The sequence below is a fragment of the Citrobacter sp. wls718 genome (assembly GCF_005280945.1).
In the GTDB taxonomy this organism is placed as follows: domain Bacteria; phylum Pseudomonadota; class Gammaproteobacteria; order Enterobacterales; family Enterobacteriaceae; genus Citrobacter; species Citrobacter gillenii.
Map to the genome: position 1 here is coordinate 1 of NZ_SZWV01000102.1, position 47,776 is coordinate 47,776.

Annotated in this window: 45 protein-coding genes and 1 pseudogene; 16 read left to right on the forward strand and 30 right to left on the reverse strand. The window is 52.7% G+C overall.

Going from position 1 to position 47,776, the window contains the following annotated elements; all coding sequences use genetic code 11:
• Positions 1-89: 89 nt before the first annotated feature.
• The gene (gene gmhB / locus FDW95_RS18720) at positions 90-656 is read right to left on the reverse strand and encodes a D-glycero-beta-D-manno-heptose 1,7-bisphosphate 7-phosphatase (RefSeq protein ID WP_115259377.1); all 567 of its coding nucleotides are present in this window, start codon (positions 654-656) and stop codon (positions 90-92) included.
• 189 nt (positions 657-845) lie between these two features.
• Here gmhB and metN point away from each other — a divergent pair, with 189 nt between their 5' ends.
• The 6 genes from metN to proS all read left to right on the forward strand — a co-directional run bounded on the left by metN (position 846) and on the right by proS (position 6,438).
• On the forward strand, positions 846-1,877 hold the full coding sequence (metN, locus tag FDW95_RS18725) for a methionine ABC transporter ATP-binding protein MetN (RefSeq protein ID WP_096758214.1): 1,032 nt from the start codon (positions 846-848) through the stop codon (positions 1,875-1,877).
• Positions 1,870-2,523 carry a methionine ABC transporter permease MetI gene (locus FDW95_RS18730; RefSeq protein WP_003018471.1) on the forward strand — a complete coding sequence of 218 codons (654 nt, stop codon included), beginning with the start codon at positions 1,870-1,872 and terminating at the stop codon, positions 2,521-2,523. The genes metN and FDW95_RS18730 overlap by 8 nt, the downstream gene beginning before the upstream one ends.
• A gap of 45 nt (positions 2,524-2,568) precedes the next feature.
• Complete coding sequence (metQ, locus tag FDW95_RS18735) at positions 2,569-3,384, forward strand: methionine ABC transporter substrate-binding lipoprotein MetQ (RefSeq protein ID WP_096758215.1); 816 nt, start codon at positions 2,569-2,571, stop codon at positions 3,382-3,384.
• Between the two features lie 116 nt (positions 3,385-3,500).
• Positions 3,501-3,905 (forward strand): Rcs stress response system protein RcsF, encoded by a 405-nt coding sequence (gene rcsF / locus FDW95_RS18740; RefSeq protein WP_096758216.1) that lies wholly within the window; start codon positions 3,501-3,503, stop codon positions 3,903-3,905.
• Positions 3,902-4,609, forward strand: coding sequence for a tRNA (N6-threonylcarbamoyladenosine(37)-N6)-methyltransferase TrmO (tsaA, locus tag FDW95_RS18745; RefSeq protein WP_115259379.1), 708 nt, complete (start codon positions 3,902-3,904; stop codon positions 4,607-4,609). Before rcsF ends, tsaA begins: the two co-directional genes overlap by 4 nt.
• Before the next feature lie 110 nt (positions 4,610-4,719).
• The gene (proS, locus tag FDW95_RS18750; RefSeq protein ID WP_115259381.1) at positions 4,720-6,438 is read left to right on the forward strand and encodes a proline--tRNA ligase; all 1,719 of its coding nucleotides are present in this window, start codon (positions 4,720-4,722) and stop codon (positions 6,436-6,438) included.
• Between the two features lie 41 nt (positions 6,439-6,479).
• On the opposite strand, the gene nlpE is transcribed toward proS, so the two are convergent.
• From nlpE to FDW95_RS18765, 3 genes are read right to left on the reverse strand one after another with little or no spacing between them, the layout of a single operon-like run.
• A complete protein-coding gene (nlpE, locus tag FDW95_RS18755; RefSeq protein WP_115259383.1) occupies positions 6,480-7,178 on the reverse strand; it encodes an envelope stress response activation lipoprotein NlpE in 699 nt (232 codons plus the stop codon).
• Positions 7,179-7,209: 31 nt separating this feature from the next.
• Complete coding sequence (gene arfB, locus FDW95_RS18760) at positions 7,210-7,632, reverse strand: alternative ribosome rescue aminoacyl-tRNA hydrolase ArfB (RefSeq protein WP_096758220.1); 423 nt, start codon at positions 7,630-7,632, stop codon at positions 7,210-7,212.
• The gene (locus tag FDW95_RS18765; RefSeq protein ID WP_115259385.1) at positions 7,632-8,174 is read right to left on the reverse strand and encodes a YaeQ family protein; all 543 of its coding nucleotides are present in this window, start codon (positions 8,172-8,174) and stop codon (positions 7,632-7,634) included. The genes arfB and FDW95_RS18765 overlap by 1 nt, the downstream gene beginning before the upstream one ends.
• A 188-nt stretch (positions 8,175-8,362) precedes the next feature.
• Between FDW95_RS18765 and FDW95_RS18770 the strand changes: the two genes are divergently transcribed.
• Positions 8,363-8,563: a YaeP family protein gene (locus tag FDW95_RS18770; protein ID WP_096758222.1), complete on the forward strand. Its 201-nt coding sequence runs from the start codon at positions 8,363-8,365 to the stop codon at positions 8,561-8,563.
• The gene (gene rof, locus FDW95_RS18775) at positions 8,550-8,810 is read left to right on the forward strand and encodes a Rho-binding antiterminator (protein ID WP_096758223.1); all 261 of its coding nucleotides are present in this window, start codon (positions 8,550-8,552) and stop codon (positions 8,808-8,810) included. Before FDW95_RS18770 ends, rof begins: the two co-directional genes overlap by 14 nt.
• A gap of 83 nt (positions 8,811-8,893) precedes the next feature.
• Here the strand turns inward: rof and tilS are convergent, their stop codons facing one another.
• From tilS to rpsB, 20 genes are all read right to left on the reverse strand, one after another.
• Positions 8,894-10,186 (reverse strand): tRNA lysidine(34) synthetase TilS, encoded by a 1,293-nt coding sequence (gene tilS / locus FDW95_RS18785; protein WP_137363581.1) that lies wholly within the window; start codon positions 10,184-10,186, stop codon positions 8,894-8,896.
• Between the two features lie 61 nt (positions 10,187-10,247).
• Complete coding sequence (locus tag FDW95_RS18790) at positions 10,248-10,637, reverse strand: VOC family protein (RefSeq protein ID WP_096758225.1); 390 nt, start codon at positions 10,635-10,637, stop codon at positions 10,248-10,250.
• Between the two features lie 53 nt (positions 10,638-10,690).
• Positions 10,691-12,841, reverse strand: a complete 2,151-nt coding sequence (gene ldcC, locus FDW95_RS18795) for a lysine decarboxylase LdcC (RefSeq protein WP_115259389.1) — start codon at positions 12,839-12,841, stop codon at positions 10,691-10,693.
• Between the two features lie 99 nt (positions 12,842-12,940).
• Entirely contained in the window at positions 12,941-13,900 is a 960-nt protein-coding gene (gene accA / locus FDW95_RS18800; protein WP_096758227.1) for an acetyl-CoA carboxylase carboxyl transferase subunit alpha, read from the reverse strand.
• 12 nt (positions 13,901-13,912) lie between these two features.
• Positions 13,913-17,395 (reverse strand): DNA polymerase III subunit alpha, encoded by a 3,483-nt coding sequence (gene dnaE, locus FDW95_RS18805; RefSeq protein WP_096758228.1) that lies wholly within the window; start codon positions 17,393-17,395, stop codon positions 13,913-13,915.
• 36 nt (positions 17,396-17,431) lie between these two features.
• A complete protein-coding gene (gene rnhB / locus FDW95_RS18810; protein WP_115259391.1) occupies positions 17,432-18,028 on the reverse strand; it encodes a ribonuclease HII in 597 nt (198 codons plus the stop codon).
• Positions 18,025-19,173, reverse strand: coding sequence for a lipid-A-disaccharide synthase (lpxB, locus tag FDW95_RS18815; protein WP_096758230.1), 1,149 nt, complete (start codon positions 19,171-19,173; stop codon positions 18,025-18,027). Before lpxB ends, rnhB begins: the two co-directional genes overlap by 4 nt.
• Entirely contained in the window at positions 19,173-19,961 is a 789-nt protein-coding gene (gene lpxA / locus FDW95_RS18820; RefSeq protein WP_096758231.1) for an acyl-ACP--UDP-N-acetylglucosamine O-acyltransferase, read from the reverse strand. Before lpxA ends, lpxB begins: the two co-directional genes overlap by 1 nt.
• A gap of 3 nt (positions 19,962-19,964) precedes the next feature.
• The gene (fabZ, locus tag FDW95_RS18825) at positions 19,965-20,420 is read right to left on the reverse strand and encodes a 3-hydroxyacyl-ACP dehydratase FabZ (RefSeq protein WP_000210739.1); all 456 of its coding nucleotides are present in this window, start codon (positions 20,418-20,420) and stop codon (positions 19,965-19,967) included.
• A 103-nt stretch (positions 20,421-20,523) separates the two neighbouring features.
• Entirely contained in the window at positions 20,524-21,549 is a 1,026-nt protein-coding gene (gene lpxD, locus FDW95_RS18830; protein WP_115259393.1) for a UDP-3-O-(3-hydroxymyristoyl)glucosamine N-acyltransferase, read from the reverse strand.
• 3 nt (positions 21,550-21,552) lie between these two features.
• A complete protein-coding gene (skp, locus tag FDW95_RS18835) occupies positions 21,553-22,038 on the reverse strand; it encodes a molecular chaperone Skp (protein WP_115259395.1) in 486 nt (161 codons plus the stop codon).
• A 122-nt stretch (positions 22,039-22,160) separates the two neighbouring features.
• Positions 22,161-24,569 carry an outer membrane protein assembly factor BamA gene (gene bamA / locus FDW95_RS18840; protein WP_115259397.1) on the reverse strand — a complete coding sequence of 803 codons (2,409 nt, stop codon included), beginning with the start codon at positions 24,567-24,569 and terminating at the stop codon, positions 22,161-22,163.
• Positions 24,570-24,598: 29 nt separating this feature from the next.
• On the reverse strand, positions 24,599-25,951 hold the full coding sequence (gene rseP / locus FDW95_RS18845; RefSeq protein WP_115259398.1) for a sigma E protease regulator RseP: 1,353 nt from the start codon (positions 25,949-25,951) through the stop codon (positions 24,599-24,601).
• An 11-nt stretch (positions 25,952-25,962) separates the two neighbouring features.
• A complete protein-coding gene (gene cdsA / locus FDW95_RS18850; RefSeq protein WP_115259400.1) occupies positions 25,963-26,820 on the reverse strand; it encodes a phosphatidate cytidylyltransferase in 858 nt (285 codons plus the stop codon).
• Between the two features lie 12 nt (positions 26,821-26,832).
• The gene (gene ispU, locus FDW95_RS18855) at positions 26,833-27,591 is read right to left on the reverse strand and encodes a (2E,6E)-farnesyl-diphosphate-specific ditrans,polycis-undecaprenyl-diphosphate synthase (protein ID WP_115259402.1); all 759 of its coding nucleotides are present in this window, start codon (positions 27,589-27,591) and stop codon (positions 26,833-26,835) included.
• Positions 27,592-27,779: 188 nt separating this feature from the next.
• Entirely contained in the window at positions 27,780-28,976 is a 1,197-nt protein-coding gene (ispC, locus tag FDW95_RS18860) for a 1-deoxy-D-xylulose-5-phosphate reductoisomerase (protein WP_115259404.1), read from the reverse strand.
• A gap of 108 nt (positions 28,977-29,084) precedes the next feature.
• Positions 29,085-29,642, reverse strand: a complete 558-nt coding sequence (gene frr / locus FDW95_RS18865; RefSeq protein ID WP_115259405.1) for a ribosome recycling factor — start codon at positions 29,640-29,642, stop codon at positions 29,085-29,087.
• A 139-nt stretch (positions 29,643-29,781) separates the two neighbouring features.
• Complete coding sequence (pyrH, locus tag FDW95_RS18870) at positions 29,782-30,507, reverse strand: UMP kinase (protein ID WP_096758240.1); 726 nt, start codon at positions 30,505-30,507, stop codon at positions 29,782-29,784.
• A gap of 146 nt (positions 30,508-30,653) precedes the next feature.
• Entirely contained in the window at positions 30,654-31,505 is an 852-nt protein-coding gene (gene tsf, locus FDW95_RS18875; protein ID WP_096758241.1) for a translation elongation factor Ts, read from the reverse strand.
• A gap of 134 nt (positions 31,506-31,639) precedes the next feature.
• Positions 31,640-32,365, reverse strand: a complete 726-nt coding sequence (rpsB, locus tag FDW95_RS18880) for a 30S ribosomal protein S2 (protein WP_016151758.1) — start codon at positions 32,363-32,365, stop codon at positions 31,640-31,642.
• 324 nt (positions 32,366-32,689) lie between these two features.
• Between rpsB and map the strand changes: the two genes are divergently transcribed.
• The 4 genes from map (at position 32,690) to FDW95_RS18900 (ending at position 37,612) form a co-directional block, all read left to right on the forward strand.
• Positions 32,690-33,484 carry a type I methionyl aminopeptidase gene (gene map / locus FDW95_RS18885; RefSeq protein WP_115259406.1) on the forward strand — a complete coding sequence of 265 codons (795 nt, stop codon included), beginning with the start codon at positions 32,690-32,692 and terminating at the stop codon, positions 33,482-33,484.
• 103 nt (positions 33,485-33,587) lie between these two features.
• Positions 33,588-36,260, forward strand: a complete 2,673-nt coding sequence (gene glnD / locus FDW95_RS18890; protein WP_115259407.1) for a bifunctional uridylyltransferase/uridylyl-removing protein GlnD — start codon at positions 33,588-33,590, stop codon at positions 36,258-36,260.
• 31 nt (positions 36,261-36,291) lie between these two features.
• Positions 36,292-37,116 (forward strand): 2,3,4,5-tetrahydropyridine-2,6-dicarboxylate N-succinyltransferase, encoded by an 825-nt coding sequence (gene dapD, locus FDW95_RS18895; RefSeq protein ID WP_115259408.1) that lies wholly within the window; start codon positions 36,292-36,294, stop codon positions 37,114-37,116.
• A 109-nt stretch (positions 37,117-37,225) separates the two neighbouring features.
• Positions 37,226-37,612 (forward strand): DUF3461 family protein, encoded by a 387-nt coding sequence (locus tag FDW95_RS18900; protein ID WP_096758245.1) that lies wholly within the window; start codon positions 37,226-37,228, stop codon positions 37,610-37,612.
• An 87-nt stretch (positions 37,613-37,699) separates the two neighbouring features.
• Here the strand turns inward: FDW95_RS18900 and cdaR are convergent, their stop codons facing one another.
• The 3 genes from cdaR to dgt form a co-directional block, all read right to left on the reverse strand.
• A complete protein-coding gene (gene cdaR, locus FDW95_RS18905; protein ID WP_115259409.1) occupies positions 37,700-38,857 on the reverse strand; it encodes a DNA-binding transcriptional regulator CdaR in 1,158 nt (385 codons plus the stop codon).
• Positions 38,858-39,007: 150 nt separating this feature from the next.
• Positions 39,008-40,441 (reverse strand): serine endoprotease DegP, encoded by a 1,434-nt coding sequence (gene degP / locus FDW95_RS18910; RefSeq protein ID WP_115259410.1) that lies wholly within the window; start codon positions 40,439-40,441, stop codon positions 39,008-39,010.
• Between the two features lie 129 nt (positions 40,442-40,570).
• The gene (dgt, locus tag FDW95_RS18915; RefSeq protein WP_115259411.1) at positions 40,571-42,088 is read right to left on the reverse strand and encodes a dGTPase; all 1,518 of its coding nucleotides are present in this window, start codon (positions 42,086-42,088) and stop codon (positions 40,571-40,573) included.
• A gap of 83 nt (positions 42,089-42,171) precedes the next feature.
• Here dgt and mtnN point away from each other — a divergent pair, with 83 nt between their 5' ends.
• From mtnN to FDW95_RS18930, 3 genes are read left to right on the forward strand one after another with little or no spacing between them, the layout of a single operon-like run.
• Positions 42,172-42,870 (forward strand): 5'-methylthioadenosine/S-adenosylhomocysteine nucleosidase, encoded by a 699-nt coding sequence (gene mtnN / locus FDW95_RS18920; protein WP_115259412.1) that lies wholly within the window; start codon positions 42,172-42,174, stop codon positions 42,868-42,870.
• Positions 42,863-43,663 carry a vitamin B12 ABC transporter substrate-binding protein BtuF gene (btuF, locus tag FDW95_RS18925; RefSeq protein ID WP_115259413.1) on the forward strand — a complete coding sequence of 267 codons (801 nt, stop codon included), beginning with the start codon at positions 42,863-42,865 and terminating at the stop codon, positions 43,661-43,663. The genes mtnN and btuF overlap by 8 nt, the downstream gene beginning before the upstream one ends.
• A gap of 38 nt (positions 43,664-43,701) precedes the next feature.
• On the forward strand, positions 43,702-44,325 hold the full coding sequence (locus tag FDW95_RS18930; protein ID WP_115259414.1) for a TRIC cation channel family protein: 624 nt from the start codon (positions 43,702-43,704) through the stop codon (positions 44,323-44,325).
• A gap of 119 nt (positions 44,326-44,444) precedes the next feature.
• Here the strand turns inward: FDW95_RS18930 and erpA are convergent, their stop codons facing one another.
• The 3 genes and pseudogenes from erpA to clcA form a co-directional block, all read right to left on the reverse strand.
• Positions 44,445-44,789 carry an iron-sulfur cluster insertion protein ErpA gene (gene erpA / locus FDW95_RS18935; protein ID WP_003018581.1) on the reverse strand — a complete coding sequence of 115 codons (345 nt, stop codon included), beginning with the start codon at positions 44,787-44,789 and terminating at the stop codon, positions 44,445-44,447.
• Positions 44,782-44,847, reverse strand: a pseudogene (gene yadW / locus FDW95_RS23330) (small protein YadW). The gene erpA and the pseudogene yadW overlap by 8 nt, the downstream one beginning before the upstream one ends.
• Before the next feature lie 23 nt (positions 44,848-44,870).
• Positions 44,871-46,292 carry a H(+)/Cl(-) exchange transporter ClcA gene (gene clcA / locus FDW95_RS18940; RefSeq protein WP_115259415.1) on the reverse strand — a complete coding sequence of 474 codons (1,422 nt, stop codon included), beginning with the start codon at positions 46,290-46,292 and terminating at the stop codon, positions 44,871-44,873.
• A 168-nt stretch (positions 46,293-46,460) separates the two neighbouring features.
• Here clcA and hemL point away from each other — a divergent pair, with 168 nt between their 5' ends.
• A complete protein-coding gene (hemL, locus tag FDW95_RS18945) occupies positions 46,461-47,741 on the forward strand; it encodes a glutamate-1-semialdehyde 2,1-aminomutase (protein WP_096758253.1) in 1,281 nt (426 codons plus the stop codon).
• Positions 47,742-47,776: the final 35 nt, after the last annotated feature.

The window sequence follows — 47,776 nt, forward strand, 5'->3', positions numbered from 1 at the left end:
CGATGGAGGCGCATTATAGGGAGTCGACTCAGGAAGACAAGCGGAAAAATGCATTTTTGTTTCAACCGCTCACCTTTTATCCATAACGCTTACTTTTGCTGCTTTTTTATCGCCAATGGCAGGTCAGCCAGGCTATTTATCACTAAATCAGCCGCATTTTCTGCTTCTGGCGTGACAGGCTTACCCGTGCGCACCAATACTTTGGTCCCAACGTTAGCAGCGGCTGCTGCCTGCATATCTTCTATTTTGTCGCCCACCATATAGGAAGCCGCCATATCTATGTGCAGGAACTCTTGCGCAGAGAGAAGCATTCCTGGATGCGGTTTACGACAGTCGCAAACCTGGCGGTACTCTTCTACCGTTCCCTGCGGGTGGTGAGGACAATAGTAGATGCCATCCAGATCAACATCACGATCGGCCAGCGACCAGTCCATCCACTCCGTCAGCGTTTCAAACTGCGCTTCAGTAAATTTACCGCGGGCAATACCCGACTGGTTAGTCACGACGATAAGTGCATAGCCCATCTGTTTAAGTTCACGCATGGCATCAATAACGCCGTCGATAAACTCGAACTCGTCGATCTCATGTACGTAACCGTGGTCCACATTAATGGTGCCGTCACGGTCGAGAAAAATTGCAGGTACAGACTTTGCCACCTTTTATAGCTCCTGAATAAGGCATGTTGCTCTAGTATCGCATGTTTCGGCAGGCAAGAAAGTGCTCATCGTGCAAAGCCAGATTGATTTAGACGTCTGGATGCCTTAACATCCATCTTATTAACGACGTCGACCGTACCAGACAGACGAAAATGCCACGGCTAACTTAATTACGATAATAAATAACCCATGATTAAACTTTCGAATATCACCAAAGTGTTCCAGCAGGGGACGCGCACCATTCAGGCACTGAACAATGTCAGCCTGCATGTTCCTGCCGGACAGATTTATGGCGTTATTGGCGCCTCAGGTGCCGGTAAAAGTACGCTCATCCGCTGCGTTAACTTACTTGAACGCCCAACGGAGGGCAGTGTACAGGTCGGCGGTCAGGAGCTCACTACGCTTTCTGAATCCGAGCTGACCAAAGCTCGCCGTCAAATCGGCATGATTTTCCAGCACTTTAACCTGCTGTCTTCCCGCACGGTATTTGGTAACGTCGCGCTTCCACTGGAGCTGGACAATACCCCAAAAGAAGAGATCAAACGTCGCGTTACCGAGCTACTGGATTTAGTGGGCCTTGGCGATAAGCACGACAGCTATGCCGCCAACCTTTCAGGCGGCCAGAAACAGCGTGTCGCCATTGCCCGTGCTCTGGCAAGCCAACCGAAGGTATTGCTGTGCGATGAGGCCACCAGCGCACTCGATCCGGCAACGACCCGTTCGATTCTGGAATTACTGAAAGACATTAACCGCCGTCTTGGGTTAACCATCCTGCTGATTACCCATGAGATGGACGTCGTAAAACGTATTTGTGACTGCGTGGCGGTTATCAGTAACGGTGAACTGATCGAGCAGGACACGGTGAGTGAAGTGTTTTCACATCCGAAAACGCCGCTGGCGCAGAAATTCATTCAATCCACGCTGCATCTGGATATTCCAGAAGATTATCAGGAACGCTTAAAAGCAGAACCAGAAGCCGATAGCGTCCCGATGCTGCGTATGGAGTTTACCGGCCACTCTGTCGATGCCCCACTGCTTTCCGAAATTGCTCGCCGCTTTAATGTGAACAACAACATTATCAGTGCGCAGATGGATTACGCCGGTGGCGTCAAGTTCGGCATCATGCTGACTGAAATGCACGGCGCACAAGAAGATACACAAGCGGCCATCAACTGGCTGCAGGAACACCATGTAAAAGTAGAGGTACTGGGTTATGTCTGAGCCAATGATGTGGCTGCTAGTTCGCGGCGTATGGGAAACGCTGGCAATGACCTTTGTGTCCGGTTTTTTTGGCTTTGTGATTGGCCTGCCCGTCGGCGTACTGCTGTACGTCACGCGTCCGGGGCAAATCATCGAGAACGCGAAGCTCTATCGTACGCTGTCAGCGCTGGTCAATATTTTCCGCTCCATCCCATTCATTATACTGCTGGTATGGATGATTCCATTTACCCGCATGATTGTCGGCACCTCGATCGGTTTACAGGCCGCTATCGTCCCGCTGACCGTGGGTGCCGCACCGTTTATTGCCCGAATGGTAGAAAATGCGCTGCTGGAAATCCCGACCGGGCTGATTGAAGCCTCAAGAGCGATGGGCGCTACGCCGTTACAGATCGTGCGTAAAGTGTTACTACCAGAAGCGTTGCCAGGCCTGGTGAATGCGGCAACGATCACGCTGATTACCCTGGTCGGTTACTCAGCAATGGGCGGGGCCGTCGGTGCGGGCGGTCTTGGGCAGATTGGCTATCAATACGGTTACATTGGATACAACGCTACCGTGATGAATACAGTACTGGTATTACTTGTCGTTCTGGTTTATTTAATTCAGTTATCCGGCGATCGCATCGTCCGGGCGGTCACGCACAAGTAACGTTACACACAACACAGAAAAACTCATTAAGAAAAGGAAATAAGCATGGCGTTCAAATTCAAAACCTTTGCGGCAGTTGGAGCCCTGATCGGTTCTCTGGCACTTGTGGGTTGCGGTCAGGATGAAAAAGATCCAAACCACATCAAAGTGGGCGTTATTGTTGGCGCAGAGCAGCAGGTTGCCGAAGTCGCACAGAAAGTGGCGAAAGAAAAATACGGTCTGGACGTTGAACTGGTCACGTTCAACGATTACGTCCTGCCTAACGAAGCGCTGAGCAAAGGCGATATCGATGCCAATGCCTTCCAGCACAAACCATACCTGGATCAGCAGATCAAAGATCGCGGTTACAAACTGGTTGCTGCAGGCAATACGTTCGTCTACCCAATTGCTGGCTATTCCAAAAAAATCAAATCACTGGATGAACTGCAGGACGGTTCTCAGGTAGCGATTCCAAACGACCCGACTAACCTCGGTCGTTCCCTGCTGCTGCTGCAGAAAGTGGGCCTGATCAAACTGAAAGACGGCGTTGGCCTGCTGCCAACCGCGCTGGATGTGGTTGAAAACCCGAAAAACCTGAAACTGGTAGAGCTGGAAGCACCACAGCTGCCGCGTTCACTGGACGACGCACAGATCGCGCTGGCGGTTATCAATACCACCTACGCCAGCCAGATCGGCCTGACCCCGGCAAAAGACGGTATCTTTGTTGAAGATAAAGACTCCCCGTACGTAAACCTGATCGTAACTCGCGAAGACAATAAAGATGCTGAGAACGTGAAGAAATTCGTTGAGGCGTATCAGTCTGACGAAGTTTACGAAGCGGCAAACAAAGTCTTCAATGGCGGCGCTGTTAAGGGCTGGTAATTTTAGGCTGTTTCCAAAATCTGTAATATCATCAGGACGGGCGCTTGCCCGTCTTGTCATTTATGCAAGCACCTGATTCAATATCTGACGTTTAGATCATTCATTGAGGAAATATTATGCGTGCTTTACCGATCTGTTTAGTAGCACTCATGTTGAGCGGCTGTTCTATGTTAAGCAGATCCCCTGTTGAACCCGTTCAAAGCACTACGACCCCGCCGAAAGTGGAGCCAGAAAAACCAAAAGCACCGCGTGCCACACCGGTAAGAATTATCACCAACGCTGAAGATCTGGTCGGTAAACCATTCCGCGATCTGGGTGAAGTCAGCGGTGAATCCTGCCAGGCATCAAACCAGGATTCTCCTCCAAGCATTCCAACCGCACGCAAACGCATGCAGATAAATGCCTCTAAAATGAAAGCGAATGCGGTATTGCTGCACAGCTGCGAAGTGACCAGCGGAACACCGGGTTGCTACCGTCAGGCGGTTTGCATTGGTTCTGCACTGAATATTTCGACGAAATGAGCCACTTTCAGTTCGAGCAAATAGGCGTTATCCGCTCTCCCTATAAAGAAAAATTCGCCGTTCCACGCCAGCCTGGTCTGGTGGAAAGTGCCAGCGGCGAACTGCATTTGCTCGCACCGTATAACCAGGCCGATGCCGTTCGCGGCCTGGAAGCGTTCAGCCATTTGTGGGTGATTTTTGTTTTTCACCAGACAATGGAAGGTGGATGGCGGCCAACCGTGCGCCCTCCTCGACTTGGCGGCAACGCCAGAATGGGCGTCTTTGCCACACGTTCGACCTTTCGCCCTAACCCTGTCGGCATGTCGCTGGTCGAACTAAAAGGCATTGTCTGCCAGAAAGATAACGTTGTCCTACAACTGGGCAGTCTGGATCTGGTCGACGGAACTCCGGTGGTCGATATCAAGCCCTACCTGCCGTTTGCTGAAGCACTACCCGATGCCACCGCCAGCTATGCACAGCATGCGCCAGTCGCGGAAATGGCGGTCAGTTTCACCCCTGAGGTTGAGCAACAACTTCTGATGCTGGAAAAACGTTATCCGCTGCTAAAAACATTTATTGGTGAAGTGCTGGCACAGGACCCGCGTCCTGCGTATCGTAAGGGTGAAGAGACAGGCAAAACGTACGCCGTCTGGCTACACGATTTCAACGTGCGCTGGCGCGTGACGGCAGAGGGTTTCGAAGTCTTTGCGCTCGAACCCCGGTAATTTCGCGCCCTTCTCTTTTGACATCCCTTTCTCGCTGGTAAACTAAACCACTTTTTTTGTGTCAGGCTCGCGTTGAGCCTGTTCGATCGTTCAACTGGAACCGTAACAACATGCGTACTAGCCAATATCTGCTCTCCACTCTGAAGGAGACACCTGCCGACGCCGAGGTTATCAGCCACCAGCTGATGCTGCGCGCCGGGATGATTCGCAAGCTGGCCTCCGGGTTATATACCTGGCTGCCGACCGGCGTGCGCGTCCTGAAAAAAGTCGAAAACATCGTGCGTGAAGAGATGAACAACGCCGGTGCTATCGAGGTGTTAATGCCGGTAGTTCAGCCTTCTGAACTGTGGGAAGAGAGCGGCCGTTGGGAACAGTACGGCCCGGAACTGCTGCGTATTGCTGACCGCGGCGATCGTCCATTCGTACTCGGCCCAACGCATGAAGAAGTGATCACCGACCTGATCCGTAACGAGCTCAGCTCCTACAAACAGCTGCCGCTGAACTTCTACCAGATCCAGACTAAATTCCGTGACGAAGTGCGTCCGCGTTTCGGCGTCATGCGCTCCCGTGAATTCCTGATGAAAGATGCGTACTCTTTCCATACGACTCAGGAATCTTTGCAAGAAACCTACGACGCAATGTATGCCGCGTACAGCAAGATCTTCAGCCGTATGGGTCTGGATTTCCGTGCGGTACAGGCTGACACCGGTTCTATCGGCGGTAGCGCTTCTCACGAATTCCAGGTTCTGGCGCAGAGCGGCGAAGATGACGTGGTGTTCTCTGACAGTTCCGACTTTGCTGCCAACATCGAATTTGCAGAAGCCGTAGCGCCAAAAGAACCGCGCGGTGCCGCCACGCAGGAAATGACGCTGGTCGATACGCCAAACGCGAAAACCATCGCTGAGCTGGTTGAGCAGTTCAATCTGCCGATCGAAAAAACCGTTAAAACGCTGCTGGTGAAAGCGGTCGAAGGCAGCAGCTACCCGCTGGTTGCGCTGCTGGTTCGTGGCGATCACGAACTGAACGAAGTCAAAGCAGAAAAACTGCCGCAGGTTGCCAGCCCACTGACCTTCGCCACCGAAGAAGAAATTCGTGCCGTAGTCAAAGCAGGTCCTGGCTCGCTCGGTCCAGTGAACATGCCAATCCCGGTAGTTATCGATCGTACCGTTGCGGTCATGAGCGACTTCGCAGCAGGTGCTAACATCGACGGTAAACACTATTTCGGTGTTAACTGGGATCGTGATGTCGCCACGCCAGAAGTGGCTGACATCCGTAACGTCGTTGCCGGCGACCCGAGCCCGGACGGCAAAGGCACACTACTGATTAAACGCGGTATCGAAGTCGGTCACATCTTCCAGCTGGGTACCAAGTACTCTGAAGCAATGAAAGCTTCAGTTCAGGGCGAAGATGGTCGTAACCAGATTCTGACCATGGGCTGCTACGGTATCGGGGTGACTCGCGTTGTTGCTGCCGCTATTGAACAGAACTTTGACGATCGCGGCATTGTATGGCCGGACGCCATCGCACCGTTCCAGGTGGCGATTCTGCCGATGAACATGCACAAATCCTACCGCGTACAGGAACTGGCTGAGAAGCTTTACGCTGAGCTACGCGCGCAGGGTATCGAAGTGCTGATGGACGATCGTAAAGAACGTCCAGGCGTGATGTTTGCCGATATGGAACTGATCGGTATTCCGCACACCATCGTGCTGGGCGACCGTAACCTCGATAACGATGATATCGAATACAAATACCGTCGTCACGGCGAGAAACAGCTGATTAAAACCGGCGACATCGTCGACTATCTGATTAAAGCCATTAAAGGCTGATACAGCAAAAGGCCCTGATCATCAGGGCCTTTTTTCAGAGATTAATTACACCCTTTACCGGGTATAAACTTCGCGTCTTTATCCGCCATCAGCGTTTTCACCTTCTCGCCCGTATCCGGGTTCGCCTCCTGCGTGAAATGCCCTTCAAGGGTCAACAAGACCGATTGGCCAGTTTCCGTGCGAGCAGCTAAATAGCCGCGTTCAAGCTGGGCATTATTTGCTACCGGCATACGCTTGCCCGTCGCACAGTCGGTAAAGACAGCCGCATCCGCCATGTAGAAATACATCCCACGCATCGGCATTGGCGTGACGGGCAAACTGGCTGACACCGGCTCAAGGGTATAGTTGAACTGCGATTCGATCGGATTACCTTCACGATCGAGCATTTCCAGCGCCTCGCCTTTTGCCCGGTAGTAAGACTTCTCACCTTTGCTGTCGGTCAACACCAGCTTATCCGCCGTGCGTGCCCAGGTGCCATAGGAGGCAAAGGAAGACGGTTCATCCCGTACGCCCTGATACCGTTCGTTCATCACCCAGGTCCCGTCTTTTTCCAGGAACAGCGAGGTTTCAATCCCTTCGCAGTCGGCGCAGGGCAAGATGCCACGCCAACTTTGCTGCATCGGTTTTAATTCTGCCGCCCGCGTCGACTGCAATGCTTCGACGTCAGTACGATTATTACAGCCGATCAAGGAAAAGAGCGTGCATACAGCGACCACTGACAATATTGCTGTTTTCACTATAAAATCCTTATGATTTTTTTATTCCTGTTCGTCAGTCCTGCGAACGACGAACTTTCCCGCGCAGCGCCTTCACGGTGGATTTTTGCGCCTTCGATGACAACCGGCGCTCTTTCGAGGCGCGCGTAGGACGCGTTGCCTGGCGGCTTTTTTGCACTGCGGTTAATTCTTTAATCAACGCCACCAGCCTGGCCAGAGCCGCTTCCCGGTTGAGTTCCTGACTGCGATATTCCTGCGCCTTAATGATGATGACGCCATCGGCAGTGATCAGATGATGACTGGCCGCCAGCAAGCGTTCCTTGTAATACTCTGGCAGGCCAGAGGCCCGAATGTCAAAGCGCAAATGGATGGCCGTCGAGGTCTTATTAACGTGCTGCCCACCCGCACCCTGTGCCCGGATAGCCGTGATTTCCAGCTCATTATCAGGGATAGAGACGTTTCGGGAGAGAACGATCATCAACGCTGCTGCCACGCGGTCAGATGAATTTCCAGATTGTTCTGAGAGTCTGACAACCAGATAGCCCCATCCTGGATGGTCGCCTGCAACGTCATAGTACGCCCGGCAAAGTCGCTCAGCTGCGCCAGCTGTTCGTCATCCAGATACCAGACAGTCAAATTTTTAAACTGTGCGCACTTATTCTGGTTTTGCTGCCACCAGATTTGCGCCGCCCGACTGTTATAGGTAAACAGAGCAACTTCCCCAGACTGAGTACAGGCCTTCTTAATCCGACGCTCATCCGGCAGGCCGAGTTCAATCCATAAATCAATGCCCAGATGATCGTTACGCAGCCATGCTTCTGGCTCATCTTCTGCGCTCAAGCCCCGCGTAAACTGTAACCGCTCATTGGCATATTTAATCCATGCCAACAGGCGCAGCATCATGCGTTCCTGGGTTTCAGAAGGGTGACGCGCCAGCGTCAATGCCGCGTCAAGAAACTGGTTGCGGTCAAGATCCGCCACGTTGACAACGGCTTTATAAATTGTCGCTTTAAGCGCCATGAGAGAACTCCTTTCGAATCAGGCGCACATTGTAGCGAAAACTACGCCAAAAGGCTGCTAACAGCTCTTCTATCAAGGCGCTGATATTGCTTGAATGAGTATGGTATAGTCACCTTGCTAAACAGAGTTTATCTTCGTAGGCTTAGACTTGCATCCACGGTTAAGTCAGAGTACTGACAGGAGGGCATGTGGAAAAATATTGTGAGTTAATACGCAAGCGGTACGCGGAAATCGCCAGCGGAGACTTAGGGTATGTCCCGGATGCGCTGGGTTGCGTATTGAAAGTGCTGAATGAAGTGGCGGAAGACAGCGCCCTTTCAGAGTCGGTCAGAGAAAAAGCGGCCTATGCTGCCGCGAACTTACTGGTGAGCGATTATGTCAATGAATGAAACGTATCAACCCATTAACTGTGATGATTACGACAATCTTGAGCTCGCCTGCCAGCACCATTTATTACTGACGCTGGCGCTGAAAGATGGCGAAGTGCTGCAGGCGAAAGCCAATGACCTGGTTTCACGCAAAAATGTGGAATATCTGGTTGCAGACGTCTCTGGAGAATCACGTGAGCTTCGTCTCGACAAGATTGCCAGCTTCAGCCACCCGGAAATCGGTACCGTGGTGGTTAGCGAATCCTGATTATTTTGTTGCCGGATGGCGGTGCAAGCACCTTATCCGGCCTACTTTCCATGCGATACGTAGGCCTGATAAGCGCAGCGCCATCAGGCATGCCATACCAGATTCACGCCTTCTTCCCCTTCCGCCAGTCCTTCCCGCGTAACAAAGACACCGGCTGCCGCAATCAGCGTTTCGCCGTAAAACAGTAACGGCGTGGTATCGCGTCGCCAGGGCGGAATTCCCTGCTCCTGCCATATTTTTTTGAGCTTACGCCCACCGTTACGCCCGACAATGTGTAATAACCCGGGCGCTTTAAAGCGAATACTGACCGGTTCACCCACGTGCGGCATACGTAATTTTCCCGTTGGGAGTAACTGTACGTCTCCCAGCCCGGCAGGCAGCGTCAGCGGTGTTTGCCAGCATGGCCACGGGATGACAGTTTCACTTTGCCCGGTAACAGATTTCACCCACCACAGCTGTGACTGATAGCGGCGAATTTCATATTCGCCTACGCACAAGCACGGCGCAGCATCTTCCCGCGCCAGCACCACTTCCTGCCAGATTCGCGCCAGCGCATCCCGGGATGGCATCGGTGCATTCAGCCCTGCCAGCCAGCGACGAAGCAGCGCAGCACGTCGTACATCGCTCATCGTCATTAATGGCTCAACTAAAAGGGTGTCCTGCTCGGTGACACACTCCGCTAAATCATTGGCAAGTAACTCATCCAACAAACGTTCCTGCTCGGCACACAGCACCGCACTGCGGGCCGCCGCTTCAGCAAAGTGCGGCCAGCGCTGTTGCAGTTGCGGGATTATACGTAGCCGCAGAAAATTGCGATCGTAGGCATCATCCTGATTACTTTCATCTTCAATCCAGCGTAGTCCATGCTCCAACGCCCAGCGTTCAAGCGCGTCACGCGTTTGCGCCAATAGCGGGCGAATAAGCTGGGTCCCAGCAAACGGTGAACTTTCCCCCATTGCAGAAAGTCCGGCCGGGCCGCTGCCGCGTTTGAGCGCCAGCAAAAAGGTTTCACACTGGTCATCAAGATGCTGGGCGGTCATCAGCACTTCACCCGGCAGCAGCGTCCGGGCAAAAGCCTGATAGCGCGCCCGCCGGGCCTGCGCCTCTATCCCCAGCCCGTCATCCTGAAGATGCACCCGTTCAACCACCAGCGGCACCTGCCATTGTGCACAAACCGATTCGCAGTGCGTCACCCATTCGTCTGCGTGCGGACTCAATCCATGGTGGATATGGATAGCGCGTAGCACGATGTTGGGGTGTTGTTTTCGCCACAGCACCAGTTGGTGCAACAGCACGGTCGAGTCGAGGCCACCGCTAAAGGCCACCAGGATATGGGGAGATGTCAGAAGTGAAGTGTTTAGTGTGAGTGTCGTCATGATGAGTACTTACTAGGGTATTGCCCGGCACGTTACCGGGCTACCGTTACAATGACAAGCCTTACTGCTCGTATAATTCAAGCGGTAATCCATCCGGATCGTTGAAAAAAGTAAAGCGTTTGCCGGTAAAGGGGTCGACACGTACTGCCTCACATTTCACATTATGATTTTCCAGATGGGCTATCGCCTTTTCCACATCATCCACGCTGAACGCCAGATGGCGTAACCCGCAGGCTTCCGGTCGGCTGGGACGGCAAGGTGGAAATGGAAAAGAAAAAAGCTCAATCACGTACTGCCCGTTCAGCGCCAGATCGCCTTTCCAGGAGTCACGCTCTTCCCGGTAGACCTCGCTCATCAGCGTAAAGCCCAGCACGTCGCAGTAAAATGCCTTACTCACCGCGTAGTCCGTCGCAATAATGGCAATATGGTGAACCTGTTTTAATCCCAGCATAGCGTCTTAGCCTCTTTAGTTTTCTTTTCGCACGTTACTCGTCCGCGGTCGGTTCAGGCAAGCTGCGATGCCATTTTTAGGACTCTCACACGGTACACGCCGTCCTCACCCAGTTTAGCGCCATGAATATCCGTGTCGAATCCAGGATAATGATGGCCGACAGAACACAGCATCAACAGGAAATCGAGCACCGCCCGGCTGTCTTCGGTGATCATTTCCCCCGGCATCAGCAACGGTACGCCGGGAGGATAAGGCAGGATCATATTTGCAGAAATGCGCCCCACCAGTTGGTCAAGCGTCACCGTCTCCACCTCGCCTTTGATCTGCCGCTGCCAGGCCTGATGTGGCGTCATTTTCATTTCCGGTAGGGTGTCAAATGCCCGTAGCATTAGCCCGGAGAGATCGTGTTGGCGGATCAGATTATGGATCCCCTGTGCCAGATCCTGAATACGCATATTGCGATAGAAATCCGGATCTTCAGCATACAAATCTGGCAGCATATTCTTCACACGCAAATTCAGATCGTACGAACGTTTGAACTCTGTCAGCCCACGCAGCAACCCCATCGCCCGGGTTTTATCAATGCCAATGCTGAACAAAAATAACAGATTATACGGACCCGTTTTCTCCACCACGACACCGCGTTCGTCGAGGAATTTCGCCACCAGCGCCGCCGGGATCCCTTCGTCACTCATGTTTCCCTGTTCATCCATCCCCGGTGTCAGAATAGTCACTTTCACCGGATCGAGGAACATGTGGTCGGCGTCGGCATCGGTAAACCCATGCCAGTCTTCACCCGGCGCTACGGGCCAGCATTCCGCTTCATCCACCTTTTCCGGCTGCCAGATATCAAAGAACCAGCCGTCCGATTCTTCCCGCAGTCGCTGTACTTCTTTGCGAAAATGCAGCGCACGCTCAACGGAGCGATTGATTAAGCGCTTGCCTGAGTTGCCGCGCAGCATTGCCGCCGCCGTTTCTATTGACGCGACAATCGGGTAGCTCGGCGACGTCGAGGTATGCATCATAAAGGCTTCATTAAAGGTCTCTTCATCGTAGTCACCTTTAATGTGGATCAGAGAAGCCTGCGACAGCGCCGCCAGCATCTTGTGGGTCGACTGGGTTTCAAAGATAACCTTACCAGGTACTCGTTCGCCGCTCATGCCGCTTTTCCCCTGATAGATCGGGTGAAAATGAGTGTAGGGCACCCAGGCCGAGTCAAAGTGAATAGACGGCACGTCCAACGTCTGTTTGATCCAGTTGGTGTTATACAGCAGACCGTCGTAGGTAGAGTTGGTGATCACCGCATGTACTGGCCACTGGGCCTGGGCGGTCTCTCCGACTTTGCGCTCAATACTCTCACGGGTAAATTCACGCTTAGGGATACCGCCAAGAATACCCAGCGCATTACGCGTGGGCTTCAGCCAGATGGGTACCACGTCGCTCATCATCAGCAAATGCGCCAGTGATTTATGACAGTTACGATCGATCAGTAGCGTACTTCCGGTCGGGGCTGCATACATACCGACAATTTTATTCGACGTCGAGGTGCCATTCGTCACCATATAGCTCTGCTCTGCCCCAAAGGTGCGGGCGATATATTCTTCGGCCTCCAGGTGCGGGCCAGTATGGTCCAGCAGCGACCCCAGTTCGGTCACGGAAATGGAGACGTCGGCCTTGAGCGTATTGCCGCCAAAAAAGTCATAGAACAGGCAGCCCACTGGACTCTTTTGGTATGCCGTCCCCGCCATGTGCCCCGGCGTACAGAAGGTATACTTCCCTTCTTTCACGTAGGTGAACAACGCCCTGGTAAACGGCGGAGTGATGTTATCGAGGTATTCATTGGTGTACTGGCGAATACGGGTGGCAATATCGTCAGACTGGCCTAGAGCATACTCGAAAAACCACAGCGCCATGCGCAGGTCGTGGGCGCTGACATCCATCGTCGAATGGGTATTGATAAAGGCGTAAAGTGGCAGGTATTCGTTAAGCTGGTTGATATCGCTACACAGCTCCAGGCTGTACTCATCCCAGTCAAAAATGACGCCGCAAATTCGCGGGTTATGCTCAATAAATTTCAGCAGGTCGACGCTATTCTGCGGCCAGATAATCTGAAACCCTTGCTGCAGTAGTGCACGTTCAAGTTCCTTGATGGGCTCATCTTTATAAAAGACGCCATGCGGTCCCATGATGGCAATGATATTCATGCGTTCCTCCTGGAAAAACCTTAGTTAATCATAGCCTGGTCAAACCGCAGGTAAAAAAAAGGGCCACAGCGTTGTGGCCCTTTTCAGAATATATGCAGTTTACGCGTAACCGTAGCTCATCAGTCGCTGGTAACGGCGATTTTTCAGCTCTTCCGTACTTAACACATCGAGATCGGCCAGATCGGCCAGCAGCTGTGCTTTCAGCGACGCAGCCATGACTTCTGGATTACGATGCGCCCCGCCCAGCGGTTCCGGTACGATAGAATCGATCAGCTTCAGCTCTTTCAGACGTGGGGCAATAATGCCCATCGCTTCTGCCGCCAACGGCGCTTTGTCTGCGCTTTTCCACAGAATGGATGCACAGCCTTCCGGGGAGATAACAGAATAGGTGCTGTATTGCAGCATATTCACTTTATCGCCCACGCCGATCGCCAGCGCGCCACCGGAGCCACCTTCACCGATAACGGTGCAGATAACCGGTACGCTCAGACGTGACATTTCACGCAGGTTACGCGCAATCGCTTCAGACTGACCACGTTCTTCCGCGCCCACGCCCGGATAAGCCCCAGGGGTGTCAATGAAGGTAATGATCGGCATCTTGAAACGTTCGGCCATTTCCATCAGGCGCAGCGCTTTGCGATAGCCTTCCGGTGCTGGCATGCCGAAGTTACGACGAATTTTTTCTTTAGTCTCGCGGCCTTTCTGATGACCAATGATCATCACTGGACGACCATCAAGACGCGCGATGCCGCCGACGATAGCTTTATCATCCGCATAGGCACGATCGCCCGCCAGCTCATCAAATTCATCAAACGCCAGGCGGACGTAATCCAGGGTGTACGGACGCTGTGGATGGCGAGCCAGCTGGGCTACCTGCCATGCGCCAAGATCGGCAAAGATTTTGCGCGTCAGTTCTACGCTTTTTTCACGCAGGCGATGCACTTCTTCATCGATGTTAATATCCAGTTTCTCATCCTGACGGCTCACCGCAGTCAGAGAATCGATTTTTGCTTCCAGCTCTGCAATCGGCTGTTCAAAATCAAGGAAATTCAGACTCATAGTATTCCTGTATTAGTCAAACTCCAGTTCCACCTGCTCCGAACCAATAAGGCCACGGAGATCGTTCAGTAAACGATCGCTCGGAGAGACACGCCACGTTGCGCCAAAACGCAACCGCGCACGTGCATCCGCCCTCTGATAGTAGAGATGTACTGGAATTGTCCCCGAGCGGTGGGGTTCCAGAGACTGACGGAGTCGGTTTAAAAGCTGGTCATCAATTTGCCTGTCCGTCAGCGAGATAGCAAGCCCGCGAGCGTATTTTTCCCGGGCTTCGTCAATATCCATGACTTCACGGGCCATCATTTTAAGCCCACCGCTGAAGTCATCAAAGCTGACCTGTCCGCTGACGATAAGTATGCGGTCTTTTTCCAGCAAATGCTGGTATTTATCCAAGGCATCGGTAAATAACATCACTTCCAGACGCCCGGAACGGTCATCCAGCGTGCAGATGCCGATACGATTGCCGCGCTTGGTGACCATTACCCGCGCAGCAATGACGAGCCCCGCAGCCGTGGTAACTTTACCACGTTCTGTCGGATGCATGTCTTTCAGCCTGTGGCCTCCGACATAGCGCTCAATTTCTTTTAAATACTGGTTGATGGGGTGTCCCGTCAGGTAAAGCCCTAACGTTTCACGCTCACCATCTAATACCACCTGCTCCGGCCACGGCGTGCAGTTGGCATAGGATTGTTCAATCTGTTCCGGCTCTTCGGCCAGAACGCCAAACATATCGGCCTGACCGATGGCTTCGGCTTTTGCGTGCTGATCGGCGGCTTTAAGCGCGTCGTTCAGCGAATTCATCAGTGCGGCGCGATGCGGGCCAAGGCGGTCAAACGCCCCGGACATGATCAGTTTTTCCAGCACCCGGCGGTTTAGCTTTTTGATATCCGTACGGGCACAGAGATCGAACAACTCGCGGAAATAGCCACCTTTGTTACGCGCTTCAATAATAGCTTCAATGGGGCCTTCACCCACGCCTTTTATCGCGCCGATGCCATACACAATCTCGCCATCATCATTTACGTGGAAATGATACAGCCCGGAGTTGATATCCGGCGGCAGGATTTTCAGTCCCATACGCCAGCATTCATCCACCAGCCCGACCACTTTCTCAGTGTTATCCATATCAGCGGTCATTACCGCGGCCATAAACTCAGCGGGGTAATGCGTTTTCAACCATAGCGTCTGGTAAGACACCAGCGCATAGGCTGCGGAGTGCGATTTGTTAAACCCGTACCCTGCGAATTTCTCCACCAGGTCAAAGATTTTGATCGCCAGCTCACCGTCTACGCCGCGCTTTCTCGCCCCTTCTTCAAAGGTGCCGCGCTGCTTGGCCATTTCTTCCGGCTTTTTCTTACCCATCGCACGGCGCAGCATATCCGCGCCGCCAAGAGTATAACCAGACAGCTCCTGGGCAATCTGCATGACCTGTTCCTGATACAGGATAATGCCGTACGTCGGCTCCAGAACAGGTTTCAGGCACTCATGCTGCCATTGTACATCCGGGTAGGATATTTCTTCTCGCCCGTGCTTACGGTCGATAAAGTTATCTACCATTCCCGACTGCAGTGGGCCTGGGCGGAACAACGCCACCAGGGCTATCATATCTTCGAAGCAGTCAGGCTGCAGGCGTTTGATCAGATCCTTCATGCCGCGAGATTCAAGCTGGAAGACGGCGGTTGTCTCCGAGCGCTGCAGCATATCAAAACATTTTTTATCGTCGAGCGGGATGGCGGCGATGTCAATCGGCTCCAGTCCCTGCTTTGCCCGACGCGGGTTGATCATTTTCAGCGCCCAGTCAATGATCGTCAGCGTACGCAGACCCAGGAAGTCAAACTTAACCAACCCGGCGTATTCCACGTCGTTTTTATCAAACTGAGTGACCGGATGAAGACCTTCTTCATCACAATAGAGCGGAGCAAAGTCGGTAATTTTAGTGGGAGCAATAACCACGCCGCCCGCATGCTTACCGGCATTACGCGTGACGCCTTCCAGCTTACGCGCCATGTCGATCAGCGCCCTGACCTCTTCGTCCGCCTCGTAGATTTCTGGCAACTGCGGCTCTGCCTCAAAGGCTTTTGCCAGCGTCATCCCCGGATCGGGTGGCACCAGTTTAGAAATCCTGTCGACAAACCCGTACGGATGCCCCAGTACGCGGCCCACGTCGCGGATAACCGCTTTTGCGGCCATCGTACCAAAGGTAATAATCTGTGATACCGCGTCACGACCATACATTTCCGCCACATGTTCAATCACCTGGTCGCGTTTCTCCATACAGAAGTCAACGTCGAAGTCAGGCATCGAGACACGTTCCGGGTTAAGGAAACGTTCGAACAGCAGGTCAAATTCCAGCGGATCGAGATCGGTAATTTTTAGCGCATAGGCCACCAGTGAGCCGGCACCGGAACCACGGCCAGGTCCGACCGGCACGCCGTTGTCTTTCGACCACTGGATAAACTCCATGACGATCAGGAAGTAGCCCGGGAACCCCATCTGGTTGATAACCTGAAGTTCAATGTCCAGGCGTTCGTCGTAAGGTGGGCGCTTCTCTTTGCGTTCGGCTTCATCCGGGAACAAAAACGCCAGACGCTCTTCCAGACCTTCTTTCGATTTTTTAACCAGATAGTCTTCGGTGGTCATATCTCCGGTCGGGAACTGCGGCAGGAAGTATTCACCCAGACGCACCGTCACGTTACAGCGCTTGGCTATCTCGACGGTATTTTGCAGCGCTTCCGGAATGTCGGAAAACAGCTCGCACATCTCTTCTTCGCTGCGCATATACTGCTGCGGTGAATAGTTGCGCGGACGTTTCGGATCATCGAGTGTGAAACCATCATGGATCGCCACGCGGATCTCATGCGCGTCAAAATCTCCGGTTTCAAGGAAGCGAACATCGTTGGTCGCCACCACCGGCAGACCCCGCGTTTCGGCCAGCGCCACTGCGGCATGCAAATAATTCTCTTCGTCCTGCCTGCCGGTACGGATCAGTTCCAGAAAATAACAATCGGGGAAATGTTCTTCATAAAACGTGACGCACTCATCAACCAGCGCGCTGTTACCGCGTAGCAAGCTCCGTCCGACGTCGCCCATGCGACCACCGGAAAGTAAAATTAAGCCTTCTTTTAAATCAAGCAACCAGTCTCTGTCGATGACCGGTCCTTCGGATCCATAGCCACGTTGATAGGCTTTTGATATCAACAACGTCAGATTCTGATAGCCCGTATTATTGGCCGCCAGCACCGTTAGTTGCGTCAACTCGTCGCCAAACTGCTCGCTACGGACATGAAAATCAGCACCAACAATCGGTTTAATGCCAGCACCGTGACCCGCCCCGTAAAACTTCACCAGACCACACAGGTTGGTAAAATCGGTGATCGCCAGTGCAGGCATGCCCAACGCGGCCGCCTTTTTCACCAGCGGCCCCGTTTTTGCCAACCCATCAATCATGGAGTAGTCGCTGTGCACCCGCAGGTGGACGAAACGTGGTTCAGACATCTTCAGATTCCGGTTTACTTATTCTTGCCACAAGAATCAGGACGTGAGTCCCAGTGCGCGTTTAACAGGGCCAAAGCTGCGACGGTGGTGTTCTGTCGCGCCATGCTCTATAAGCGCCGCCAGATGAAAAGCTGTTGGGTAGCCTTTGTGCTGCGCAAAGCCGTACTGCGGGAAAACCGTATCCAGCGTCGCCATCTCCGCATCGCGGGTGACTTTCGCCAAAATAGACGCTGCGCTGATTTCCGCCACGCGACTGTCCCCTTTCACCACCGCCATCGACGGCATCGGCAATACCGGGCAACGATTACCGTCAATTAGCACGTATTCAGGCGTAATGTGCAAACCGGCCACCGCTCGCTGCATGGCCAGCATGGTGGCATGCAGAATATTCAGCTCGTCGATTTCATGTGGTTCCGCCCGTCCCAGGCTCCAGCTTAACGCTTTTTCTTTGATTTCATCGTAAAGCGCCAGACGACGCTTTTCAGAGAGTTTTTTGGAGTCGTTCAGACCGACTATCGGACGCGCTGGATCAAGAATAACAGCAGCTGTCACCACAGCCCCGACCAAAGGGCCTCGTCCTACTTCATCCACACCCGCCACTAAATGCGTATGTGGATAAACAAATTCAATCATTGTGCTAACTCCAGGACTGCATCCGCCGCCTGCTCATCAGCATTACAACGGATCTGCTGGTGCAGGTCGCGGAACGTATCGTGCATCGCATGGCTGGTTTTGCCATTCGCCAGCAACGGCTGCAGCGCTTTCGCCAACGCCTGCGGTTCGCATTCATCCTGCAACAGCTCTTTGACTAATTCTCTTCCCGCCAGCAGGTTCGGCAACGAAACATAATCGGTTTTCACCAGACGTTTCGCCAGCCAGAACGTGAAGGGTTTCATACGGTAGCCGACAACCATCGGGCACTTCGCCAACATACACTCCAGCGCTGCCGTGCCTGAAGCCAGCAGCGCTGCATCGCTGGCAACCATCGCTTCGCGTCCCATCCCATCAAGCAGATGTACGGAAAGTTCCGGTGCTACCTCAGCTTTAATGCGCTCAAACTGTTCCCGTCGTTTGGCATTCACCAGCGGCACGACCACTTCGAGATCGGGATACTGCTGGCGTAGCAACTGTGCTGTTTTCAGAAAATCAGCGCTAAGCATCTCCACTTCAGCGCCCCGGCTTCCTGGCAATAGTGCCAGGCAGTGCGCATCATGGGGAATACCCAGCACGTCGCGAGCCGCGTTTTTATCCGGATCCAACGGCATGGCGTCCGCCATGGTGTGGCCGATAAAGCGGCACGGGACATTAAATTTGTCATAAAACGCTTTTTCGAAAGGCAGAAAGGCCAGCACCATATTGGTGGATCTGCCTATTTTGAAAACACGTTTCTGTCGCCATGCCCACACGGAAGGGCTGACGTAATGAATGGTTTTAATGCCCTGTTTTTTCAAGTTCCCTTCAAGGGTAATATTAAAATCAGGTGCATCAATGCCAACGAAAACGTCCGGCTTGAGATCGGTAAAACGACGAGTCAGATCGGCGCGAATATGCAGTAAACGGCGCAGGCGTCCGAGCACTTCAACAATGCCCATCACCGCCAACTCTTCCATTTCGTACCAGGCTTCACAGCCTTCGGCCTGCATCAGCGGACCTGCCACGCCAACAAAACGGGCATTGGGTACACGCGCCTTGAGTGCGCGAATTAATCCTGCACCAAGAATATCGCCGGAGGTTTCTCCGGCGACGAGGGCAATCGTTAATGGACGCTGCTCAGTCATTAACGAATCAGGCCACGCGTTGAGCGTTCAAAGAAATCACTGAAAGCCTGAACATCCGGGTACTGCTTCGCCAGCTCGGCGATTTCCGGCTTCACTTCTTCCAGAGTTTTACCACTGCGATACAACGCTTTATAGGCGTTACGGATCGCGGTAATCGCTTCACGGGTGAACCCGCGACGCTTCAGACCTTCGATGTTGACGCCAAATGGCGTGGCATGATTACCTTGGGCGATAACGTACGGCGGAACGTCCTGAGCAACACCAGAACAACCACCAACCATCACATGTGCGCCGATGATGCAGAACTGATGCACCGCCGTCATCCCGCCGATGATAACGAAATCATCCAACGAAACGTGTCCGGCAAGCGTGGCGTTATTCGCCAGAATACAGCGATTACCAATCGTACAATCATGCGCAACGTGCGCGTTGATCATCAGTAAGTTATCGCTGCCCACCTTCGTCAACCCACCGCCTTGCACTGTGCCACGATGAATGGTGACGCTTTCGCGGATGCGGTTGCGATCGCCAATTTCCACGCGGGTCGGTTCGCCAGCATACTTCAGATCCTGGTTTACTTCGCCGATGGAGGCAAACTGATAGATCTCGTTATCGCGACCAATTTTAGTATGGCCATTCACGACAACGTGAGACTTCAGTACGGTACCCTCACCAATTTCAACGTGGGGTCCAACAATACAAAAAGGTCCAATGTGGGCATTGGCACCAATACTGGCGCCCTCTTCCACAATGGCGGTCGGGTGAATAAAGGCGGATTTATCAATCACGTATTAGGCCTCCCGGCTACGGGCACACATCATCGTTGCTTCGCACACAACTTTACCGTCAACCAGTGCAACCCCTTTAAAACGGGTCAGGCCACGGCGCGTTTTCTCGAAAGTGACTTCCATGATCATCTGATCGCCAGGTACGACAGGACGCTTGAAGCGTGCTTCATCGATACCAGCGAAATAATACAGCTCGCCTGGCTCCAGTTTTCCTACGCTTTTAAACGCCAGAATACCCGTTGCCTGGGCCATTGCTTCCAGAATCAGCACGCCAGGGAAAATCGGTTTACCCGGGAAGTGGCCCTGGAAGAAAGGCTCGTTAACGGATACATTTTTCACTGCGCGCAGAAAACGACCTTCTTCAAAATCCAGCACACGATCAACCAGCAAAAACGGAAAACGGTGCGGCAGAAGTTCTAAAATCTCTTCAATTTGCAGAGTATGAGTGTTAGTAGTCAAAATACTCTTCCTGTCAAAATATACTAAAAGGCAATAATAACACGGCCTGTCGCAATCGTATGAATGGGACAGGCCGAAAAGTCAGACGTGCAAAAAAGGTGCTTTAGTCTTGTTGATTAACCTTGCGCTCAATTGCTTTGAGGCGCTTGCTCATATCATCAATATTCATCACCAGTGCAGCTGTTTTACGCCATACCTTGTTGGGCTGTAGCGGAATGCCTGAGGAATAGACGCCTGGTTCGGTGATAGGACGCATCACCATACCCATACCAGTGACCGTGACTTTGTCGCATATTTCCATATGCCCATTGATCACACTGGCGCCGCCAATCATGCAGTAACGGCCAATCTTCAGGCTGCCCGCCATAATGACGCCACCGGCTACCGCCGTATTGTCGCCAATCACAACGTTATGCGCAATCTGGCACTGGTTATCAATGATAACACCATTGCCGATCACGGTATCGTCCAGAGCGCCACGATCGATGGTCGTGCAAGCGCCGATCTCGACACGATCGCCAATAATTACGCGACCAAGCTGTGGGATCTTCACCCAATTACCACGATCGTTCGCATAGCCAAAGCCGTCAGATCCTACAACGGTGCTGGACTGAATCAGGCAATGTTCACCGATCTGGATATCGTGATAAATCGTCACATTCGCCCACAAGCGTGAACCTGCGCCGATTTTTGTGTTTTTTCCGACGAAACAGCCTGCACCGATAACCACGTTATCGCCCAGTTCTACGCCAGACTCGATGACCGCATTTGCGCCAACAGAGACATTGCTACCCAGCTTTGCCGTCGCATCAATCACTGCACTGGGTGCAATGTTCTGTGCCGGCTGAGGCGTGGTATCTAAAATTTGCGCCATTCGCGCATAGGTCAGGTAGGGGTTCTTCACTACCAGCGCAGCACTCTTAGCAAAAGGAAGATCGTCCTGCGTCATCACAACGGCAGAAGCCTGGCACAGGCTTAAATGCTCACGGTACTTAGGATTCACCATGAACGTAATATTGCCAGTTTGCGCAGATTGCATGGACGCTACGCCGGTGATGACGATATCGCCATCACCGTGTAATTCTGCATCCAACTGCTCTGCTAAATCAGCCAGTCGAATTGAAGGCATTACTTATTTAACCTGTTTCAGTACGTCAGCGGTGATGTCTTTAACATCGCTGCTGTTGTAAGCAACGGTGTTTGCGTCAACGACCAGATCGATGCTCTGGCTGCTAGCGACAGATTTCACGGCTGTCTGGATACGCGTAACCAGTTTGCCACGTTCTTCGTTGGAACGACGCGCACGATCCTGCTCAAAAGCTTGCGCTTTCTGAGAGAAAGTCTGGCGCTGAGCCATAACGTCTTTTTCCAGCTTAGTACGATCGCTACCTGCTTTCATGGATTGCAGACGCTGCATTTTAGATTGCAGATCGGATTCCATGCGCTGCAGTTCGCTGGCGCGGCCTTTGAACTCGTTTTCCAGCGTATTAGAAACACCAGTCTTCTGTGCAACCTGTTGGAACAGGCTACCCATATTGACGATTGCAATTTTGTCAGCAGCCTGTGCGGACGTTGCCATCGCTAAACCGAGACCTGCAGCTAATAACCACTTTTTCACAATAAACTCCTTACCATCCCATTTGCACCCGAAGGTACAGTTCTTTGCGTGGCCAGGCGACCCCATGCAGGATCGCCTAAAGTCATCGCTACACTACCACTACATTCCTTTGCGCAGAACAATTACCAGGTTTTACCAATGTTAAACTGGAACTGTTCTGATTTGTCTCCATCGTACTTTTTGAACGGCTGGGCGTAGGAGAAGACCAACGGCCCTAATGGGGACATCCATTGTAACGCGATACCCGCAGACATACGGATATTGTTCGGATCGCTGTAGTCTGGATAGCCAGAATACTTCGCAGAATCCCAGTTGGTATCCCAGACGGTACCCATATCCCAGAAGAAAGAGGTACGGACCGAGTTAGCATACTTGTCGCTAATAAACGGCGTTGGGGTAATAAACTCCAGGCTGGCGACAGCCATGGCGTTACCGCCTACTGCATCGTCTGATTTACACGGTGATGTATTACCGACATCACACTCGTTATCTTCGTTTTCAGTATTACGATTTGCCGGTAAATAGACGGCTTTTGGACCAATGGTGTTGGACTGGAAGCCACGCACGGTGCTGGAACCACCGGCATAGAAGTTCTCATAGAACGGCATTTCTTTGCCGCTTAATCCATCACCATAACCCCACTTGGTACGACCCAGAACAACCCATTTATGGTCGTCATCAATCGGTACGTAGGTCGCGGTATCCAACGTCGCTTTGTAGTATTCGTTATCAGAACCCGGAACGGTGACTTTACCGTTCAGGTTAATACGCGTACCTTCCGTTGGGAAATAGCCACGGTCCAGCTTGTTATACGTCCAACCGTAGTTGAAGGTGAAATCGTCTGATTTGAAGCTATCCGCATCAGGATCTTCACCCATGGAAACCAGATAACGTTGCATTGCAACCTGTGGATCCATGTTAGACAAGGAGTTATGCACGTAACCCAGGCCCGCACGCAACGTGTTGTATTCGTTGATCGGGAAGCCCAGTGTGACGTCTGTACCATAACTTTTGTTGGTGTAGTCAGACAGGTCTGCATCATCCGCTTCAAAGTCGTTATAGAAGACGCGGCCACCAAGGCTCACACCATCCACGGTGAAGTACGGGTTGGTCACAGACAATTCAGTATAGGTCTGGTAATCGTTTTTGGTGCCGTTAATGCCGACAGAATACCCGGTACCTAACCAGTTATCCTGCTGAACGCCCGCCTGGAAGCTCACGCCGCTTTCGGTACCGTACCCGACGCCGAAGTTAAAGCTACCGGTGTTACGTTCTTTCACCTTGTAGACCACATCAACCTGATCCGGACTGCCCGGAATACGCTGAGTATCGGTGTCGACTGTTTCGAAATAGCCCAGACGATTCAGACGCTCTTTACCTTGATCGACCAGATCGCTACCCAGCCAGGCACCTTCCATCTGGCGCATTTCACGACGCAGGACGGAATCTTTAGAGGTATCGTTACCTTCAAAGCGGATCTTACGCACATAGAAACGGTTACCCGCATCCACGTTTACGCGCAATTTAACCGTCTTATCGGCATCGTTGATTTCAGGCTGCGACTGTACGCGCGGGTAGGCATAACCGTAGCGACCCAGAAGCTTCTTGATATCATCTTCCATTTTGGTCACTTTGGTGCCGTTATAGAGTTCACCCGGTTCGATTTTCGTCAGGCTCTCAATTTCGGCAGAGTGTCCAGCCAGGTTACCGCTCACCTGTACCCCAGAAAGCTTGTACTGCTCGCCTTCAGTAATGTTGACGGTGATGTAGATACCTTTCTTATCCGGCGTCAGGCTGACCTGCGTGGAGTCGATATTGAAGCGAGCATAGCCGCGATCCAGATAGTAACTACGCAGGGTTTCAAGGTCGCCCGCCAGTTTCTGTTTCTGGTATTTACGATCGCCCACCACGTTCCACCACGGCACTTCATCGCGCAGTTGGAAGTGAGAGATCAATTCGTCGGTTGTAAAGGCATGGTTACCGACGATATTGATCTGTTGGATCTTCGCCGAGACACCTTCCTGGAACACCAGTTTGAGGTCAACGCGGTTACGCGGCAACGGCGTCACCACCGCTTTCACACTGGCGCTGTACTTACCGACGCTATAGTAAAAATCTTCCAGGCCTTTTTCGATATCGGCAAGCGTGGTGCGATCGAGAGACTCGCCAACACGCACGCCAGACGCCTCGAGGTTTTGCTTCAGCATGTCATCTTTAACCGATTTGTTACCGGAGAAAGTGATGCTGGCAATCGTCGGGCGTTCTTTTACCTGAACCAGAAGGGTATCACCATCGCGCAGGACGCGGACATCCTCAAAGTTACCGGTGGCGAACAGAGCACGAATGGTATTACTGATATCTTCATCATTAACCGTGTCGCCTGTGCGCACCGGCATACTGAGGAGAGCCGCACCAACGGCGACTCGCTGTAGGCCTTCGAAATGAATGTCCTTCACGACGAACCCTTCAGCACCGTATACGGTGGCGCTGCTAAACAGCAGCGACGCTATGAGCAACTTTTTCATCGCCATCGTTATTATGCGTTCTTCCTAACACTCTCTTACAACCGAGAGAAATCATTGAAAAGTGCAAGCCCCATTAACAACACCAGCAAAATCGAGCCAATGCGATAACTAAAGTCTTGAACCCGCTCGGATACCGGACCGCCCTTCAGCTTTTCAATCGCCAGGAACAGCAGATGCCCCCCGTCAAGAACGGGCAACGGAAACAGGTTAATTATCCCTAAGTTCACGCTGATAAGCGCAAGGAACATCAGGTAATAAATCCCCCCGAACTCCGCTGACATCCCAGCCCCCTGGGCGATAGAAATCGGCCCACTGAGGTTGTTCAGTTTCACATCACCGGTAATCAATTTTCCCAGCATACTGACCGTCAACTTCATCAACTGCCACGTTTTATCCGAGGCTTCGAGGATGGCGCCGAATGGTCCATACTGGCGTACAGTCTTATACTCATCAGGCAGAGGAATAATTTTAGGCACGACACCCGCAAATCCCTCTTCCTGACCGTTACCCGGTTTTGAGTCCGGAGTTAACGTCAAAGACAAGGAACTCCCCTGCCTTTCAATTTCTAGCGCTAACGGCTTATTCGGATTATCACGCACCAGCGTCACGAACGTCATCCATTGCGTGAGCGGCTGACCATTGACTTTAACGATCCTGTCGCCAGCTTGCAAACCCGCCTTACTTGCTGCGGAGTTAATCTGTACTTCTGACAGCACCGGTTCAATCTGCGGACCGCGTGGACGAATCCCTAAACTCGTAACGGGATCCTGTTTGTCTGGCTCAAATGCCCATTGGCGCAAATCCAGCGTTTTGTCCTGTCGCTGGTTGCTGCCAAACGGCGCCACGCTAAGAATGGTCTGCTCATCGCCAATTTTAGCGACCAGCTGCAATCTCACGGTATCCCAATCAGGGGTTTCGATACCATCAACCGCTTTTAGTTCCGTACCTGGCTGAATTTGCGCCTGTGCGGCAATCGAGTTGGGTGTTATTTCACCCACAACCGGACGAACACCAGGGACGCCGATGATAAACACCAGCCAGTAAGCAAAAATAGCGAAAAGGAAGTTTGCAATCGGACCTGCGGCAATAATGGCCGCACGCTGCCCAACCGTTTTGTTGTTGAACGCGTGGTGGCGCAGTTCCGGCACCACCGGTTCTGCACGCTCATCCAGCATTTTGACGTAGCCGCCGAGAGGGATCAGGGCGATGACGTATTCGGTACCCAATCTATCAGTGCGCCGCCACAGCGCCTTTCCAAAACCAATGGAAAAACGCTCAACGCGAACACCACAGCGCCGGGCAACCCAGAAATGACCAAATTCATGCACGGTGATAAGCACACCGAGTGCGACGATGAATGCAGCCAGATTCCAGAGAATACTCAGCATAAGACCATCCGTTAAAGCGTCCTGAAAACCAGTAACAGCAAGCAAGCAAAGACCGGTACCGCAGCCGTCAGACTATCAATACGATCCAGAATGCCGCCGTGCCCTGGGATTAAGTGACCACTGTCCTTAATACCTGCTTCACGCTTAAACATACTCTCAGTCAAGTCACCCAGCACCGAGGCCAGGACCGCAACAATAGAGCAAATGAGCAAGGTGACAGGCGCGACATCAAGATTCGCCCACATACCATAACCCCATGAGATCACAGCCGCAGTGGCGAGTCCGCCAATAAAACCTTGCCAGGTTTTACCCGGAGAAACCTTCGGCGCCAGTTTATGTTTACCAAATAACTTGCCAAACATATACGCACCGGAATCCGCTCCCCAGACGAGGATCATGACATACAGCAGCCATACTGCGCCACTATAATGATTCTCATCATAATGCCAGGCACGTAGCGCCAGCATTCCCCAAAAGAAAGGGATAATGGTTAAGATGCCGAAAATGATGCGTAATATCTTTGAATTACGCCAGACAGTCGCCGAACCTGGGTAAAATAACACCAGCAATAGTGCAACGCCCCACCAGCCCAACGACGCCCAAAGCGACACTTCGACCAACGGTTGATGAATATTATGATGATATTCAGGCAGTAAAAACAGCATCAGTGCCAGCAAAAGCCCGCACAGAACCGCCAGCCAGACTCGCTGTGTGCGAGTGGTGAAACCGCTTAACTGTCCCCACTCCCACGCGGCCAACATACATACGACCAGCGTAACAATGGCGAACCCCACCGGCGGCAATAAAAACAGCGCCGCGATGACAACGGGTATTAAAACAAAAGCAGAAATCAGGCGATACTTCAGCAAAAGCGACCCCCATCAGGCTTTTTCATCACCGGGTTCGGTCCCGCCGAAACGACGCTCTCGATTAGCAAAGGCATGCAGCGCACCTTCAAAGTCTTGTTCATCGAAATCGGGCCAGAGAACATCCGTAAAGTAAAGTTCAGCATAGGCAATTTGCCACAGCAAAAAATTACTGATGCGATGCTCTCCCCCAGTCCTTATCACTAAATCCACAGGAGCCAGTTCATTCATACAAACTTGCTGACCAAGCATTTCTTCGTCAATTTGCTCAGGGCGCAGCAGACCGTCTTGCACCTGTTGCGCCAGTTGCCTGACTCCCTGGACAATGTCCCAACGTCCGCCGTAATTCGCAGCAATATTCAGCGTTAACCCCGTATTCTGGGCTGTAAGCGCTTCCGACTTGCGAATCCGTTCTTGCAAACGTGAGTTAAATCGACTGATATCCCCGATAATACGCAGACGAACGTTATGGCGATGCAGGTTTTTCACTTCACTATCAAGTGCCCACACGAATAATTCCATTAACGCGCTCACTTCCTGCGCAGGTCGGTTCCAGTTCTCACTGCTAAAGGCATACAGCGTTAACGCATCAATACCGTTATTGGCAGCAAAAGAGACAGCCCGGCGGACGGATTTTGCTCCGGCCTTATGCCCAAAGGCGCGAATCTTCCCTTGCTTTTTCGCCCAGCGGCCATTGCCATCCATAATAATGGCTACATGGCGACAGCCATGTGCTGGCAAATTTTCGCTTAATGGTTGAGTTGCAGACAACATAACGCGTTTTTAGTCCCTGAAAGGATTTAACGGTACTCAGGAATACTGAAGCCTCTACACAAAAAAGCCGTGTCAAACCACGGCTTACCCGACCGAAAAAATGCCAATACCTGTGATCGGGTGGCGCAGACTATATCACTGAAGCCCAACGCTAACAAATAGCACGAATCTCTGTAGAGGGATTATCATCAGCTTGAGAGTCGCATCACTTGTTTTCTGGCGACGTCCCGTGCAACGGCATCAACCCTCATCACGTCATCAACGTTCTGGGGTTCCTGCAAATCCATCTTATCCAGTACCGATAAATTGAGCTCGGCAATATCGGTAAATCGAATTTGTTGCGCCAGAAATGCGGCAACGGTAATTTCATTCGCAGCGTTCAGCGCGGTAGTCGCCGCTTGCCCTTGCTCAAACGCATCCATCGCCAGTTTCAGGCACGGATAGCGTTGGTAATCCGGCGCGGAAAACGTCAACGCGCTCAGTTTGCAAAAGTCGACAGGCTTCACACCAGATATGACGCGTTCCGGCCATGCCATAGCATGGGCAATAGGCGTGCGCATATCAGGCTCACCCAGTTGTGCCAGAACGCTACCATCCTGATACCGAACCATCGAATGAATCACCGACTGTGGATGAATCAGCACTTCCATCTGGCTTGCACTGGCATTAAACAACCAGCGCGCTTCAATGTATTCCAGACCTTTATTCATCATAGTGGCAGAGTCGACGGAGATTTTTCGTCCCATCGACCAGTTCGGGTGACGGCATGCTTGATCGGGGGTCATTGACACCAGATCGTGCAATGGCGTTTCACGGAAAGGGCCACCAGACCCGGTAAGCAGAATGGACATGACGCCATTTTGCTCAAGGTCAGCGTATCCCAGATTGTGCTGAATAGGTTGGGGTAAACTCTGAAAAATCGCGTTATGTTCGCTATCTACCGGCAAAAGCTGCGCTTTGTGGCGCTTCACGTCATCCATAAACAAACGACCGCAGGTCACCAGCGACTCTTTATTCGCCAGTAAAATGCTTTTGCCTGCACGGATTGCCGCCAGCGTAGGCAGCAGCCCCGCCGCGCCGACAATCGCGGCCATCACCTGATCGACATCATCCAGCGCAGCCATATCACAGGCCGCCTGTTGTCCGCTCATCACCTCGGTACGACTTCCCTGCTCCAGCAGAGCCGCTTTCACCTGCGCAGCGCTTGTTTCATCATCCATTACTGCATAGCGGGGAGAGAACTCCAGGCACTGCTCGACCATACGGGCAACATTTTTACCCGCGACCAGCGCAGTAACACGAAACGTTTCCGGGTTATGGCGTACGACATCCAGCGTACTGCAACCAATAGAGCCGGTTGAGCCGAGAATGGTTAATTGCTTCATCAGACATCCTGAAGAATTTTACCCTTTAGGGGATAGACAGAAAAAAGCAAAACGCCGCCATCCAGCCTTTGCAGACCTTCTGAGCGGCGTTTTAAGCGTACAGGCGAATCAGAACTGCATCAGTTCCGCTTCTTTCTCTGCCAGCGCCGCATCCACTTTCTTGATAGCGGCGTCAGTCATTTTCTGCACGTCGTCCTGAGAACGGCGATCGTCATCTTCGCTGATCTCTTTATCTTTCAACAGCGCTTTCACTTTGTCGTTAGCATCACGACGAACGTTACGCACGGCAACACGCGCGCCTTCTGCTTCGCCACGCACGATCTTGGTCAGATCTTTACGACGTTCTTCGGTCAGCGGCGGCAGCGGAACGCGGATGTCAGAACCCGCAGAGCTTGGGTTCAAACCGAGGTCAGAAGCCATAATCGCTTTCTCAACGGCCGGGCCCATAGAACGGTCAAACACGTTGATTTTCAGAGTACGGGAATCTTCAACCGTTACGCTTGCCAGCTGACGCAGCGGAGTTGGCGTGCCGTAATATTCCACGATAATGCCATCCAGCAGGCTGGGAGAAGCACGACCCGTGCGAATTTTGCTGATTTGATTTTTGAATGCTTCGACGCATTTGTCCATGCGTACTTCAGCATCTTTTCTGATTTCGTTGATCACGTTACGAATCCTTGAAAGCTTGTTTCAGTCAGACCATATCCACCACGCAAGATGCGACAAGTATAGTCTTGATTAATTTTGAGGGACGTATCCCGCGACATTAAAGCAGAATATTACCTGCATTTAGCCGCAACGGGAATTATTCCGTGATTAACGTCCCTTCTTTTTCACCCATCACCACACGGCGCAGCGCACCCGGTTTGTTCATGTTGAAGACACGAATAGGCAATTTGTGGTCACGAGCCAGCGTGAACGCCGCCAGATCCATCACTTTCAGTTCTTTATCCAGAACTTCAGTATAGGTCAGTTGTTCGTACATGGTCGCGGTTGGATCTTGCGCCGGATCTGCGGTAAATACGCCGTCAACTTTGGTGGCTTTCAGCACTACATCAGCTTCAATTTCAATACCGCGCAGGCAGGCTGCAGAGTCTGTCGTGAAGAACGGGTTGCCGGTACCGGCCGCCAGGATAACAACACGGTTGTTGCGCAGCAGGCTGATAGCCTCCGCCCAGCTGTAGTTATCGCACACACCGTTCAAAGGAATTGCGGACATCAGGCGAGCGTTCACATAGGCGCGGTGAAGCGCATCGCGCATTGCCAGACCGTTCATTACGGTGGCCAACATGCCCATGTGGTCGCCCACAACGCGGTTCATTCCCGCTTTCGCCAGACCAGCACCACGGAACAGGTTACCGCCACCAATCACTACGCCAACCTGAATACCCAGCTCAACCAGTTCTTTGATTTCCTGAGCCATACGGTCAAGTATGCTTGCATCAATACCGAAGCCTTCTGAACCTTGCAGCGCTTCGCCACTTAACTTAAGCAGAATACGTTTGTAGACGGGTTTTGCATTGGTAGCCATGTTTCTTTCCTGAGACTGTCAACGAATGAGATGAGTTAATACCAGCGACATTGTATGTCGCTTTTCAACGTAGCCACTATAGCGGTTCGCTGAATTTACAAGCCAGACACAAAAAGAAGCCGCCCTCAGGCGGCTCCTTTAAAAAATTAAGACTGCTTGGACATCGCAGCAACTTCTGCTGCAAAGTCAGTCTCAACTTTCTCGATGCCTTCACCCACTTCAAAGCGGATGAAGCCTGTTACGTCAGCGTTGTGCTCTTTCAGCAGCTGAGCAACAGATTTGCTCGGATCCATAACGAAAGGCTGACCCGTCAGAGAAACTTCGCCGGTGAATTTCTTCATGCGGCCTTCAACCATTTTCTCTGCGATTTCTTTCGGCTTACCAGACTGCATCGCGATATCCAGCTGAACCTGGTATTCTTTCTCTACCACTTCAGCAGATACGTCTTCTGGCTTAACGAATTCAGGCTTGCTTGCAGCAATGTGCATTGCCAGTTGTTTAACCAGCTCTTCGTCTGCGCCTTTAGCCGCAACCAGAACACCGATACGCGCACCGTGCTGGTATGAACCCAGTACGTCGCCTTCGATGGAAGCAACACGACGGATGTTGATGTTCTCACCGATTTTAGCAACCAGCGCAACACGTTCTTCTTCGAACTGTGCTTTCAGAACGTCAACGTCAGTGATTTTGCCCGCGATTGCAGCATCCAGAACTTTGTCTGCAAATGCCTGGAAACCACCATCTTTAGCAACGAAGTCAGTCTGGCAGTTAACTTCCAGAATGATGCCGTAGTTGCCGTCGATTTTGGTTTTGATCACGCCATCAGCAGCAACGTTGCCTGCTTTTTTCGCCGCTTTGATCGCACCAGATTTACGCATGTTTTCGATTGCCAGCTCGATGTCGCCATTAGCTTCAGTCAGTGCTTTTTTGCAATCCATCATGCCTGCGCCGGTACGCTCACGCAGCTCTTTTACCAGGGATGCGGTAATTTCAGCCATTCTAAAATCCTCGGAAGATTTGATCTGCCCGGCGTCAAACCGCACAGATTTAAAAGTGAAAAAGGGGCCTAAAGGGCCCCTAACCAAACGTGATACAACCTGGTTTATAAGGGGGCTCTAACGAGCGTGCCTTATTATTCAGCTTCTACGAAGCTTTCTTCCGCCTGGGAAGCCAGATCCTGAGAACGGCCTTCACGAACGGTAGTAGCTACAGCGCCCAGGTACAGGGTCACAGCACGGATTGCGTCGTCGTTACCCGGGATAACGAAGTCAACACCGTCCGGATCAGAGTTGGTATCAACGATTGCAAATACCGGGATACCCAGGTTGTTTGCTTCTTTGATAGCAATGTGCTCGTGGTCAGCATCGATTACGAACAGAGCGTCCGGCAGACCGCCCATGTCTTTGATACCGCCCAGGCTGTTTTCCAGTTTCTCAAGCTCACGGGTGCGCATCAGCGCTTCTTTCTTGGTCAGCTTTTCGAAAGTACCGTCCTGAGACTGAGTTTCCAGATCTTTCAGACGTTTGATGGACTGACGAACGGTTTTCCAGTTAGTCAGCATGCCGCCCAACCAGCGATGGTTCACGAAGAACTGGTCGCAGTTGTTAGCAGCTTCTTTCACCGCTTCGCTTGCAGCGCGTTTAGTACCAACGAAAAGGATTTTACCTTTACGAGCAGAGATCTTGTTCAGTTCAGCCAGAGCTTCGTTGAACATCGGTACAGTTTTCTCAAGGTTGATGATGTGAACTTTGTTACGCGCACCGAAGATGAAAGGCTTCATTTTCGGGTTCCAGTAACGGGTCTGGTGACCGAAGTGAACACCAGCCTTGAGCATGTCGCGCATGGAAACAGTTGCCATGATTAAAACCTCTATATATAAAAGTTGGGGTTAAGCCTCCACGCATCCCATATTACCGACCCAAAAGGGCACCCCGGAATATGTGTCGATACGTGTGTGTTGTTACACAAAGTGAGATTTGTCGCTCCCGTCCATCGTGTGTAGTCTTCGAATGGATCGGAAGTCCGGCGCGCTTTATACCACAAATACGCCATAGACACCAATAATAGTTGGCGGTCTGTGCTGTTAATGATTCTCAATTTGGCAGGGTACACCCCTGACTGATACCATTAGCAGCACTTACACAATTATTGTCGAAATCATCGACACTGATGGACAGAATTTATGGCTATCTCAATCAAGACCCCTGAAGAAATCGAAAAAATGCGCGTCGCTGGTCGTCTGGCCGCCGAAGTGCTGGAAATGATCGAACCGTTTATCAAACCGGGCGTCAGCACCGGCGAATTGGATCGTATCTGCAATGACTACATCGTGAACGAGCAGCAGGCGATCTCCGCGTGCCTGGGTTATCACGGTTATCCGAAATCCGTCTGCATCTCTATTAATGAAGTGGTATGCCACGGGATCCCGGACGACGCCAAGCACCTGAAAGACGGCGATATCGTCAACATCGACGTTACCGTGATTAAAGACGAGTTCCACGGTGACACCTCCAAAATGTTTATCGTCGGCAAGCCGACGATTCTGGGCGAGCGTCTGTGCCGCGTCACGCAGGAAAGCCTGTATCTGGCGCTGCGTATGATAAAACCGGGTATTCGTCTGCGCACGCTGGGCGCAGCCATTCAGAAATATGCGGAAGGCGAAGGCTTCTCTGTGGTACGCGAATACTGCGGCCACGGCATCGGTCGCGGCTTCCATGAAGAACCTCAGGTTCTGCACTACGATGCAGACGATGGCGGCGTAGTGCTGCAACCGGGCATGACCTTCACCGTTGAACCGATGCTCAACGCCGGTGATTATCGTATCCGCACCATGAAAGACGGCTGGACGGTAAAAACCAAAGACCGTAGCTTGTCTGCACAGTACGAGCATACTATTGTGGTGACGGAAAACGGTTGTGAAATTCTGACGTTACGCAAGGATGACACTATCCCGGCGGTTATCACACACGACGAATAATGTTTTGCCTGATGGCGCTGTCGCTTATCAGGCCTACAAATGGCACTCTCCCGTAGGCCGGATAAGCGTAAGCGTCATCCGGCTTTTTTATGGGTGGCGCACAATGAATACTCTTCCTGAACAACACGCAAATACTGCCCTCCCCACCCTGCCGGGCCAACCGCAAAACCCGGGAACCTGGCCTCAGCACGATCTCAACTGTAGCGGCATTAAAACGCATATCGATTCGTTTCAGAACTGGTTAGGTGAAGCCTTTGACAGTGGTATTTCCGCAGAGCAGTTGATCGAAGCGCGCACCGAGTTTATTGACCAACTGCTGCAACGCCTGTGGATTGAAGCCGGTTTCGGTCAAATTGCCGATCTGGCGCTGGTCGCCGTCGGCGGCTATGGCCGTGGCGAACTGCACCCGCTTTCCGATATCGACCTGCTGATTCTGAGTCGTAAAAAACTGCCTGATGCGCAGGCCGAGAAGGTCGGCGAACTGCTAACCCTGTTGTGGGATGTGAGACTGGAGGTGGGGCACAGCGTGCGTACGCTGGAAGAGTGTCTGCTGGAAGGCCTGTCCGATTTAACCGTCGCCACTAACCTGATTGAAACACGCCTGCTGATTGGCGACGTGGCGCTGTTTCTTGAGCTACAAAAACATATTTTTAGCGAAGGCTTCTGGCCCTCCGATAAATTTTACGCCGCCAAAGTGGAAGAGCAGAACCTGCGCCACCAGCGCTATCACGGCACCAGCTACAATCTGGAACCGGATATCAAAAGTAGCCCCGGCGGCCTGCGCGATATCCACACCCTCCAGTGGGTAGCCCGCCGCCACTTTGGCGCCACGTCGCTGGATGAGATGGTTGGATTCGGCTTCTTGACGCTGGCAGAACGTGCTGAACTGAATGAGTGTCTGCACATCCTCTGGCGCATTCGCTTCGCACTGCATCTGGAAGTCACGCGTTACGATAACCGTCTACTGTTTGACCGTCAGCTTAGCGTCGCGCAACGGCTACACTACGGCGGTGAAGGCAACGAGCCTATCGAACGGATGATGAAAGACTATTTTCGCGTCACGCGCAGGGTCAGTGAGCTGAACCACATGCTACTTCAGCTGTTTGATGAGGCCATCCTCGCTCTATCCGCAGATGAAAAGCCGCGCCCGATCGATGACGACTTTCAGCTACGCGGCACGTTAATTGATTTGCGTAACGACGATCTGTTTATCCGCGAACCGGAAGCCATTCTGCGGATGTTTTACACCATGGTGCGCAATAGCGCGATCACCGGGATTTACTCCACTACGCTGCGCCATTTGCGCCATGCCCGCCGCCATCTGACACAACCGCTGTGCTACATCCCGGAGGCGCGTTCGCTGTTTCTCAGCATGTTACGCCATCCGGGGGCGGTGAGCCGTGGCCTGCTGCCGATGCATCGTCACAGTGTGCTGTGGGCCTATATGCCGCAGTGGTCGCACATTGTCGGCCAAATGCAGTTTGACCTGTTTCATGCCTATACGGTGGATGAACACACGGTTCGCGTGATGCTAAAGCTGGAAAGCTTTGCCAAAGAAGAGACCCGTCAGCGTCACCCGCTGTGTGTCGATCTCTGGCCGCGTCTGCGCCAGCCGGAGCTGATTCTGATTGCCGCGCTGTTCCACGATATCGCCAAAGGTCGCGGCGGCGACCACTCGGTTCTCGGTGCTCAGGATGTCCTCAAGTTTGCCGAACTGCACGGGCTGAATTCCCGCGAAACACAGTTGGTCGCCTGGCTGGTCCGCCAGCATCTGCTGATGTCGGTTACCGCCCAGCGCCGCGATATTCAGGACCCCGAAGTCATCAAGCAGTTCGCCGAAGAAGTGCAAACGGAACACCGCCTGCGCTTCCTGGTGTGCCTGACGGTGGCGGACATTTGCGCCACCAACGAAACGCTGTGGAACAGCTGGAAACAAAGCCTGTTGCGCGAGCTGTACTTCGCTACCGAAAAACAGCTACGTCGCGGCATGCAAAACACGCCGGATATGCGCGAACGCGTGCGTCATCACCAGCTGCAGGCGCTGGCGCTGCTGCGCATGGACAACATTGATGAAGAAGCGCTGCACCATATCTGGTCGCGCTGCCGCGCCAACTATTTCGTGCGCCACAGCCCAAACCAGCTGGCCTGGCATGCGCGCCATCTACTGCAGCACGACATGAGCAAGCCGCTGATCTTACTCAGCCCACAGGCCACGCGCGGCGGAACGGAGATTTTCATCTGGAGTCCGGACCGTCCCTATCTGTTTGCCGCGGTTTGTGCCGAACTGGATCGGCGAAATCTTAGCGTCCACGATGCGCAAATTTTCACCACTCGCGATAACATGGCGATGGATACATTTATCGTGCTGGAGCCGGACGGCAGCCCGCTGTCGTCGGACCGCCACGACGCCATCCGTTCAGGGCTGGAGCAGGCGATCACCCAACGCAGTTGGCAGCCACCACAACCGCGCCGCCAACCAGCAAAACTACGTCACTTTACCGTCGAGACCGAGGTGACTTTTCTACCGACTCATACCGACCGAAAATCATTCCTCGAGCTTATCGCGCTCGACCAGCCCGGCCTGCTGGCGCGGGTCGGACAGATTTTTGCCGATCTGGGAATTTCGCTGCATGGCGCCCGAATTACAACCATTGGCGAGCGAGTAGAAGATTTATTCATAATCGCAACGGCCGACCGGCGCGCCCTTAATAATGCGCTGCAGCAGGAAGTACATCAACGGTTGACAGAGGCCCTCAATCCAAACGATAAAGGGTGATGTGTTTATTTATTATGGAAAGAGTTTAACAATGCAGCAGTTACAGAACGTTATTGAGTCCGCTTTCGAGCGCCGCGCCGAAATTACTCCGGCAAATGTAGATACCGTAACCCGTGAAGCGGTAAATCAGGTTATTTCTCTGCTGGATTCCGGTGCGCTGCGTGTTGCAGAAAAGATTGAGGGTCAGTGGGTCACACATCAGTGGCTGAAGAAAGCGGTACTGCTCTCTTTTCGTATTAACGACAACCAGGTTATCGATGGCGCAGAAAGCCGCTATTTCGATAAAGTCCCGATGAAATTCGCCAACTACGACGAAGCGCGCTTCCAGAAAGAAGGCTTCCGCGTAGTTCCCCCTGCTGCCGTGCGCCAGGGTGCCTATATCGCACGTAACACCGTCCTGATGCCGTCTTACGTCAACATCGGTGCTTACGTTGATGAAGGCTCCATGGTGGATACCTGGGCAACCGTCGGCTCATGTGCACAAATCGGTAAAAACGTTCACCTGTCCGGTGGCGTTGGTATCGGTGGCGTGCTTGAACCGTTACAGGCGAACCCAACCATCATCGAAGACAACTGCTTCATTGGTGCGCGTTCTGAAGTGGTAGAAGGCGTGATCGTCGAAGAAGGCTCCGTTATCTCCATGGGCGTATACCTGGGCCAGAGCACCAAAATCTACGACCGCGAAACCGGCGAAGTTTTCTATGGCCGCGTTCCGGCGGGTTCAGTTGTGGTATCGGGAAATCTGCCGTCGAAAGACGGTAAGTACAGCCTGTACTGCGCGGTAATCGTCAAGAAAGTCGACGCCAAAACGCGTGGCAAAGTCGGAATTAACGAGCTATTGCGTACCATCGACTAACGGCAATTTGAAAAAGCGGGCTTAGCCCGCTTTTTTTACATCTGCGAGTGGCATAAACAAGGCTTTTCGTTAATTATTCAATGGTTATAGTGAGCTTAAGGGTACCGCTATGTATGACAATCTGAAAAGTCTGGGCATTACCAATCCTGAAGAGATCGATCGTTACAGCCTGCGGCAAGAAGCCAACAACGATATCCTGAAAATCTATTTCCAGAAGGATAAAGGCGAGTTTTTTGCCAAGAGCGTTAAGTTTAAATATCCCCGTCAGCGTAAAACCGTGGTTGCCGATGGTATCGGCCAGGGTTACAAAGAGGTGCAGGAAATCAGCCCGAACCTGCGCTATGTGATTGATGAACTGGATCAGATCTGCCAGCGCGATCGCAGTGAAGTCGATCTCAAACGCAAGATCCTCGATGACTTACGACATCTGGAAAGCGTCGTCACCAACAAGATCAGCGAAATTGAATCCGATCTGGAAAAACTGACGCGTAAATAACCGTGGGTGGATGTATTCGTAGGCCGGGTAAGGCGAAGCCGCCACCCGGCATTTTGCCTGATAAGCGTAGCGCCATCAGGCAATCAATCAATGCTGTTCATCCAGCTGTAACGCCACATACAGCAATAACCTGTCGTCGAAATTTCCCAAATCCAACCCGGTAAGCTCAGAGATACGATTCAGACGATATTCCAGCGTATTGCGGTGGATAAACAACGCTTTTGACGTCGCCAGCGGCTGCACGTTATGGCGAAACCATGCCGCTAACGTCCGACGCAGTAACCCATTGTTATCCATTGCTTTTAGCCGTACCAGCGGACGCGCCAGCTCGTTGGCCTGCCAGCCGCCGCGCAGGCTGTCCAGTAACACCGGCAGCATCAAATCCTGATAGAAATAGCTGCGGTTTTCCGGCATACGCTGCTTACCGACCATCATCGTCGTCCGCGCCGTGCGGTAAGAACGGGCAATGCTACCTGGTCCAGTAAAGAAATTACCCAGCGACACGCGAAAACGCAGCTGTCCGTTCTCTTTCATGCGAGCGATAAGCTGCTCTACACGCTTGCGGTGATCTTCCGCGTCCCAACGGCCAAACTGATTAAGAGCGGGTTTCAGCACCACCATCTCGGTCAGTGACACAATCGCAATCAGGTTGTTACGCTCTGGCGTGGTCAATGCATTCTGTAGCTGCTGCAGTTCTGCCATCGCGCTGTCAACGCCCAGTTGGCCGCTATCGACTTCCAGCACCGCTACCACGCGCGGCTGGTTCAAATCAATGCCTAAACGCTGTGCCCATTCCATCAGCGCGGGCGTATTTTCTTCCGCCTGAATCAGGTTCATGACCAGCTCTTCACGCAGACGGCTGTCCTGCGCCAGCAGGTGCATCAGACGCGACTGCTCCAGCATCATTTCGGCGGTCATACACACCAGCTCGCCGTATTTGCGCAGATGCTCCGGCTCGCCGGTTAAGCCAATGACGCCAACAATTTCACCTTCGAGTCGTAGCGGCAGGTTTATCCCCTGTCGTACGCCGTGCAAATGCTTCGCGACCGCATCGTCAATGTCTACCACCCGGCCCTGTGAAAGCACCAGCAGTGCACCTTCGTGCAATTCACCAATACGCTCGCGATCGCCGCTACCAATGATCCGCCCACGGGCATCCATTACGTTGATATTGGTATCAATGATGCGCATCGTGCGCGCCACAATATCCTGCGCCATTTTGGTATCAAGATGCCAGCCAGCCATAAACCCCTCCTGTGAGCAATGCTCAGCATAAGGAAGATAATAATCGGCAGCATTGTGCAGATGCACAAACTGAAGGAGAGAAGTATGGAGTTGTGGGAGGGTTCACAAAAAGAAACCCCTCCCCGCTGCCGGGAAGGGGTTTAGAGAGGCTTACTGCATCAACAGATAGATGGAGCTGTCACCACGCTGAATATTCAGCGCCAGAACAGCCGGTTTGCTGTCGAGGATTTTGCGCAGTTCGGCAATGTTTTTCACCGGCTGCTGGTTAGCTCCGATAATTACATCCCCTTTCTTCAGGCCAATCATCGCTGCCGGCGTTTTTGGTTTTACATCGCTGACCACGACACCTTTGTCCTGGCCTTTGTTACTCATATCCGCCCCTTCAATACCTTTGAAGATGGAGCTGGAATCAACCTGAGTCTGGCTGCTCTGCTGCAGTTCCAGATTCACCGTCACAGGTTTACCGTCACGCAGCAGGCCAAGGCTGATTTTGCTGCCTACCGGCATCGTACCCACCTGCGCACGCAGCGCGGCGAAGCTGCTGATCGGCTTACCGTTCAGCGAGGTAATCACGTCACCGGCTTTAATACCCGCCTTCGCTGCGGAAGAGTTCGGCATCACCTGGCTGACGAATGCCCCACGCTGGGCATCCACTTTCATCGCTTTCGCCAGCTCAGAGCTCAGCTCTGTCCCCATAATTCCCAGCTCACCGCGTTTCACCTGACCGAACTCAACCATCTGCGAGGTCAGGTTTTTCACCATGTTGCTTGGGATAGCAAAACCGATACCGATATTGCCACCGTCCGGCGCGAGGATCGCGGTGTTAATACCGATCAGTTCACCGTTCAGGTTGACCAGTGCGCCACCGGAGTTACCACGGTTGATCGCCGCATCGGTCTGGATAAAGTTTTCATAGTTTTCTGCGTTCAGGCCGCTACGACCCAGTGCAGAAACAATACCGGAGGTCACCGTTTCACCGAGTCCAAACGGGTTACCAATCGCCACGGTATAATCACCCACGCGCAGCGCATCGGAGTCTGCCAACTTGATTGCAGTCAGGTTCTTCGGATCCTGAATCTGAATCAGCGCAATGTCAGAACGCGGGTCTTTGCCGACCATCTTCGCGTCAAATTTACGTCCGTCGCTCAGTTGGACTTTAATCACTGTGGCGTTATCCACCACGTGGTTGTTAGTCACAACATAACCTTTTGCAGCATCGATAATCACGCCGGAACCCAGCGCCATAAATTTCTGCTGCTGACCGCCGCCATTACCCGCGCCCGGTGCACCTTCCTGACAGAATGGGGAACTCTGGAACGGAGAACCGTCCTGGCAGAACGGGGAGTTATCCCCAAAGAACTGCTGGAAATTACGCGGCATACGCGGCGTATTCACCGTCGTGCTCCCCTCGACATTAATACTCACCACCGATGGCATCACTTTTTCGAGCATCGGGGCCAGACTTGGCATCTGTTGAGCCGTGGTTGCTGAAGACGCAGTCTCAGCCGCCGTTGCAGACAGAGGGGACAACGCCAAACCTAAACTCAGAGCCAGTGCACTCATTGCTAATGTGGTTTTTTTCATGTGTTTCATTCTCGATTAACTGATAACGCAAAATTGCTGTATACGTCAGAGTCGTTTTATCGCGCTAAGTTCCAGAATAAACTTTAAGGAAAAAGTAAAATTTTATTGTCCGTCTTTACAAATGGATGTTTATTGTTCTACCGCCATCAACCGTCGATATTCATCCCAGGCATACAAATCGGTCATCCCGCTGATATAATCCTGGATCAGGCGGCAGCGATAATAATATTCCAGTACCGGGTACTCGGCAGACGTCGGAGATATTTTACTGACCACTTCGACATAAGCAAGTCGATGGCGCGTAGAGAGCTTTTGAAATAATCGTGACTCAATGGGGAACTGTTTTAATCTTTCGTTTTGAACAAGTGTAGAAAAATCGGCAAGTGCCATCTTTAATAACGGCTGATAGATCTCCAGCAGGCCACTGATCACCCGATACCCCTGTAATTCCAGTTGCTCGACATCAGGATGGCTAAATACATGTTTCATCGCCACATTTTTATAGACTCCCAGCAATTGGCTGAAGCTGCTGGCGTCTTCTAACAGGGCGTGATTAAAGCTACCCTCAAAAATCTGCGGTAAATTATCAATAAAACGCTGCGCGGCGTAGGGCACAAGTTTATTTAGCGTGTTGACCCGCAAATACATAAAGAACTGATCTTCTGTACTACGACTTAATGTATTTGAGCGCGATTTTTCCCACGCGTTCTCCACGACCTGACTAAACAGGGAGCCTTTTTCATGTTGTCCCCAGGCCTCATACAGATGATGATACAGTTGCTCGACACTGAAGATTCTTTTCTCCACGGCATCTTCAAGATCGGCCACGCAATAAGAGATATCGTCAGCGGCTTCCATAATCCAGGTTAATGGAAAACGACTGTAAGGTGCTAATGATAACTCTTTACGTAACCGCTCAATATACGGTTCCTCGGAAAGGTAATAGCCCGGTTTCTTCATTAAATAGTTATGCGTTGCTGGCGTCTCTCCACGCCACCACGCCGGACGAGTATATTTTAAAATACCGCCGACCTGCGCCCACGTCAGATTCATTCGCATCAAAGTGTGCACAAGACGAATACCCTGCGCATTTCCTTCAAAATGGCACAGATCCTGACGCACCTTGCGGCGAATGTCATTGAGCGACTCTTCACCTTCACGCAAACGTAGCGCCGCGATCAGGCAGCGATCGTCGCTGAGAGGCTGGCTTTCCGCATCGGCGGGGAAAAGGCGCTGGCGAAACCAGTCGTTAATCGCCGCTTCACCAAAGTGACCAAACGGTGGGTTACCGATGTCATGCATCAGGCAGGACATTTCGACCACGCTTTCAAAAGGACCGGTTAATTCATCCAGGCCGTACTGCTCTAACAGTTTTAGCTCTTTCAGTCGGCTGAGGATCTCTTTGGCGATGTAGCGCCCTACCTGCTGAACTTCCATCGAGTGCGTCAGACGTGTCCGCACTGCGGCGTTGCGCTCCAGCGGAAAGACCTGGGTTTTTTGCTGCAGTCGGCGGATAGCCGGAGAATTGATAATACGTCCACGATCGCTTTCGAAAATTCGCAGGATCTCATGCTCAGATTTTGCGCCCTGCGGCGAACGGTAACGACGATGCCAGTTTATTTTTTTTCGAAAATCGATCTGTGCCATGTCCTCTCCCGCCTGAGAAATGCGCTACCCCTTAAGCGCATGATAGACTATGCCCTCAAATCTGGCTTATCGCGAGTAAATCTATGAAAATCGGCATCATTGGTGCAATGGAAGAAGAAGTTACGCTGCTGCGTGACAAAATCGAAAACCGTCAGACTATCACCCTTGGCGGTTGTGAAATTTACACCGGCCAACTGAACGGGACTGAGGTTGCGCTACTGAAATCGGGCATCGGTAAAGTGGCTGCGGCGCTGGGCGCCACGCTGCTGCTGGAACGCTGCAAACCGGATGCCATCATTAATACGGGTTCTGCGGGCGGCCTGGCTTCTACGCTGAAAGTCGGCGATATCGTGGTCTCTGACGAAGCGCGTTATCACGACGCTGACGTCACTGCATTTGGCTATGAATTCGGTCAGTTACCGGGCTGCCCGGCAGGTTTTAAAGCCGACCCTGCGCTTATCGCCGCGGCGGAATCCTGCATTGCAGAACTGAACCTTAACGCCGTTCGTGGTCTTATCGTTAGCGGCGACGCCTTCATTAACGGCTCTGTTGGCCTGGCAAAAATTCAGCATAACTTCCCGCAGGCGATTGCCGTAGAAATGGAAGCCACCGCGATTGCACATGTTTGCCATAACTTTAACGTTCCGTTCGTGGTGGTTCGTGCCATCTCCGACGTTGCCGATCAGCAGTCCCACCTGAGCTTTGACGAATTCCTGGTGGTTGCCGCGAAGCAGTCAAGCCTGATGGTCGAAGCGCTGGTACAGAAACTGGCGCATGGCTAAATTCATCTCCAGGGCGCTGGTCGCCCTGCTTTTTACGCTTCCGGCGTGGCTTTATGCCGCTCCGCGTGTGGTTTCCCTCTCCCCTGCTAACACCGAACTTGCCTTTGCCGCCGGCATTACGCCCGTTGGCGTCAGCAGCTACTCAAATTATCCGCCCGAGGCCAAAAATATTGAAGAGGTCTCCACCTGGCAAGGCATGAATCTGGAACGCATCGTGGCGCTCAAACCGGATCTGGTCATCGCCTGGCGCGGAGGCAATGCCGAGCGGCAGGTGAATCAGCTAACCGCTCTGGGGATTAAGGTTATCTGGGTGGATGCCGTCACCATCGAGCAGGTTGCCGACGCACTGCGCCAGTTGGCACCGTGGAGCCCCAAGCCTGAGCAAGCAAAACAGGCCGCGCAAACATTGCTTGATGAGTATGCTTTACTAAAATCTCAGTATGCCAATAAACCGAAAAAACGGGTGTTTCTCCAGTTTGGTGCAAATCCTCTGTTTACCAGTGGAAAAGGCTCCCTTCAACACCAGGTTCTTGAGGTATGCGGGGGAGAAAACATCTTTGCTGGCAGCCGGGTTCCCTGGCCACAGGTCAGCCGTGAACAAGTACTGGCAAGAGCCCCCCAGGCAATCGTCGCCACCGGTGGTTCGGGCGAAAATCTTAAAATTGAGCAATACTGGGGAGAACAGTTAAAAATCCCGGTTATTATCCTTAATAGTGACTGGTTTGAACGCGCGAGCCCGCGTATTATCCTCGCCGCAAAACAACTCTGTAATGCGCTTTCACAGATAAATTAGCGTCGGCCCCCCACCAGGTGTGTTGTGAGGATTTAAGCATGCTCGTCTATTGGCTGGATATTGTCGGTACCGCGGTATTTGCTATCTCTGGCGTATTACTGGCCGGGAAATTACGTATGGATCCGTTCGGCGTTCTGGTCCTCGGGGTGGTTACCGCAGCCGGTGGCGGCACGATCCGCGATATAGCCCTGGATCATGGGCCGGTATTCTGGGTTAAAGATCCTACCGATCTGGTGGTTGCCATGATCACCAGTATGCTAACGATCGTATTGGTACGCCAGCCCAGACGTTTGCCTAAATGGATCCTTCCGGTGCTGGACGCCGTGGGTCTGGCGGTGTTCGTCGGCATTGGCGTCAATAAGGCGTTTCTCGCCGGAACCGGTCCGCTAGTGGCGATTTGTATGGGGGTCATTACCGGCGTCGGCGGTGGGATCATACGCGACGTGTTGGCCCGTGAAGTGCCGATGATATTACGTACAGAAATTTATGCCACGGCCTGCATTATCGGCGGCATTGTTCACGCAACCGCGTTTTATACTTTCGCAATACCGCTGGAAAACGCCAGTATGATGGGGATGGTTGTCACGCTGGTTATTCGACTGGCCGCTATTCGCTGGCACTTAAAGCTACCGACATTTGCGCTGGATGATAACGGACGTTGATGTAACGATGCAGAACATGTAGGCCGGATAAGGCGTTTACGCCGCCATCCGGCACATTGCCCGGTGGCGCTACGCTTACCGGGCCTACACCATCAGACCATCGGTATTGCAGACAGCAATCAGATGCTGAAAGAAGAACCACACCCGCAGGTGCTTTTGGCGTTAGGGTTAGTCACCACGAAGCGGGAACCTTCCAGACCTTCGGTATAGTCAACCGCGCCGCCCACCAGATACTGCAGGCTCATCGGGTCAACCACCAGGCCAACGCCCTGTTTCTCAATAGTCATATCGCCATCATTCACCTGATCATCAAAGGTGAAACCATACTGGAAACCGCTGCAACCACCACCGGTGATATATACGCGCAATTTCAGATTCGGGTTATCTTCGTCAGCGATCAGGCTTTTTACTTTATTGGCTGCTGCTTCAGTAAATTGCAGTGGCAGCGCTACATCATCACTCATATTTTGCTCCAAACGACATTGGCAATTGGGCAAATTATAACCCAATAGTTAAGGCCATTATCTAATACCCTGGTATTTCGTTCAAGTATTCTCGCCAGCGGCTGTACTCTGGCTTTTCGCCGCCTGCTCCGCTTCCTGTTTTGCCAGCGTACGGGCAAGGATAGTCGAGTATAGCGGCTTTCCGCCCATAAATTGGGCTAATAGTGTTGCGCCAAGACAGGTAATAATCATTGGCAAAATGAGCTGATAGTTATCGGTCATCTCCAGCACCAGCACGATGCCGGTGAGTGGCGCACGTACCGACGCCGCCAACAACGCCCCCATTCCGGCAATGGCAAACGTCCCAGCCTCCAGATGATACTGCGGAAATGAGGCCGCGGCCGCCATGCCGAACGCGGTACCGAGCAGTGTCCCCAGCGCCAGCATCGGGGCAAAAATCCCGCCCGGCGCACCGGATGAGAAGCACAGCAGCGTGGTGATAACCCGGGCAATAAAAATAAACAGCAGGATACCGACGCTGAAATTGCCCGCGGCGGCGATTGGGATCAGGTTGAACCCACCGCCTGCGGCTTCCGGTTTAATTAAGCCCAGGATCCCACACAGGCCGCCGATCGCCCCGCCCATCAGCACCCATTTTTTAATGTCACCACCGTGGAACCGCTGAAACATATCCTGAGTGCGTAACACCAGGGTATTGAACAACGGTCCGACACAGCCAAAAATAATCCCGAGTATCAGATACAGCCACAGGGTATTCACCGGCGCATTGGAGAGCTTCCCAACTTCGATAATCGGGGCCTCGCCGTTGAAAATACGAAACACAATGCTCGACATGATAACGCCGGTAAACACGGCTTTGATCGACACAAGGTTATAGCGAAACTGCGGACGCATCTCTTCCAGAATGAACAGGATGCCGGCCAGCGGCGCATTAAACGCCGCCGAAAGACCGGCAGCCGCACCGGTTGCCAGCAGGGTATGCCGCGCTTCGGCGCTGCGCATACGAAAGACATCCAGCACCATGCGCCCGATGTTACCGCCAATTTGCACCGTCGGCCCTTCACGACCGAGCACCATACCGGCCCCCAACGTCCCCATGCCGCCGACAAATTTTACCGGCAATACGCGCCACCAGCGCACCGGGCGCAGCTCTTCCAGCGCGCCTTCAATCTCAGGGATCCCCGAACCACCGGCCTCGGGTGCAAATTTACGCACCAGAAAATAGCCCACCATGGCCAGCAGCGCCGAGAGAATAAAGGCCAGCGGCCATACCAGAATGGCATGATCGGCAACTTGTACCAGTGCGCCAATGCGCAGGTTCTGTACCCAGGTGACAGATTTCTCAAACGCCACGCCCACCAGCCCGGTCACGGTGCCAACCACGGCCGCCATAAAGAGGATCGCGAGCGGTGTCTTGTCCCGATCAAGGAGTCGACGGATCTGATCCCTGCGCCGTAACCGCACAATTTGCTGTGCTTCAAAAGAGGGAGAGTCTGTTTTCATCAGATGATCATTAATTGGTAATACAAATACGGAGTCGGCATTCTACTCGCTCATTTTGTGAAAATCCCCTGCAAATCGTATTGTTTCCAATGCACAAAACTTTCATAACCTTCACTGAATAACTAGAATAGCCCGCATTCACTTTTTCTACGAACCAGGACCCCATCCATGAGTAAGTCTGAGAACCTCTACAGCGCAGCACGCGAACTGATCCCCGGCGGCGTTAACTCCCCTGTTCGCGCCTTTACCGGCGTGGGTGGTACTCCGCTGTTTATCGAAAAAGCAGATGGCGCGTATCTGTATGACGTCGATGGTAAAGCCTACATCGATTACGTCGGATCCTGGGGCCCGATGGTGCTGGGTCATAACCACCCGGCGATCCGCAATGCAGTGATCGAAGCCGCCGAGCGCGGTCTGAGCTTTGGTGCACCGACCGAGATGGAAGTCAAAATGGCGGCGCTGGTTACCGAGCTTGTGCCCACCATGGACATGGTGCGCATGGTCAACTCCGGTACCGAAGCAACGATGAGCGCCATCCGTCTGGCGCGTGGCTTCACCGGGCGCGATAAAATCATCAAATTTGAAGGCTGCTATCACGGTCATGCCGACTGCTTGCTAGTAAAAGCAGGTTCCGGTGCGCTGACGCTGGGCCAGCCGAACTCACCGGGCGTTCCGGCAGATTTTGCCAAGCACACCCTGACCTGTACCTATAACGATCTCTCCTCGGTGCGGGCGGCATTCGAGCAGTATCCGCAGGACATTGCCTGCATCATCGTCGAGCCGGTCGCGGGCAACATGAACTGCATCCCGCCGCTGCCGGAATTCCTGCCTGGCCTGCGCGCACTGTGCGACGAGTTCGGTGCGCTGTTTATCATCGACGAAGTGATGACCGGTTTCCGCGTCGCGCTGGCTGGCGCGCAGGATTACTACGGCGTAGTGCCTGACCTGACCTGTCTGGGCAAAATCATCGGTGGTGGCATGCCTGTTGGCGCATTCGGCGGTCGTCGTGATGTGATGGACGCACTGGCACCTACCGGCCCGGTTTACCAGGCGGGAACGCTGTCCGGTAACCCGATAGCCATGGCAGCAGGATTCGCCTGTCTGAACGAAGTTGCTCAGCCGGGAATTCATGAGACCTTAGATGACCTCACCACGCGTCTGGCAGAAGGTCTGCTGGAAGCCGCTCAGGAAGCCAATATTCCGCTGGTGGTGAACCATGTGGGCGGGATGTTCGGGATTTTCTTCACCGATGCCGAAACCGTGACCTGCTATCAGGACGTGATGGCATGTGACGTTGAGCGCTTCAAGCGCTTCTTCCACATGATGCTGGATGAAGGTGTTTATCTGGCACCGTCCGCGTTTGAAGCGGGCTTTATGTCCGTGGCGCACAGCATGGAAGATATCAATAACACTGTCGACGCCGCGCGCCGGGTGTTTGCGAAGCTGTAAAAGAGAACGTCCAGAAACAACGTAGGCCGGGTAAG

Coding starts and splice junctions, on each gene's coding strand:
- metN (WP_096758214.1), top strand. CDS start 846: ATGATTAAACTTTCGAATATCACCAAAGTGTTCCAGCAGGGGACGCGC.
- FDW95_RS18730 (WP_003018471.1), top strand. CDS start 1,870: ATGTCTGAGCCAATGATGTGGCTGCTAGTTCGCGGCGTATGGGAAACG.
- metQ (WP_096758215.1), top strand. CDS start 2,569: ATGGCGTTCAAATTCAAAACCTTTGCGGCAGTTGGAGCCCTGATCGGT.
- rcsF (WP_096758216.1), top strand. CDS start 3,501: ATGCGTGCTTTACCGATCTGTTTAGTAGCACTCATGTTGAGCGGCTGT.
- tsaA (WP_115259379.1), top strand. CDS start 3,902: ATGAGCCACTTTCAGTTCGAGCAAATAGGCGTTATCCGCTCTCCCTAT.
- proS (WP_115259381.1), top strand. CDS start 4,720: ATGCGTACTAGCCAATATCTGCTCTCCACTCTGAAGGAGACACCTGCC.
- arfB (WP_096758220.1), bottom strand. CDS start 7,632: ATGATCGTTCTCTCCCGAAACGTCTCTATCCCTGATAATGAGCTGGAA.
- FDW95_RS18765 (WP_115259385.1), bottom strand. CDS start 8,174: ATGGCGCTTAAAGCGACAATTTATAAAGCCGTTGTCAACGTGGCGGAT.
- rof (WP_096758223.1), top strand. CDS start 8,550: ATGTCAATGAATGAAACGTATCAACCCATTAACTGTGATGATTACGAC.
- tilS (WP_137363581.1), bottom strand. CDS start 10,186: ATGACGACACTCACACTAAACACTTCACTTCTGACATCTCCCCATATC.
- FDW95_RS18790 (WP_096758225.1), bottom strand. CDS start 10,637: ATGCTGGGATTAAAACAGGTTCACCATATTGCCATTATTGCGACGGAC.
- ldcC (WP_115259389.1), bottom strand. CDS start 12,841: ATGAATATCATTGCCATCATGGGACCGCATGGCGTCTTTTATAAAGAT.
- accA (WP_096758227.1), bottom strand. CDS start 13,900: ATGAGTCTGAATTTCCTTGATTTTGAACAGCCGATTGCAGAGCTGGAA.
- dnaE (WP_096758228.1), bottom strand. CDS start 17,395: ATGTCTGAACCACGTTTCGTCCACCTGCGGGTGCACAGCGACTACTCC.
- rnhB (WP_115259391.1), bottom strand. CDS start 18,028: ATGATTGAATTTGTTTATCCACATACGCATTTAGTGGCGGGTGTGGAT.
- lpxB (WP_096758230.1), bottom strand. CDS start 19,173: ATGACTGAGCAGCGTCCATTAACGATTGCCCTCGTCGCCGGAGAAACC.
- lpxD (WP_115259393.1), bottom strand. CDS start 21,549: ATGCCTTCAATTCGACTGGCTGATTTAGCAGAGCAGTTGGATGCAGAA.
- bamA (WP_115259397.1), bottom strand. CDS start 24,569: ATGGCGATGAAAAAGTTGCTCATAGCGTCGCTGCTGTTTAGCAGCGCC.
- rseP (WP_115259398.1), bottom strand. CDS start 25,951: ATGCTGAGTATTCTCTGGAATCTGGCTGCATTCATCGTCGCACTCGGT.
- ispU (WP_115259402.1), bottom strand. CDS start 27,591: ATGTTGTCTGCAACTCAACCATTAAGCGAAAATTTGCCAGCACATGGC.
- ispC (WP_115259404.1), bottom strand. CDS start 28,976: ATGAAGCAATTAACCATTCTCGGCTCAACCGGCTCTATTGGTTGCAGT.
- pyrH (WP_096758240.1), bottom strand. CDS start 30,507: ATGGCTACCAATGCAAAACCCGTCTACAAACGTATTCTGCTTAAGTTA.
- tsf (WP_096758241.1), bottom strand. CDS start 31,505: ATGGCTGAAATTACCGCATCCCTGGTAAAAGAGCTGCGTGAGCGTACC.
- rpsB (WP_016151758.1), bottom strand. CDS start 32,365: ATGGCAACTGTTTCCATGCGCGACATGCTCAAGGCTGGTGTTCACTTC.
- map (WP_115259406.1), top strand. CDS start 32,690: ATGGCTATCTCAATCAAGACCCCTGAAGAAATCGAAAAAATGCGCGTC.
- glnD (WP_115259407.1), top strand. CDS start 33,588: ATGAATACTCTTCCTGAACAACACGCAAATACTGCCCTCCCCACCCTG.
- dapD (WP_115259408.1), top strand. CDS start 36,292: ATGCAGCAGTTACAGAACGTTATTGAGTCCGCTTTCGAGCGCCGCGCC.
- FDW95_RS18900 (WP_096758245.1), top strand. CDS start 37,226: ATGTATGACAATCTGAAAAGTCTGGGCATTACCAATCCTGAAGAGATC.
- cdaR (WP_115259409.1), bottom strand. CDS start 38,857: ATGGCTGGCTGGCATCTTGATACCAAAATGGCGCAGGATATTGTGGCG.
- degP (WP_115259410.1), bottom strand. CDS start 40,441: ATGAAAAAAACCACATTAGCAATGAGTGCACTGGCTCTGAGTTTAGGT.
- dgt (WP_115259411.1), bottom strand. CDS start 42,088: ATGGCACAGATCGATTTTCGAAAAAAAATAAACTGGCATCGTCGTTAC.
- mtnN (WP_115259412.1), top strand. CDS start 42,172: ATGAAAATCGGCATCATTGGTGCAATGGAAGAAGAAGTTACGCTGCTG.
- btuF (WP_115259413.1), top strand. CDS start 42,863: ATGGCTAAATTCATCTCCAGGGCGCTGGTCGCCCTGCTTTTTACGCTT.
- FDW95_RS18930 (WP_115259414.1), top strand. CDS start 43,702: ATGCTCGTCTATTGGCTGGATATTGTCGGTACCGCGGTATTTGCTATC.
- erpA (WP_003018581.1), bottom strand. CDS start 44,789: ATGAGTGATGATGTAGCGCTGCCACTGCAATTTACTGAAGCAGCAGCC.
- clcA (WP_115259415.1), bottom strand. CDS start 46,292: ATGAAAACAGACTCTCCCTCTTTTGAAGCACAGCAAATTGTGCGGTTA.
- hemL (WP_096758253.1), top strand. CDS start 46,461: ATGAGTAAGTCTGAGAACCTCTACAGCGCAGCACGCGAACTGATCCCC.